Source organism: Nonomuraea sp. NPDC049625 (assembly GCF_040675285.1).
Taxonomy (GTDB): domain Bacteria; phylum Actinomycetota; class Actinomycetes; order Streptosporangiales; family Streptosporangiaceae; genus Nonomuraea; species Nonomuraea angiospora_A.
The window spans coordinates 229,658-284,249 of record NZ_JBFAOQ010000005.1; the positions used below are offsets into that span (position 1 = coordinate 229,658).

Here is a 54,592-nt window from a genome sequence, read left to right on the forward strand (position 1 = left end):
CTGCCGGGTCTCGGTGCCGGCCCGGCCGGGCTTCGAGGGCGCCATCGACCACTTCCTCACCTTCGGCGAGATCTGGAACGGCGGCCCGCTGCCGACCATCTCCAACCCCCTGTACCTGCCCATCGCCGACGAGATCGCCGAGCGTCTCGACCGGCCGGGCACCGAGGTCCCGCAGGGGGACCCGTGGCTGGTGCGGGTGCCGACCTCGCTGCTGAAGCTGCGCCAGGACGACCAGCTGCCCCGCTGGGAGCAGGACTCCGACGGGGAGTGGGTCGAGGTCTAGGACATGGCAGATCCCGTCGTGCCGGCCACCCTGGCCGGCCCCCTGCTCACCGGGTACGTCGAGCCGGGAAAGGGGCGCGGCGTCCTGACCTTCCACGCCGACATCGCCGACCCGGTCCGCGGCGCCACCTTGGAGATCACGCTCACCGCGCCGCCCTGGAACCAGACCGGCCATCAGCCCTTCACCTGGCGATACCTGCCGCCCGCCGGGGAACGGACCTTCCCCGTCATCTGGCTCGCGCTCGCCCGGCAGGTCACCGTGACCACCAGACGCATGGGCGGCACGGCCGCCGACCTCCTGGGGGTGCTCGGCCCGCGCTCTCCCCTGGTCGAGATCGTCCGCCCCCAGGACGACGACCTGATCCCCCAGCCCGACCAGTCCGTCATCGAACTGTGGCGGCTGCTCCCCCAGCCGTTCACGGTCGGCCCCTTCGCCGACGACGAGGCCGGCCGCCGGGGCGACTTCTTCGCCCAGGCGATCACGGTCAACGTGACGACGAAACCGCTCGGCGTGGTCATCAGGAACGTGCTCAACGGCTACGTGGTCACCATCGACATCGACAACCGGCAGGCCGATAGGCCGGCGGCCTTCGTCTACGACATCGTCGTCCATTCGCACGAGGACGAGGACAACCTCTTCGGCGACCGCGTCGTCGTACGCGTCGTGCACACGCACAACGTGATCGTGCACGCGGCGGCCTCGCCGGACATGGCCGGGTTCATCGATGTGCAGACCCTGCGGCTGGACGACTCGTTCATCCCGCGCTTCCCGCCGCAGGGAACCGTGCTCGACGACACCACCTTCCAGCCCAAGGAGGTCGAGGTCCACTTCGCCCCGGAACACCAGGGGCTCATCTTCCTCTTCGAGCTGGCCATCCAGTTCGTCCCGTACATCAACGTCCTGTACGACCTGTCGCAGATCGCCTTCCAGCTCGCGACCGGCAAGGACTTCTGGGGCAACGAGGTGACCGGCACGCAGATCCTCGCCTACGGCGTGCTGTCGGCGCTGCCCTTCGCCAAGGCGCTGCCCCGCGCGGTCCTGCAGTCCGTACGAACCGAGCTCAAAGCGACCAAGCTCGCCAAGGTGCTCGAAGAAGACGTGATCAGCGAAGTCGGGCGCGTCGCCGAACGCGAGTTCCTCGAGGCCGTCGGGAGCATCGACGTCAAGGGCGCGACCGACCTCGCCCGGACGCTCACCCGCTTCGCGGCGGGCAAGCTCTCGATGGACCAGGTGCTCAGGCGTTTCCACGACCTCGTCGGCAACGCCTACCTGCGAGAGCTGGACCGGCGCATCGTGGAACGGCTCCTGACCGGCAACTTCAAGACCTTCCGCAACCCCCGCCTGGCGGCCGGCTTCAACGCCTTCACCAACAGGAAACTGTCCCGGGGAATCGCGCAGAGCCTCGACCCGGTCTCGTGGGCGCTCAGCCAGCGAGGCAAGTCCCGCTTCATCAAAGAACTGGAGAGCGAACTCGGCACCGACTGGGCCGAAACACTCAAACGAGCCAAGCAGACCGACAGCCGGCTGCGCCGGCTCAGCGCCGCCGACATCGCACACTACGACCGGCTCGCCGGACGCGTCGAGGACTACCGGACCCTGGCCAAGCTCAACCGCGGCCGGGGCGACCTGTACGAGGTGGACCACATCCTCGAACAGCGCTTCTGGCGCAACGACCCGCGCGTGCAGACCGCGTTCAACGAAAAGGGCGAGGGCATGGCCATGGTCATCCCCAAGAACCCGGCGATCGCCGCCAAGATGCCCGGCAACGCCATCGCCTACGTCCACTCCCTCAAGACCCGCCTGCTCACCGAGCTGATCCCGAACGGACGGGAGGCGGAGTTCACCGTCCAGCAGATCTTCGACGCCCACATGTGGGTGCTGGAGTCGTTACGGGTCGACCGCTCCGTGACGGTGGGCGATCGCCTCCTCGGCGACTTCCGCCTCCTGGCCAGGTCCCGGGGAGAACGGCTCGAACTCCGCATGCCCACCGCCGCGACCTTCACCCGGCAGGGCGGGTGGCCGGTGCTCGTAGGCGTTCAATAAGGGGATTGTTGAACAATGCTACGATCGACTGCACCTCGCCCCCGCGCCCCACCGGCGAAAGGACGCCCTTGACCAGCTCCACCGACAACGCGGTGCGCACCTGCGCGATCCGGGCCCGACAGAGCTCCCCGGCTCTCGAACGCGCGACGGACGCCGACATCGACACCGCGCTACGCGGCATGGCCGAGCGGCTGCGCACCGCACGAGGCACCCTCGTCTCCGCCAACGAGGAGGATCTCGCCGCAGCCGTCTCCGCCGGAATGTCACCCGCCCTCCAGGACCGCCTGCGCCTCACCGGCGCACGGCTGGACGGCATGGCGGCGGAACTCCGCACCCTGGCGGACGTGCCGCACGAGCCCCGCGACAAGGTCCTCGAGGAACGCCCGGACCACCTGACCCTGCTGGAACGCCGCCGGCCCGTCGGCGTGATCGGCGCGAACTTCGAAGCGCGTCCCAACGTCACCCTCGACATCGCCTCCCAGTTCCTCAAATCACGCAACGCGGGCGTCCTGCGCACCGGCTCGGCCGCGTTGCGCTCGTCCCGGGCCATCGTGGAGCACGTGATCGCGCCGGCCCTCGCCGACGCCGGCCTCGACCCGGACGCCGTCCAGCTGGTGCCGAGCGAGGACCGCTCGGCGGCGTACGCGCTGGTGTCGCTGCCCGAGCTCATCCCGCTGGTCATCCTGCGCGGCAGCGGCGACAGCACCCGCGACCTCGGCCGCGAGGCCGCCCGGCACGGCGTGCGCACCCTCGCGCACGCCGACGGCGGCGGCGTCCTCTACATCCACTCGGCCGCCGACGACGACACCGTCCACCGGCTCATCACCGGCAGCCTCGACCGGCTGGGCGTGTGCAACCGGCTCAACCTGCTGCTCATCGACCGGTCCTGCTACGACGAGCGGCTGCCCGCCGTCCTCGAGGCCCTGGACCGCCTGGGCATCGGCGCGTCCCTGCCCCCGCACGCCCACCCGCGCGGGTACGAGTGGTCGCTCGACCCGGAGCGCGCGGCCACCGTGACCGTCGACGCCGCCGACGGCCCGCTGCACGCGGCCCGGATCGCCAACGAGGAGACCTCCGGGCTGGCGGCCGCCGTCGCGACCGAGGATCCGGCCGCCGCCGCGGAGTTCATCGACGCCTACGCCGGCTCCGGGGTGTTCTGGAACTCCACGACCCGGCTCCTCGACGGCTTCAAGCTGCTGCGGCTGCCGGAGACCGGCATCAACATCGACCGGGTGCCCGGCCCGCGCGGCCCGGTAAGCTTCCGGGACCTGTACCTGCGGCAGTACGTGGTCGTGCCGAGCGGGCGGCTCACGTCCTGACTTCGGAGGTGTGCGCGAGGATGGCGTCCGCCAGCTCCTCGTGCACCTCCGGCGGCAGCGTGTGCCCCATGCCCTCGACCATCATCAACCGCGCTCCCGGGATCCCCTCGGCGATGATCGCGCCATGGCCCGGCTTGGCCGGCTCGTGGGTGCCCTCGATCACCAGAGTGGGCACCTTCACCTGGCCCAGCACGCCCACCGGCTCGAAGTCCGGCTGAGCCATCGCGGCCAGGCGATGATTCACCACCGCGTCCAGATCCCGGGCCCGGTCAAAGATGCGCTCCTGCAGCCGGCGAGCGGCGTCCTCGTCGAACGGCAACCCCGTGCCATGCAGCACCCGCTGCTCAGCGATCATCGCCTCGATCCGCTCACGCCGGTCAGCCGGCGGCGGACTCGCCATCAGCCCTTGGTAGTGCGCCACGAACTCCGGCGCCGGCTCCGGCAGACTCCCCTCCGGCTGCGGCTGCCCCATCAACGCGCGCATGATCACCATGCCCTCACCCCCGCCGAGCGGCGAGGAACCGATGACGGTGAGCGAACGCACCCGCTCCGGCCGCTCCACCGCGATCAACTGCCCCAGCAGGCCACCCGCCGAATGACACACCAGATGCGCGCTCTCCAGACCATGCGCGTCCAACACCCGCAGCACATCGTCCCTGATGTCGCCCCAGGTATACGGCTCCTTCTCGAAGTCCACGGTCGCCGACCTGCCGGTGTCGCGGTGGTCGTACCGGATCACCCGGCGACCACCGGCGGTCAGCCGGCCAACGAACTCATCCGGCCACAGGATCCCCTGCGACATCGACCCCATCACCAGCAGAATCGGCTCGTCAGCAGCGGCGCCGAACTCTTCACTCCAGATCTCCACGTTTTGCATGACTCAGAGCATGCCGCCTCCGGCTACGGGCGCCTTCTGTAGAACTACCAGCCGCGCCAGATCCGTACGGGTACCGATGCCCAGCTTCGGATAGATCTTGTACAGGTGGTACTCGACCGTGCGCGGGCTCAGGAACAGCTGCGCGGCGATCTCCTTGCTGGACAGGCCGTCGGCGACCAGGCCCGCGATGCGCAGCTCCTGCGGGGTCAGCACGTCCAGCGCCGGGCCGCGGGCGGGCTCGGCGCTCTCGCCCGCCGCCCGCAGCTCTCCGTGCGCGCGCCGCGCCCACGGCTCCGCGCCCGCCCGCCGGAACGTCTCCAGCGCCGCCCGCAGATGCGGCCGCGCCTCGCCGGGCCGGTGCGCGCGGCGCAGCCGCTCGCCCAGCAGCAGGGCGGTCCTGGCCGCCTCGTACGGGTTCGCGTGCAGCCGCAGCGCCTCCTCCAGCTCCTTTTCCGGCAACTCCTTTTCCGGTGGCTCCTTCTCCGGGCCGGCGCCGACCAGGGCGCGGCACCGGGTCAGCAGGGCGCGCGACTCCGCGGTGGCCGCCTGTGCCGACCAGCGCTCGAACGCCTCCAGCGCCGCCCGCGCCGCCTCCAGGTCGCCCGCGCCCACGGCCGCCTCGATGCGATCCGGCGCCGAGCGCCACACCACCGTCGGATGCCCGGCCCCCGGACCCGCGGCCGTGATCGCGGTGAACCGGTCGTGCGCCGCGGCGAAACGGCCCGTCCCCAGGTCCAGCATGGCCAGCGCGTACGCGGCCACGCCCGCGCGCAGGCCCACCCGGTGCGGGATCGCGATGGCCAGCGCCTCCTGGGCGTGCCTACGGCACGTCTCCTCCTCGCCACGCAGCGCCGCCAGCACCGCGAGGTTGGCCAGGTGCGCGGCCACCGTGTTGGCGTACCCGGCCTCGCGGGCCAGCTCCAGCCCCTCCTCGGAGATGGCCTGACTCTCCGCCAGCCGCCCGGCGATCCGCTCGCCGGTGGCCACGAACTCCAGCACCACCGGCAGCTGCCCCACCATCCCCGACACCCTGGCCACCCGGCCCGCCCGGACTGCCAGGTCGGCCGCCAGATCGGCCTCGCCCAGGTAACTGGCCGCCGCCGTCGCCCACAGGAACCCGGCCGCCTCCGTCAGCTCCCCGGTCCTGCCCAGCGCCCGCCTGAGCATCCCGTGCCCGGTGCCGTCGGAGAGCATCAGGCCGATGCCGGTCAGCACGTCGCGCAGGAACCCCTCGGGGAAGGCCGCGGCCCGCCGGCCGATCTCGGCGATGGCGGCGGTGTCGCCCACGTACGAGGCCGCCTCGGCGGCGTCGGCCAGCATGTCCAGGCTGTCGCCCGTGGCCAGGATCCGCACCGCCTCGGCGGCGCTTCCGGAGTTCAGCTCGAACCTGCCCCGCAGCTGGGCGATCTCCATCTCCAGCGCGCGATCCCCGCCCGCGTGGTCGCGGGCCTCGGCCAGCAGGGACTCCGCCTGCCCCGGACGGCCACCGAGCCAGGCGGCCATGGCGGCGTCCTTGAGCCTGACCGCCCGGGTGTGCGGCGCCGGGGTCAGCTCGGCTGCCCTGGCCAGGGCGGTGGCGGCGTCGCCGTACCCGCCGCGGTCGCGGGCCCGGGCGGCGGTCTCGGTGAGCGCGGCGGCGACGCTCTCGTCCTGGCCGAGCGCGGCCGCCGCCAGGTGCCAGGCGCGGCGGTCCCCTTCGGACAGCCCGGCCAGCGCCTCGTGCGCCGCCCGGCGGGACGCCGGCGCCGCGGCCTCGTGCACGGCCGAGCGGATGAGGGGGTGACGGAATCGTACGGACGCGCCCTCGACCCGCACCAGCCCGGCGACCTCCAGCTCATGCAACGCCGCCCGCCCTGTCTCCGTCGACCCGGCCGCTTCCCGCCCATGCGGCGCCAACCTGCCCGCGCCGATCCGCGCGGCGGCGCGCAGCACCAGGTCGAGGTCGCTTTCCACGGCGGCGAGCAGGGCCACCAGCCGGGCGTCGTCCGGCAGCCCGGCCACCTGCTCACCGAACAGCTGCGTGCCACCGGGCAGCGGATCGGGCAGCGGCTCACGGCCCGCGAGCTGTCCGGGGCCCAACCGCCGTACGATCTCGCGCAGGGCCAGCGGGTTGCCGCCGGTGGCCGCCACGAGCTCCCTCTTGACGGCGGGCGGCATCGCGGCGTCGAGCAGTTCGGCCGCCGCCGGCTCCGGCAGGCCGCCGAGCCGCAGCGGCGGCACCCCCTTCACCGGCGCGTCCCCGCGCACGGCCAGCAGCATCGCGATCCGCTCCGTGCCGAGCCGTCTGGCGGCGAACAGCAGCGCGTCCGCCGAGGCCCGATCCACCCACTGGAAGTCGTCGACCACGCAGACCAGCCCGTCGGGCGCGGCGGCCTCGGCCAGCAGCGACAGAACCCCGGCCGCCAGCAGGAACCGGTCCCCCGACGCGCCCCCGCCCAGCCCGAGCGCCCCGCGCACGGCCTCGCGCTGCGGCTCCGGCAGCGTGTCCAGCAGCCCGGCGACCGGCCGCAGCAACTGGTGCAGCGCGGCGAAGGCCAGGTCGGACTCGGGCTCGACGCCCGTCGTCCTGAGCACCCGCATGGAGCCGCCCCGGGAGGCCGCCAGGTCGAGCAGGGCCGTCTTGCCCACGCCGGCCTCGCCCCGCAGCACCAAGGCATCGCCCGCGCCCTCGCGGGCCCGGGAGATCACGTCATCGATGGCGGCGATCTCCGCCGATCTGCCGAACAGCACAAGCGCCCACTGTATGCCCAAATCCGGACACCCCCGGCGGGCCGGCGTTCACTGGAGAAACACCGGAGCCGCGCCGCGACCGGGGCCGACCTCCCCTCGCTCCAGCACATCGGCCTCCAGCAGGCGCAGCCGGCCGGGCCCGAGGGGGCCGCTGGTGCCGCGTCCTCGCCGATCGACGCCGTCGACGGGTGAAGACGGTGGCCCGCTCGGATGCCTGCCGCAGGATGCGGCCGGCCGCCGTACGGGAGCGCCGCGAAGGCGTGGCCGCCGCCCGGTTTCACGGAGTGAGGGATGCGGGCGTCGGCTGGTCGGAGGGTGAGGATGCCGTGCTCTCGGCGGGTTCGTCGCGCGCGGGCTCGGGCGGGGTGTCGGAGCACTGCCCCCGGCAGTAACCGTTGGTGACGATCAGCCGCCCCCGAGCGGGCGTGTAGGCGCTGTCCTGCGCCCCGACGATCACACCCTGACACGTGGAGCAGATGAGCGGCTGGTCGGCTGTCATGAAAGCCCTTCCGAAGGTCCTCGCGTGCACGGTGCGCCCGGGAGACCGTCTCGGGCGCGGGATCTACCATGCCGGACGCCACCGACAATTCTCGCCGCCACATCCGGCCCGGAATGGGTGTGTACTTGAGACGCCCGGAAACCGACACCCCGACCGCCCTGGAGAAGTCGTCATGACCACGCCCGAGCCCATCACGACCTGGCGCGACGCTCGCTTCGACATGCCCGTCAGCCGGCAGCTGGAGCGCTACGACGCGTTGGCCGCCAAGGACGCGGCGGCTCGCGCCCGGGTCGAGCTGGTGACCCGGGGGATCTACGACCCCGACCGGCACGGCGCCGACGACCGGCCCGCGCTCACCGTGGCCGAGCACCTCGAGCTGCTGGCGCTGGCGGAGTGCATCGCGCGCACCGTACGCCATCCCGCCCACGTCCATCACGCGCTGCAGGCGGGGGCCACCTGGGCCGACATCGCGCGGATCGTCGACTCCGACGAGCCGACCGTCCGGCGGGACTACCAGCAGTGGGCCGACGACCAGCACGACCTCCACCAGAGCTACCCCCACCTCGGCATGACCGCCGACGAGTACGCCGCCGCGACCGCCAGGGCCGGCCAGGGCGCGCCGGACGCCTGAGCGGGGATCAGGCGGAGGGCACCAGGTTGCGGCGGCGCAGGAACGCCAGCCCCGCCGCGGCCAGGGCGACGGCCACCGCGGTCAGCCCCAGCAGCGGCGCCACCGCCGACGAGGAGCCGCCCAGCAGCATCGCCGGCACGTGCACGAACGGCGACAGGTTCAGGACGATCCCGGTGGCCAGCTTGAACTCCGCCAGCAGATCCACGACCAGGAAGAGGCCGAGCGCGGTCCAGCTCACGGCCACCGCCAGCCGGGGCAGCAGGCCGAACAGCAGCGTCGCGATCCCGACCACGGTCCAGACCGCGGGCAGGTACGCCAGCGTGGCCCCGGCGACGCGGGCCACGTCGCCGTCGTAGGTGAGCCCGGCCGCCGCGCCCAGCACGGCCAGCAGCAGCGCCGGGCTGACGACGGCGAACACCAGGTGGCTCAGCGCCCAGCGCAGCCGGCCGACGGGGGTGGACAGCAGGAGCTCGGCCCGGCCCGCCGCCTCCTCGCCGCGGGCGCGCAGCGCCGACACGAGCGCCGCCCCCGTGACGAGCTGGCTGAGCACGTACATCACGAAGGTGAAGAACACGTCCGAGATGCGGGCACCGGCGCCGCCGACGGTCGCGGCCAGCTGCTGGAACTGCGGCGTGTCCAGCTGGGTGTCCAGGCCTCGCGCCGACACGCCGAGCAGCGCCCCCAGCAGGCCGAACCCGATCGCGAAGCCCGCGAGCGTGCTCCGGTGCAGCCGTCCGGCCAGGCCGAACGGGCCCGGCAGCCCTCCGGTGGCGGGCCCCTGGCGGGTGGGCACCAGGCCGCCGGCCACGTCGCGCCGGGTGGACAGGACGAAGGCGGCCGTCGCCACGGCGGCGACGGCCACCGCGATCAGGCCCAGCACCCACCAGTGGTCGCCGGCGTAGGGCTTGGTCAGCCGGACCCAGCCGAACGGCGTCAGCCACGCCAGCCAGCCGATGCCGCCGGTGTCGGCCAGCGAGCGCAGCGCGAACAGCAGGCCGCCGACGGCGATCGCGATGCCGCGCGCCGTCCCGGATGACGCGGTGAGCTGCGCGGTGACCGCTGCCACGGCCGCGAACGCCCAGCCGCCCCCGGCGGTGGACAGCCCGAACAGCAGCGAGGAACCCGCGGGCAGGCCGCTCGCGATCAGCGGGACCACCGAAAGCAGGCCCAGCAGCAGGTTGGCGGCCAGCACGACCGCGAGCGCGGCGGCCAGCGGGGCGTGGCGGCCGATGACGCCCGACGACAGCAGCTCGCGCCGGCCGGTCTCCTCCTCGACCCGGGTGTGCCTGGTCACCAGCAGGATGCTGACCAGCCCGCCGATCAGCGCGAGGGACGAGCCGAGCGTCCAGGCGGTCAGGCCGCCGACGCTCGCGTCGTAGATGTGGCCGCGCATGGCCAGCTGCGCGGGGTTGCTCGCCGAGGCCGCCGCGAAGGCGTCGCGGGCGGCCTGGTCGGCGTACAGGTCGGTGGTGGCGGAGGCGATGCTCGCCGGCAGCAGCGCGCTGATCGCGATCCACACCGGCAGCAGCACGCGGTCCCTGCGCAGGATGAGCCGGATCAGGGTCAGGGTGCCGGTCATGCGGCGGCTCCCTCGTAGTGGCGCAGGAACAGCTCCTCCAGCGTCGGCGGCTGCGTGGTCAACGTCCGCACGCCCGCCCTGGCCAGCTCGGCGAGCACGGCGGTCAGCGCGTCGCCGTCCACCTGGCAGCGCAGCCGGGCGCCGTCCACGGTCAGGTCGTGCACGCCGGGCAGCGCGGCCAGCCCCGGCGCGGGCCCGATCAGCTCGGCCGTCACCGAGGTGCGGGTGAGGTGGCGCAGGTCGGCCAGGCTGCCGGACTCGACGGTACGGCCGGCGCGGATGATGCTGACGCGGTCGCACAGCGTCTCGACCTCCGACAGGATGTGGCTGGACAGCAGCACGGTGCGGCCGTCGCGCTTCTCCCGCAGGACGCAGTCGTTGAAGACCGCCTCCATCAGCGGGTCCAGGCCCGAGGTCGGCTCGTCCAGCACCAGGAGTTCCACGTCGGAGGCGAAGGCGGCCACCAGCGCCACCTTCTGCCGGTTGCCCTTGGAGTAGGTGCGGCACTTCTTGCGCGGGTCGAGCTCGAAGTGCTCGAGCAGCTCGGCGCGCCGCCGCGGGTCGAGGCCGCCGCGTACCCTGCCCAGCAGGTCGATGACCTCGCCGCCGGTCAGCGAGGGCCACAGGGTGACGTCGCCGGGCACGTAGGCGAGCCTTCGGTGCAGCTCGGTGGCGTCGTGCCACGGGTCGCCGCCGAGTAATTCGATCCGGCCGCCGTCGGCGCGCATCTGGCCCAGCAGGATGCGGATCGTGGTGGTCTTGCCGGCGCCGTTGGGGCCGAGGAAGCCGTGCACCTCCCCCGTCCTGACGGTGAGGTCGAGCCCGTCCAGGGCCCTTGCCGGGCCGAAGGTCTTGACCAGGCCGTCGGCGCGCACTGCGGCGTTCATTGTTGTCCCTCGAACTTCTCCAGCCCGGTCCGCGCCTGTTCGAACAGCTCGCGGCCGAGGAATTCGGGTCTGATCAGGTCGAGCTGGGCCTTGCCGACGCGCAGCGCGCCCTGCGGGGCGTAGAGGTCCGTGCCGAGCGCGCGGGAGACGTGCTCGTGCAGCACCGTGATGCCGAGCTTCATCGCCGTCAGCACGGTCGCGCGGGCGCGGTGGTCGGCCTCGGAGTGCTGGTCCTCGTTGGCGAGATGCTGCTCCGTCACGGTCACGAGGTCGTCGAACATGGTGGCCGCCGCCGGGGAGCCCTCCACGAGCGCGCGGCCGAGGTACTTCATCAGGGGCGGCGCGGTGCGGTGGACGTTCTCGATGAACTCGGGCTTCTCGAGGTTGCGGTCGGTGACGCCGGCGGTGACCTGCTCGCGCACGTAGCTGAGGACGTACTCGTCGCAGGCCTGCCTCAGCGCTTCCTTCGTGCCGAAGTGGTGCTGCACCAGGCCGGGCGAGACTCTGGCCGCCTCGGCGATCCCGCGGATCGTGGTGGCCTTGACCCCCTGCTCGGCGAACAACGCCATCGCGGCGTCGCGGATGCGGGCACGCGTGGTCAGGTCCTCTTCAGAAATTGGTCGCACGTCCAGCATTCTATACAGTTGTATTGGTTCCCATGCAAGCGTTCAACCAATCGGGCGTCGGAGGCCGGTGGCGGGAACGACGAAGGCGCCGCCTCTCTTCAGTGCGTGAGCAGAGGCGGCGCCTTCATGTTTCTTCCCTTGGACAACAGAGCCCACACCAGCCTCGGCAGTGCCGAGGTCAGTGCTTGTAGGCGGCGACGACCTCCACTTCGACGAGCCAGCCCGCGACCGGGAGGTTGGCGATCTCGATCGTCACGCGGGCCGGGCGGGCCGGGTTGACCTCCATGGGCGGGGCGGGCGGCGCGGTGCCGAGCGGGACGGGTACGGGCCGGCCGGAGGCCAGATCCGTGTTGGCGAAGAACTGGCGGTAGGCGCGGTTCCAGCCGGCGAAGTCCGCCGACTCGGCTCCGGGCGGCTTCTCCAGGTAGGCGCGCATCGAGATGACGTCGGCCAGGCCAAGCCCGGCCGCGGTGAGGTTGGCCTTGACGCGTTTGAGCACGTTGAGGGCCTGGGCCTCGGTGAGGGTGACGCCTGGAGGCAGGGTTCCGCCGGGGAGGTCGACGTAGCGTTCGGGAGAGTCGGCGGGGGCCGCGGGGTTGCCCGCCGCCGGTCCCAGGCCGCTGGCGGTGTACGTGGCCACCTGCTTCCCGAGTGCCACTCCGTCGGCGATCGCCGGGTTGGTGCTGCCCTCGGGGAGGAACGGCCTGACCTCCTGCGGCCGGGGCGACCAGGTGGGGGTGGCGGCAGCCGTACCCGTGCCGAGGACGAGGACGACGGCCGCGGGGAGGGCGATGGTGCGGATCTTCATGCGGAGGTGTCCTCTCAGGAGGTGCTCAGGACGCGCTGGTGCAGCTCGGTGACGACCTTGCGGGCGGACTCCAGGGCTCCCGCCTGCCAGGCGATCATGTAGCTCAGCCAGTCACCCGCGAAGTACACGTGCCCGGCGGGCTTGCCGAGCAGCTGGTACGCGCCCTGCCGGGACGGCCAGCCCACCCACGCGCCCTCGATGTGCGGCTGGAGTTTCCAGGCGATGGACACCGACGACGCCAGTTCGTCGCGATATTTCGCACCATGGATCTTCATGCCCTGCTCGATCGCGCGGCGCTCGCGCTCGGCCGGCTTCAGCGCGGCGTACGCGTCGGCCTGGGCGCCGAAGTTGTAGTAGCCGACGACCATGCCGCGCGAGCCGCCGTACCCGTAGGAGGGGTACCAGATCGTGCCCAGGTCCAGGTCGGTGGCGGTGACGCCGCCGTAGATGTCCTCGTCGACCTCCCACCAGCGGCGGCGGTACTCCAGGCCGATCTTGCCCGCGTTCGTGGGGGTCGGGGTGGCGAGGGCGGCCTGGACCTCCGGGCCGAGGTTGTGCGCGGTTCTGGCCAGGATGTGCGGGGGCATCGCCGCGACGCACAGGTCCGCCTTGATCTTCTGGGTACGGCCATGGCGGTCCTCGTACTCGACCTCCACGCCGTCCGGCAGATCGGTGATCCTGGTGACCTTGGCCCGCAGCCGGATCCGCTGCCGCCCGATCTTGCCGGCGAAGGCCCGCGGGATCGCGTCCATGCCGCCCACCGGCTGGAACATCAGCATCGCCTGGTCGTAGCCGAACTCGAACGCGAACCGCTGCCCGACGCCGCTGGCCAGCACCTCCGACAGCGACGGCACCGGCCCGAGCGCCGTGCCCGGCTGCTCGCCCGCGCCCGGGTTCACGCTGTGGCCGCGGCGGGTGCCTCCGGAGTACTTGAACCCGCTCGCCTTGTCCCCCACCGCCCCGAAGCCCGACAGGAAGGAGATCAGCCGCTCCTTGTCCTGCGCCGTGAGCGCGGTGTCGAGCGCCCCCGCGTCGGTCGCCCGCGACAGCAGCTCCGAGACGTATCCGTACACGTCGGCCTTGGCGGTGCGCCAGCGGACGGGGGCCCGCATGTTCTGGTGGTAGATGTAGGCCTGGGCGTTGGAGTTGGTGAAGACCTCCAGGTCCACGCCGAGCTCGCGGCAGTAGTCCATGGTGACCATCCACTGCGCCAGCCGGGCCGGCCCCGCGTTGAGGTAGACGCCGTCACCGAACTTCGAGACCTGCGTGGAGCCGTCCAGCTCGGTCACGCGGTCGCCGCCGCGGATGGTCCAGTTCCGGCCGCCCACCCGGTCGAGCGCCTCCAGAATCGTGCAGTCGTAGCCCGCCTTGCCCAGTTCGTACGCCGTGGCGAGGCCGGCTATCCCGGCGCCGAGGATCACGACCTTCTTCGCGGAGCGCCCGGCGAGGGAGAAGTCGGACTGCTGCGGCGGGTCGAAGGTCCCCTTCGCGGACGCCTCGGCGGTCGGCGCGAGCCCGAGCGCGCCCATGGTCGCGAAGAGCGCGCCTGCCCCACCGGAGACACCGACGGCGGACAGGAAATCGCGTCTGCTGTACCCCAACACTTACCTCCAAGATTTTGCTGGAGGTGAGTCTGGAAGCGTTTTGTTGCCGTTCATCCGTCGGTGTGTTGTTTGTGCGTTGCAAGCAGATCATCGGGTTTGTAGTGAAAAGTGAGGTTTCAGGGTCAGTCTCGGCTGGAACAGCGGGCGTAGAGGTCACGGGCGCTGGCGTGCAGGAGCTGGCCGGACTCGCGCCGCATGCCGCCGACCGGCCAGGCCGTGCCGAGCACTTCGACGGACATGAGGTCCGCGTACAGGCGTCGTCCCTGAGCCCGTACGTCCTTGGCGACGGCGGGGTCGACGAGAGCGATCATGGCGGCGGCGTACATCCATCGGGATCGCCACCGCGCCAGGGCGACGCCGCGCTCGTGCCGCGTCGTCGCGTCGCGCATGCCGGTACGGACGTCCTCGATTGCCGCGGCCAGATCCAGGGCGGCCCGGCGAGCTCGTTCCCGGCGGGCGGTGCGCCGCCGGGTCCGCCCCCGGATCAGCGCCGAGCAGGCCCCCAGCACCACGATGCCGATCAACGATATCCCCGCAGCGCCCCACGGTGCGGCCGCGTCCGCCCCGGCGGTGTCTCCAAGCATGTCCGGACCATATGGGCCGCGAGCCCAACAGCCGATCAAGCCCGGCACTTGCCGCGCCCAAGATGCTCATAGCGGCATTGACCATGAACACCATCCCCAACACTGGGGAATGCCCGGGCCGCCGCCCCGCCCGACCATGAAGGAGTTCGCACCACTAACAGGGGGAGGCAAACCCGTGACAAGCATCGCGACCCCGGCCCGCCGCCAGATCGAGCGGTTCCTGGAGTTCTCCGACCACGTCGGCGGCCTGAACGAGGCCGACGTGCTGGCGCTGCTCCGCGACCGGGGCATCACCACGCTGGAGGCGCTCGTCAGCAAGGCCGTCAACGCGCCCCGCTCCGCCCCGCCCATCCAGATGGACGCGGCCCAGGCATTGAGCAGGCCCGCGGCCGCCTCCACCCAGCCCGCCACCCACCCCGCGCCCGCCATGGCGGTGGTCGTGGACGGCGTCGAACACGACCCCCGCGACCTGTCGCGGTTCGACGGCCGTCCGCTGACCTACATCTACGGCACCGAGCGCCTGGTCGCGCTGACCGACGACAGCGCGCTCAACGGCGCGGCGTGGGCGGCCTCGCAACTGCGCGCGGCCGACCCCCGCCCTGCGACGCAGGGCCAGGTCCAGATGTTCGAGCACGTGGACTACGGCGGCGACTGGTTCTGGTGCGGCGCCCGGCAGGCGCACAACGACCTGACCAGCGTCCACCACGGCCCGCTCCACCTGCACGACTGGAACGACGTCATCAGCTCCATGGGCGGCACGAACAACTCCGTCCGCTACTACGAGCACATCAACTTCAGCGGCAGCTCCCTGTTCGTCCAGCCCTTCGCCGACATCCCGACCCTCGTCCCCAGCGGATGGAACGATCGCATCTCCTCCGTCTGGAACCTGGGCTGACCGCCCGGCCGCGGCAGCAGGACGGCACCACCACCTGCCCGCGGCCGACCGAACCCCTCCGCCCCGGCGAGCCGTAGCGAGAACGCCGCCGGGACCCGCGAGCCCGCTCTGCGCGAGCGGGCTCGCGGCTTTTCTCGGCAAGGTCCTACTGGCGCTGCTGCCCCAGCAGTTTGGCGAGGATCGCGCTCAGCTGGCTGCGCTCGTCGCCGGTGAGAGCGTGGAAGGTGTCGTCGAGGAACGCCGGGATCGAAGCCTGGGCGGCGGCCAGCCGTCGCCGCCCCGAGTCGGTGATGGTGACGGCGTAGGAACGCCGGTCACGCGGGTTGCGCTCCCTGCGGACGTGGCCCTCCCGCTCCAGGTCGTCGCAGACGCCGACCATGACGCTGCGGTCGATCCGCAGCTCCTCGCTGAGCGTCTGCTGGGAGCAGGGGCCGACGGCGTCGAGCATCTGGAGCACGAGATGCTGACCGACCCCGAGCCCTTCCTCGGCGGCGTGCGCGTCGGCGGCGCGGGCCACGGCGGACGAGGCCCGGCACAGCGCGATGTCCAGCCGCTCGGCGGCGAGTCGCGGGAAGTACGCCGCCCCACGGTCCGTCGTCCTGGTCGTCGCCGCCATCGCTCTCCTTCCGGGTGAGCCGCCAGTCTAGCGCACATCCATCTCCTCTCAGATCGTTTTACATAAGATGATTGGCTGGCAAACGGTCCGCCTGCCGCCCGCTGTCGCCGCCGATGAGCGATGATGGCGATCATGGCATTGATGACGGAGTTCACGGAGCTGTTCGGGGTTCGGCATCCGATCGCGCTGGCCCCGATGGGCGGCTCGGCCGGCGGAGCGCTGACCGCGGCCGTCTCCAACGGCGGCGGGCTGGGGCTGCTGGGCTCCGGAAACGGAGACCCGGACTGGCTGGCCCGTGAGCTCCCGATCGTCACGCGGAGCACCGACCAGCCGTGGGGTGTCGGCTTCCAGGTCTGGGCGACCGGCGTCGGCGCGGTCGAGCGGGTGCTGGAGCACGGCCCCAGGGCGGTGATGCTGTCCTTCGGCGATCCGCGTCCGTTCGCCGAGCGCGTCCGGGCCTCCGGCACGGCACTGATCATTCAGGTCACCGACCTGGAGGAGGCGCGGCAGGCGATGGACGCGGGCGCCGATGTCATCGTGGCGCAGGGCACCGAGAGCGGCGGGCACGGGGCCCGGCATGGACGGTCGACGCTGCCGTTCGTACCGGTCGTGGTGGACCTGGTGGCTCCGGTGCCCGTGCTGGCCGCGGGCGGGATCGCCGACGGTCGCGGCGTGGCCGCGGCGCTGGCTCTGGGCGCCGCCGGGGCGCTCATCGGCACCCGATTCCAGGCCACCGCCGAGGCCCTGGTCGACCCTTCGGCCGCCAGGTCGATCGTCGAAGGCCGCGGGCAGGACACCAGCCGCAGCCGGGTGCTGGACATCGCCCGCGGCTCCAAGTGGCCCTCGAAGTACACCGCCCGTACTCTCGGCCACCCGTTCATCGATCGATGGCTGGGCCGGGAAGCGGACCTGGCCGGGGATCCCCAGGCCAGGCAGGACTACCAGGACGCCGTGGCACGCGGGGATGTGCCCGCGTTGCCGGTGTGGGCCGGCGAGGCCGTCGATCTCATCACGGACCTGCCGCCCGCGGCCGACCTCGTCGCCCGCCTGGCCGCGCAGGCCGAGAACGCGCTGGCCCGCGCGGGCAGAAAGCGGCCGGAAGACCGACCGGACCGGTCTGACTGAGCGGCTTCCGACGTCAGGCGGCGGCGGTCGGTACGAGGCGGCGGTTGCGTACGAGCCAGATGGCGCGCTCCAGGTCGGGAGTCATGTAGCGGTCGTCGCCCAGAGGGGTGATGTGCTGCCGGATCTCCGCGTGCAGGGACCGCGTGACGGCGCCGAGCGGCAGGCCCTCCATCTTCTGCGCGATGAGGTCGATGCCCTGGGCCGCCATCATGTACTGGACGGCCAGGACGACCCCGAGCCGGTCCAGGTTCTGCTGCAGGTTCCTGACCGAGGCCATCGCCATCGTGTTGTGGTCCTCCTGCCCGTCCTTGACCGGCCGGGACAGCGTTCCCGCCGGCGTGGCCCTCACCTGCATCTCCGGGACCAGCGCGGCGGCCACCGTCTGCACCTGCACCATGCCGGAGTTGAGGCCGACGGTCCCGCCGGCGAGGTTGGCGGGCAGGCCGTAGCTCCACTTGGGCGACAGCAGCCGCCCCGACAGCTCCTGCGACAGCACCCCGACGTCGGTGATCTCCGCGTTCAGGGTGTCGGCCAGGTGCCCCATGATGGAGGCGTCCCAGTTGCCGCCCATCACGAACTCGTACCCCTGACCGTCCCCGCGCAGGAAGACCAGCGGGTTGGAGGTCGAGGAGTTGGCCTCCCGCACGAGTGCGCGGCGCGTCTCGGCCAGCGCGTGCCGCAGGCCGGCCAGGATGTGCGGCGCGGCCCGCACCGACACCGCGTCCTGGATGCGCGGCTCGTAGTTCGCCGGGTCGAGGCGTTTGCGGCCCTCCTCCGTCATCCAGCCCGAGCCCGCGACCATCGCGCGCAGCCGCGTGGCCACCGCGTCCTGCTCGGGGATGTGGCGTTCCTTGTGGGTACGCGCGTCGAGCGAGCCCTGCTCGGCCCTGGTCGCCTCCATGAACAGGGCGAAGGCTCCCTCCGCCTGGTCGGCGAGCGTGGTGGCCCGGTAGACGGCGTTCATCAGCACGGCGGCCACGACGGTGCTACCGCTGATGATGGGCAGCGCCTCCCCCGCCTGGAAGACGAAGTCCCTGGGCAGCCCGGCCTGCGGCAGGATCTCGGAGGCGGGCCCCTCCCTGCCCAGGTAGCGTACGGGCGCGTTCTCGCCGGCCGCCGCGAGTCCCGCGGCGGCCTGCGGCTGGAGGTCCCCGGTGCCCAGCGACCCGATCTGCGGCATCCGCGGGATGACTCCGGCGTTGACCATGGACAGCAGGCGCTGCGGCACCTCGGGCCGCACCCCGTACGTTCCCCTGGCCATCTGGTTCGCCTTGAGGATCAGGGCCAGCTTGGCCACGTTGTCGGGCAGCGGCTCGCCGACGCCCGCGGCGTGGGAGCGCAGGACGTTGTGCTGGAACTGCTCGGCCTGTTCCGGCGTGAGGGGGCGGTCCTTCAGCGGCCCGAGCGCCTGGTTCCAGCCGTACACGCGCTGGTTGGCCAGGGCGGCCAGCGCCCCCTGCCGCGTCTGGTTCATGGTCGCCGGCACGGTCGCCGCGAGCTGTGCGGTGACGGGGCGGCCCGAGAGGACCGCGAAGGCATCCCGCAGCGAGAAGGAGCTTCCGTCCAGGACCAGGCTCAGCGGCCGCGGCGGCGCCGCCGCGGGCGGGCGTTCGGGGGTGGCGACGGCCTGGCCCGGTACGAACATGGCGACGAGCAGGGCCGCACCCGCGGCTGCTCGTCCGACTCTGGTGGTCAACGTGTCCCCCGGCCTTTGCGACGCGGATCAGCAACGCTCCCTTTTAGACACGGGACGGGACGGCGTAGAAGACGGCTCGGCAATGGCGGGACAAATGCTGACTCACCCTCGACCGGTCCGTGACAGGCCGTGTTCGAGGTGACCCGATACCTTGCCACACAAGGTATCGGGTCGTACTTTGGTCATATGCCTGAGGACACCGAGGCGACGCCGGGCTCGGCCACCGTCGCCCGCCTCCGCCGCGAGCTCGCGCGGGGCACGACCGAGCTGGCCGTGCTGTCCGTCCTCGACGTCCGCCGCCGGTACGGCTACGAGCTGCTGAAACTGCTGCGGCAGGCGGGTGAAGGGGTCCTTGAGGTCAAGGAGGGCACGCTCTACCCGCTGCTGCACCGGCTCGAGGACGCCGGCCACATCCTCGCGACCTGGGAGGCGGAAGGGCGGGCCAGGCCGCGCAAGTACTACGTCATCACCCCGGACGGTCGCACTTACCTCGCCATGCTGCGGGCCGAGTGGACCGGCCTGGTGGACGCCATGCGACAGCTACTCGACACCCTTGGCGAGGTGCAGGAATGAGCGACGAACAGCAGATCATCGACGACTACGCGGAAAGGGCCGGACGGCACCTGACCGGCCCGGCCCGGGAGAGGGTGAAGGCGGAGCTCGTCGATCACCTGTCCGACGCGGCGGAGGCGGGCGAGCTGGCCGAGGCCCTGAGCCGGCTCGGCACCCCGGAAGAGGCGGCGGCAGCCTTCGCCGAGATCGACTCAACGCCGCCCGCCCGCGTGGACGTGCGGTTCGTCGCCGTGCTGATCGACAACCTGCCGCTCGTCGGCGTCACGATCGCGCTGCTCGTCCAAGGGCTCGGCCGGATGGCCGAGCAGGGAAGCGCGTTCAGCCTGGCGTTCCCGCCCTTCGTGTACGTCAAGGTCGGCGGCGTCTGCGTGTCCACGGCACCCCAGGGGTGCGGAATCGCCGCCTACGACTCCGCCGGGCTGCTCTACGCCCTGGGCGTCCCGCTCGCCATGGCCTGGTCGATCGTCGGGCTGGGGCTGCTGGAGGCGTGGACCGGCACGACGCCGGGCAAGCGCGCCATGAAATTACGGGTGGTGACCGAGGCCGGGCTGCGCATCCGTCCGGTCGCCGGCATCGTGCGCAGGCTCAGCCTGCTGCTGGGGCCGTTCGCCTGGCTGGACTGGGCTCCCGTCGTGTGGGGCGACCGGCGGCGGGTGCTCGATCACCTGGTCGCGACCAAGGTCGTCAACGCCCAGGTCAACGACGTTTCCGCGGGGTAAGCGGGGGGATGATTCCGAACCGTCTGAGATCGCGGCAACCGGGGGTAAGCGTGCCAGTTACTGGACAACAAGGGAGCTGGCTGTGGGCTCGGGACTTTGACGGGATATTCACCCATACGGTCACTGTTCAGGTCGCCAACCGCGACACTTTCGCGGAAATCGCGTTGTTCGACGACCGGGCGATGGACAAGGAACTCCATGTGGCGAAGTGCGCGATCACTCAGATCGTCAGTGCCGGCGGCGTCGAAAACTGGGACATCGGGCTGACCGGCGTCTTCAATCCAAACGCGTTCCGGAGGAATGTCACGAGCATCACGTTCGGGGCGCTGGCCACCAACTCGCGGGCCGCCGCGCGGTGGATGCTGACCTTCTGGTCTTAGGGGGAGTGATGGAGTTCCATGTCGATGCGCGGGAGGGCGAGGAGCCGCACCACCAGTGGTGTCTGGTGTACGAGGTCGGGTCGTCCCGGGTCGTCCACCTGCACCAGCACATCGCCATCAGCCCGGACGCGGCCCTGGCGAAGGAGCAGTTGGCCGAGGCGGCCCTGGCGCAGGTGCCGTCCGGTGTCCCCCGGGAGCGCCTTGCCGTCGCGCACCCGGATCCCGGCGTGGAACTGGGCCCGGACATGACCTACGTGATCGATCCGGAATCGGGCCGGGTGACCGCCAGGCCGGACGCGAAGACGTTCTACGAGACGCGCTGAGCCGGGTCCCGCGTGCTCATGCCGGTGCCGCGGCCGTGGCGGCGCGGAGCTTGCGCGGGTGCAGCAGCTTGGCCCGCGACACCAGGATGCCGCCGGCGGACCCGGCGTCCTGGAGGGCGGCCGTGAGCCAGTCGACGCTCACCGGCTGGCCGTCGCCCTGCTTGATCAGCAGATCGCCGGCGGCCCGGGTGGAGCTCAACGCCCTCAGCCAGGGATGGACCCACGTGGGGACCGGGAAGGTGACGACATCGCCTCGATCGTCGCGCATGGTGACGAGCACCAGCGGGCAGTCCGAGCCGTGACCCACGGCGTGCAGGTCCTCGCTGGTCAGGCTGGCCAGCGTGGTCACGCTGGCGCCGGTGGCCTCGATCAGGGCGACGGCCACCGCCTCCGCCACGCGGCCGTCCGCGGCCAGCCGGGAGGCGCCGTGGCGCAGCAGCCGCCGCTCCTCTCGTGTGATCGTGGGCGACCGGAGCTCGTCGGCAGGCATGGAACCGCCGTCGCCCTGCCGGATCGCGCCGATCGACCAGGCGAACCAGTAGAACGAGGACAGGGCGCGGTGCTTCCTGGCCACGGTCGCGCCGGAGAGGGCCCGGCCGGGGTTGCGTACACCGACGGTGAGTGCGCCGATCCGGGCCTGCTCGCAGTAGGCGTCCAGGTGATCACCGGTGGCGGCGAGCAGCCCCAGGCCCGGCTCCACGGCCTGCAGCCAGCGCAGGAACCCGGCCAGGGTCTGCAGGCACGCCTGCCGCGTAGCCGTGCTCGGCCGATCCAGCAGCCAGGCGGCCACCGTCCGCCGGGTGTGACAGTCCAAGGCGTCGAGGAGCTCGACGTCGGCGCGGGGCCGCAGTCCGGCGATCTGCCCGACGCCGGGCACGGCCTCCGCGCGCGGAGGCGGTGTCCCGGGCCCGCGACGGCGCGCGGCTCGGGCCGCGGCCGGGTCCGCGTCGGCCGGCGCGTCTGCTCCTCCGGCGGGTGCGTACGACATGCTCACCACGCGCGCGCCGGTGAGGCTTCGGCGCGGCGGGGTCGTCCCGCGCCGGTGGCGCACGGCAGAGCCGCATGGCCGCGCGTCGGCGACGCGGCCGTCGCGATCGCTGCCGCGGCCGTCGCGCAGACATGACCGCCGCAGCCGGCACTCAGACCAATCATCATCGTGTTGATCTTCTCATGGATGGAGACGCGCTGTCGCATGCGATCGATCCCACGGGCCGCCCTTCCTGAAGGCATCTAAAGCGGTCTGCATGCGGACGTCAGGGTGCTGAAAGAGCGTTGCAGGCGCTCTGCCCATCAATGGTGACGCAAGCCTTCGTCAGCCTTCGTCACCCAGGAGAACCCGATGAAGCGCACCATCGGAACGCTGCTCGCCGCCACCGCCACCGCCGGGGCCCTCGCCGTCGGCGTCCCCGCCCTCAGCGCCGCCGCGGACGCCTCGACCGCGTCCTCCGCCGGCGCGCTCGACGGCCTCAGGCAGGCCCGGCCCTTCCTGTTCACCTACACCTTCAACGGTCACCTCAAGGTCGCCGGCGGCAATTTCACCGTCGACCGCCGCGTCTACCTGGCCGTCAAGTACAACACCGGCCGGGTGGCGTTCTCCAGGTGGGAGATCGCCCGGCCGCATGCCGTCACTCCCGGCGGGGCCGTCTACGTGGAGACGACGATCGCCGCTCCCTGCGCCGGGAGCAAGAACGGGTACGCGCAGGCGTACGACGAGGCCACCCGGACCTGGTCCCCTCGCCTGCAGGTGACGATCTGCCAGCGGATCGACTGACACTTGTCGCTCTTTTCCGTGACATATCCATCACAATGGGTAACAACATTGCGGGGATGCCACACGGGGAGAGCCGATGAAGGGATACGACGTCGAGGGACCGGCGCTGGAACTCGGGGCCCTGGTGCGCGAGGACGGCACCGCCGACCCCTCGGAACAGATCCGCATCTCTCTCGGCATGCTGAACCGGCACGGACTGGTCGCCGGCGCCACCGGAACGGGGAAGACCAAGACCCTCCAGCTCATGGCGGAGCAGCTCGCGGCCCAGGGAGTCCCGGTCTTCCTGGCCGACATCAAGGGGGACCTGTCGGGGCTCGCCTCGCCGGGCACGACATCCGAGCGCGTCACCCGGCGGGCCGCCGAGGTGGGGCAGACGTGGCAGCCCATGGCCTGTCCGGCGGAGTTCTTCTCCCTGGGCGGCCTGGGGACCGGAATCCCGATCCGCGCCACCATGACCGCGTTCGGGCCGACCCTGCTCGCCAAGGTCCTCGGGCTCAACGAGACGCAGGAGTCGTCGCTCGGCCTGATCTTCTATTTCGCCGACAAGCACGGGCTGCCCCTGCTCGACCTCAAGGACCTGATCGCGGTCATCCGGTATCTGACCGGCACCCCGGAGGCGCTGAGCGGGATCGGCGGGCTGTCGGCGGCCACCGCGGGCGTCATCCTCCGGTCGTTGACCAACTTCGAGGCGCAGGGGGCGGAGGCGTTCTTCGGCGAGCCGGAGTTCGACGTGCGCGACCTGCTCCGGGTGACCGGCGACGGCAAAGGGATGGTCTCCGTTCTCGAGCTGCCCGCCGTGCAGGACCGGCCGCAGCTGTTCTCCACCTTCCTGATGTGGCTGCTCGCCGACCTCTTCCACGTGCTCCCCGAGGTGGGCGACGTCGACAAGCCGAAGCTCGTGTTCTTCTTCGACGAGGCGCACCTGCTGTTCGACGACGCGTCCAAGGCGTTCCTGCAGTCGATCACCCAGACCGTGCGGCTGATCCGGTCGAAGGGCGTCGGCGTCTTCTTCGTCACCCAGACGCCGAACGACGTGCCGTCCGACGTGCTCGCGCAGCTCGGCGCGCGCGTGCAGCACGCCCTGCGCGCCTTCACCCCCCAGGACGCCAAGGGGCTCAAGGCCACCGTCTCGACCTTCCCCGCGTCCTCCTACGACCTGGAGCGGCTGCTCACCGAGCTCGGCATCGGCGAGGCCGTGGTCACGGTCCTGTCGGAGACGGGCGCGCCGACCCCCGTGGCCTGGACGCGCCTGCGCGCGCCGCAGACGCTCATGGCCCCGTCGAGCCCGGACGTGGTCCAGGGCATCATCGCCGCCTCGCCGCTGCAGCAGAAGTACGGTACGGCGGTCGACCGCCAGTCCGCCTACGAGATCCTGTCCGCGAAGCTGGCCGAACAGCAGCAAGCCGGGGAACCCGCCGCCGAGGCCCCACGCGAGCCGGCGCGGCCCAGGGAGCCGGCGCCGAAGCGGTCCACGCTGGAGAGCGTGCTGGAGTCGAAGGAGTTCCGCTCCATGGCGCGGTCGGCGGCCTCCGCCCTCGGCCGGGAGATCACCAGATCCATCTTCGGCACCGCCCGCCGCGGACGGCGCTGACCTGGAGCACATCCGGCGAGGCCGGCGGCGAATAGGGCCCGGGGGTGACTCACAGTGATCGGCTTGGAGCGGAAAGCGGCTTTGCCCTCTTGACGGCGCGTGTAAGGTGCTCGAAGTCCCTGATCAGCATCCGCGACAAGGGTGATTCGCATGTCATACCCCTCCCACGATGGCTACGATCGCCGCCCGGCTCCGGCCCGGCCGAGGGTGAATCCCGCGCGAGTGTGGGGAGGCGGCGTGGCGGCCGCCGTGGTGGCCGCACTGATCGTGGTGGTCGGAGTCATGATCAGCAAGAGGCTGCTCGGCATCCGCGTCCTCACCCCCGACGGGGCGCCCGTCTACGGCAGCTCGGCGACCACGGGATACGCGATCTCGGCCGCCGCCCTGGCGCTCATCGCCACGCTGCTGCTCTACATCCTCATGCTGTCGACCCCGGAGCCGAACAGGTTCTTCGGCTGGATCGCCGGGCTCGGCACCGTCATCATCACGCTCCTTCCGTTCATGAGCTCCGCGGATCTCATCCCGCAGATCGCCACGGCCGTCATCAACCTGATCATCGGCGTCGCGATCGTCTCGCTGCTGGCGTCGATCGGGCGTACGGCCATCGAGGAGGTGCCGGATCAGGGCTCGTACCCGTACGAGCAGCCCCGCGGATACGACCAGCCCCGGGGGTACGAGCAGCAGCGCGGATACGAGCAGCCCCGGCACGAGCGGTCGCGCGAGTACGAGCAGCGCGGATACGAGCGCCGGGACCACAACCCGTACGACTGACCGCCCGGTCCGACCACCGGTTTCGGTTGCCGCAGAAGGCCTCGACCCGCGGGCGGGTCAGGTGAGGGCCGGGTAGTCGGTGTAGCCGCGGTGGTCGCCGCCGAAGAAGGCGGCCGGGTCGGGGGTGTTGTACGGACCGCCGACCGCGAGGCGGGCGGGCAGGTCGGGGTTGGCCAGGAACATCGAGCCGAAGGCGATCATGTCGGCGGTGCCGTCCTCCACCAGGTCCAGCGCGTCGGGTCCGGTGGGGGCCGGATGCGTGAACGGGTTGAGGATGAGCGCGCCGGGCCAGTCCTTGCGCAGGCGGCGGGTCAGGTCGCGGTCCGCGCCTTCCACCAGGTGCAGGTAGGCCAGGTCGAGCGGGACCAGCCGGGCCATGAGAGCGCCGTACGTCTCCTCCACATCGTCCTCGGCGATGTCGTTGTACGGGTTGCCGGGCGAGAGGCGAAGACCGACCCGCTGCCCGCCGATCGCCCCGGCCACGGCGGTGGCCACCTCGGCGGCGAAGCGGATGCGGCCCTCGGCCGAGCCGCCCCAGGCGTCGGTGCGGCGGTTGCTGTTGGGGGCGAGGAACTGCTGGATCAGGTAGCCGTTGGCGCCGTGGAGCTCCACCCCGTCGAACCCGGCGGCGATCGCGTTGCGGGCCGCGGCGGCGAAGTCGTCGACGGTCCTGCCGATCTCGGCCTCGGTCAGCTCCCTGGGAGTGACGAAGTCCTTGGGGCCCTCGTGGGTGTAGATCTGCCCCTTGGCCGGCACGGCGGAGGGGGCGACCGGGTGCAGGCCGTCGGGCAGGAGGCTGGGGTGGCCGATCCGGCCGGTGTGCATGATCTGCGCGAAGATCACACCGCCCGCGCCGTGGACGGCGTCGGTGACCTTCCGCCAGGCCGCGACCTGTTCGGCGGAGTGCAGTCCGGGGGTGTCGGGGTAGCCCTGGCCGACCACCGACGGCTGGGTGCCCTCGGTGACGATCAGGCCGGCGCCGGCCCGCTGCGCGTAGTAGGTGGCCATCAGCTCGGTCGCGCCGGCGCCGGGGCCGTAGGCGCGGCTGCGGGTCATGGGGGCCATGACGATGCGGTTGGCCAGGCGCTTGCCGCCCAGTTCGTAAGAGTCGAATGCCGTTGGCATGATCACATTCCTTGTTGAGAGGTACTACATAGCGTTACCTGTTCGAGCAAGTAAGTTCGCGGATCCATTCCGGATGGCCGCGTGATCCATGTCACGCATGGCGAGAAGCCGTTCCGATAGGATGAATGCTTGTTCGAGCAGCCACATTCACGGGAGAGGCCGATGGGCTCAGCGAAGAAAGGCGCCGAGATCGCGGCGACGGCCGGCACCCCGCTGCCGCCCTCCGTCCAGGCGGGCCCGCTCAACCACGCGATCATCCGCGTCGCGCGCCTGCACCGCATGCTCGCCGCCCAGCTCCTGCGCCGCGTCGGCCTCCACCCCAGCCAGGAGCTGGTCATGATGCAGCTGTGGGACCGCGGCCCCCAGCGTCAGACCGACCTGGTGCGCATGCTCGGCTCCGACGCCGCCACCATGACCCGCACCATCCAGCGCCTCGAGCACGCCGGCTTCGTCCGCCGCCGCCCCTGCGCCACCGACAGACGCGCCACCATCATCGAGCCCACCCCCGCCAGCCAGGCCCTGCGCCGCGAGGTCGAGAACATCTGGGCCGAGCTCGAAAGCAGCGTCGCCGGCGGCCTGACCCCCGATCAGCAGGCCGACGCGCTCGACGTGCTCGAACAGATCGAGGCCGGCCTCGCCCGCGCCACCACGCAGAGCACCCTCACTCCTGGCCGGATCGGGGTACCAGGCGAATGATCGGCAGTTCCCGGTCGGTCTTCACCTGATACTGGGCGAAACGGGGCGCGGCGGCGACGATCTGCTGCCAGGCCCGTTCGCGTTCCGCGCCGTGGAGCTGCTCGGCGACCACCGGCACCGTGCGGCCGTCGACCTCGATCCGCACCTGGTCGGGGTGGGCGGCGAGGTTGTAGTACCACGCCGGGTTCCCCACCGCCCCGGCCGCCGAGGCCACGATCAGCCGGCTGCCGTCCTTCCAGGGGAACCAGCCGACCGGTGTCGTACGCTCCAGCCCGCTCTTGCGGCCGACGGTCGTCAGGATCAGGGCGTTGAAGCCCATGAACGTCCCGCCGCCCTTGCGCCGGAGCCGTCTGGCCATCAGCGCGTTCAGCCATCGGAACGCCCGGCCGGCCGGCCGGCGGGCGCCCCGGGTCCCCGCGGGGGTGTCGAAGCTCATGCGATCTCTCCATCATCGGTCGGGTGGACGGTGCGGCGGACCTCGACCTCGCGGTCGTGGCCGAACGGCAGCCCCTCCAGGTTGAAGCTCCACGACACCGCGGGGGTGATCCGCATGTAGGACGCGAGCCCGAACTGGCCCTGGCGTTCGACGAGTTCGGCGTCGCCGTAGATGCGCAGGTAGCGCGGCGTCCACGGATCGGTCGAGGGCAGGTCGTCGATGACGAGGGCGACCTTGGTGTTCCCGTCCCGCACGTTGCGGAACTTCCTGGTCCTGTCCGGATCGATGCCGCCGACGTACACGTGCGTCCCGTCGAAGTCGAACCCCACCGGCACCACGTCCGGGTGGCCGTCGTCCGAGACGGTGGCGATGCGGGCCAGTCGCTGGGACCGCAGGTAGCCGATCTCTTCTTCGCTGAAAGACATGCTGAACCCGTTCGTTAACGGAGCGTACTGTATGCGGCATTAACTATATGCCCCATGTACCGTAGTGCCGTGAACAAGACGGCGCAAGCAGGGCAGGAAGACGCGACGGAGGCCCGCCATATCGGCGACCCGCGGACGGACGTCGCCACCGCGCTGCACCAGCTCTCCACCCTGGTGCAGGGCATCTACCTCCGCGTCTCCGAACGCCACGACCTGACCCCGGTCCAGGCCAGGCTCCTGTGCGTCCTGCTCGACGGTCCCCGGGGCATGGCCGAGCTCGCGCAGGTCTTCGGCGTGGAGAAGGCCGCGCTCACCGGCCTCATGAACCGGGCCGAGCGGCGTGGTCTCGCCCAGCGATCAGCCGTGCCGGGCGACCGGCGCGCGCTGCAGGTGACGCTGACCGACGCCGGTCATGATGCGGCGATGGCGTTCCATGCCGAGGTCAGCGTGGAGCTCGACCGTCTCGTCTCACCGCTCGCGCCCGACGTCCGCGAGCGCTTCGGCGACACGATGGCCGAGATCATCGAGAAGTGCCGGGGGTCGGGCGGCTGCGCCGGACACCGCTGACCTCCGCGGGCCCCCGAAGGCTCAGAAGGCGTTCGTCCGGAAGGAGGAGCGGTAGGACTGCGGCGTGACGCCGACGACGCGCTTGAACCGCTCCCGGAACGCGGTGGCCGACCCGAACCCGGCCTGCGCGGCGATGCGTTCCACGCCGTGGTCGGTGTTCTCCAGCAGGAACTGCGCCCGTCGTACGCGTGCGCGCAGCAGCCACTGCAGCGGCGTGGTGCCGGTCTGCTCGCGGAAGCGGCGGCTGAAGGTCCGCTCGCTCATCCCGCCGCGCAGGGCCATCTCCGCCAAGGTCACCTCCTGGGCGAGGTTGTCCTCGATCCACGACAGCACCGGCTCCAGCAGTGACCCCTGGGGCACCGGCGGCTGGGCGTGGACGATGAACTGCGCCTGCCCGCCCTCCCGTTCCAGGGGCATCACCGACAGCCGGGCCGAGTCCGCGGCGACCGCCGAGCCGAAGTCGCGCCGGACGATGTGCAGGCACAGGTCCAGGCCGGCGGCGGCCCCGGCCGAGGTGAGGATCTGGCCGTTGTCGACGTACAGGACGTCCGGCCGCACGTCCACCCGCGGGAACTGGTGGGCCAGCCGGTGCGCCGCCGCCCAGTGCGTGGTCGCGCTCAGCCCGTCCAGCAGCCCGGCCGCGGCAAGGGTGAACGCCCCCGCGCAGATGGAGGCGATCCGGGTGCCGGCGGCGGCCGCCGCGCGCAGGGCGTCGAGCACCTCCGGCGCGGGCGGCGCGGCCCGCTCGGAGCAGCCCGGCACGACGATCGTGTCCGCCTCCCGCAGCGCCCGCAGGCCGTGCGGGGCGATGAGCGTGAAGGCGCCGCTGGCCACCTGCGGCGTCGCGGCGCAGACCAGGATCCGGTACGGGCTGCGCCCGTCCGCCAGCCGGGCCCGCCCGAACACCTCGATGGGCGTCGCCAGGTCGGCCGCCACCACATGGTCCAGAGCCAGGACCGCCACCGTGTGCATGAGGACACGGTAGGCGCTCACGGGTTCGGGCCGGATGGCGGGAACCCGTGGGAAATTGTCGATCCAGCCCATGGGGAGCCGTGGCCGCGCGCACTAGCGTTGCGCTGCGAGAACCGGAGAGCCCCAACCACAGAACGGATTGCCACACCCCATGTCCGTCATCATGCCGATCGTCATCGGGCTGATCTGCGTTTCCCTCCTGTCCCTGATCCCCGAGCCGCATCGGCGCCAGGTCAACGCCGTGCTGGTCGGCGGGGCCGGCGCCGCCTACCTCAGCGGGGGCGGACTCGGGTACTGGGAGTTCGTCCTGCCGGTCGTCATGACCTACGTCGCCTACCGAGGGCTCGACAGCTGGACCTGGATCGGCATCGGCTGGCTGCTCCACACCGCCTGGGACGTCCTGCACCACCTCCAGGGGAACCCCCTCCTGCCCTTCGCCGCCCTTTCCTCCTTCGGCTGCGCCATCTGCGACCCGGTCGTGGCGCTGTGGTGCTTCGCGGGCGGGCCGTCGATCGTCACGTGGGTCCGCGCCCGCAAGGCCGCGACGCCGCAGGCATAGGGCCCCGGTCAGTCCAGCCCGCCGCGTTTGACCAGCTGGGCGGCGATGACGTTGCGCTGGATCTCGTTGGTGCCCTCGCCGACGATCATCAGCGGCGCGTCGCGGAAGTAGCGTTCCACGTCGAACTCGGTGGAGTAGCCGTAGCCGCCGTGGACGCGTACGGCATTGAGCGCGGCTCTCATGGCGGCCTCGGAGGCGAACAGCTTCGCCATGCCGGCCTCCATGTCGCAGCGCGCGCCGCTCTCGTAGCGCTCGGCGGCGTGCAGGATGAGCTGGCGGGCGGCGGTGAGGTCGGTGGCCATGTCGGCGAGGTGGTTGCCGACGGCCTGGTGCTTCCAGATGGGCTTGCCGAAGCTCTCCCGCTCCTGCGCGTAGCGCAGGGCGTCGTCGAACGCCGCCCGGCCCACCCCCAGGGCCCGGGCGGCGACCTGGATGCGGCCGACCTCCAGACCCTTCATCATCTGCGCGAAGCCCCGGCCTTCCTCGGCGCCGAGCAGGGCGGTGAGCGGTGCCCGGTGGTCCTCGAAGACCAGCTCGCAGCTCTCGACGCCCTTGTAGCCGAGCTTGGGCAGGTCGCGCGAGACCGTCAGGCCCGGCCCGTGTTCGATGAGCAGGATGGAGATGCCCTTGTGGCGCGGCCGCGCGGAGGGGTCGGTCTTGCACATGAGGGCGATCAGCTGGGAGCGGCGGGCGTTGGTGATCCACGTCTTGGCGCCGTTGACCGCGTAGTCGTCGCCGTCCCGGCGGGCGGTGGTGGTCATGGCCTGCAGGTCCGAGCCGCCGCCGGGTTCGGTCAGCGCCATGGTCGCGCGGATCTCGCCGGTCGCCATCCTGGGCAGGTAGTGGTCCTTCTGCTCCTGCGTGCCGAAGGCGAGGATGAGCTTGGACACGACGGTGTGCCCGCCCATGGCGCCGGCCAGGCTCATCCAGCCGCGGGCGAGCTCGGCGGTGACCAGGGCGTAGCACGGCATGGACACCGGAGCCTCGCCCCAGGGTTCGGGGATGGCCAGGCCGAAGATGCCCAGCCGCTTCATCTGCTCGATGAGCTTGTCCGGGTATGCGTTGGCGTGTTCCAGGTCGCGGGCGACGGGCCGGACCTCCCGCTCGACGAAGTCGCGGACCGTGTCGACGACGGCTTGTTCCTCGGTGGTGAGCATGAGTCCTGCGTCCTCTGCTGATCTTGTGGCCGGCGCCGAGCACCCCGCCCGAACCGGCGGCGGTGATCGGCCATCTAACGAACCATGACAGCAGACCCGCTGCGTCCGGGGGATCCGTCGAGGCTGGGCCGCTACCGGCTGGCGAGCAGGCTCGGCTCGGGCGGCCAGGGCGTCGTCTACGAGGGCTACGACGAGGCGGCCAACCGCGTGGCGGTCAAGGTCCTGCACGCGTACCTGTCCGGCGACTCTCCCCTGCGCCGCCGCTTCACCCGGGAGGTGACCGCCGCGGGGCAGGTGGCCTCGTTCTGCACCGCCCGCATCCTGGATCACGACCTCGGAGGCGAGCGCCCCCACATCGTCAGCGAGTTCGTGCCCGGCCCGAGCCTGCGCGCGGCGGTGACGGAGGGGGCGCCGTTCTCGGGTGACCCGCTGCACCGGCTGGCCGTGGGCGTGGCCACCGCGCTGGCCGCCATCCACCAGGCGGGCGTGGTGCACCGCGACCTGAAGCCGGAGAACGTCCTGATGGGGCCCGACGGCCCACGAGTGATCGACTTCGGCATCGCCAGGGCGGCGGGCCTGTCGATGACCTCGACGGGCGAGCTGGCCGGGACCCCGATGTACATGGCGCCGGAATTGTTCTCCGGGGGCCGGGCCGAGCCGGCGGCCGACGTGTTCGCCTGGGGTTCGGTGGTGCTGTTCGCCGCGACGGGGCGCGACGCGTTCACTGCCCCGACGACGATCGCGGTCATCAACCGGCTGCTCAACCACGATCCTGACGTCGATGTCCTGCCCGAGGGGCTGCGCGAGCTGGTTCGCGCCGCGCTGTCCAAGGACCCGGCCGCGCGTCCTTCCGCGCAGCGCCTGCTGCTGACGCTGCTCGGCGGCGAGCGCGCGACGCTGGCCGAAGGCGCCGAGGCCGCCGCGGGGGTGCGCCCTTCCGGCGGGCGGGCCGCCGACCCGGCGCTCGGCGCGGTGGCCGAGCGGTTCTACGCCGGGCTGCCGGCGTCCGAGCGCGAGGTCGCGCGCGATCTGCTGCTGCGGCTGGTGGACGTTCGCGACGGCGACGAGGCGCCACGTACCGCCACTCTGGACGAGCTGATCGAGGTACGGCAGGAGGCCGCCGAACGGGTGCTCGCCGCGCTCGAGGAGGCCACGCTGGTCCGCCGCCAGGGAGACGGGGTCGTGATCGGCAGCGCCGCCCTGCTGTACGCCTGGCCCCGGCTGCACGAGTGGGTGACCGGCGACCGCGACGCGCTAGGACGCCACCGCGAGCTGGGCGAGGCCGCCCGCCGCTGGGCCCGTGGCGGCCGCCGCCCTGAGGACCTCCTCCGCGGCACCGCCCTGCGCCACGCGCTGGACTGGACCGGCGCCACGCATCTGACCCTGAACACCACGGAGCGCGAGTTCGTCGAGGCGAGCAGGGCCGGGTCGGCGCGGCAGAGCAGGCTGCGGCGCCTGGTCACCACCGGCGTGGCGGTCCTGCTCGTCGCCTCGCTCACCGCCGGCACCCTCGCCTGGCAGCAGTCGCTCAGGAGCGACGAGGCCGGCAAGCGCCTGGCCGAGGAGAGGTCGCAGGCCGCGGCGCGGCGGGTGGCGCTGCAGGCGGACGCGCTGCGCGGGACCGACCCGGTGAAGGCGATGCTGCTCAGCGTGGCGGCCTACCGCATCGCGCGGGTTCCCGAGGCACGTTCGGCGGTGCTGAGCTCGCTCGTCCAGCAGGAGCAGTCGGTCTTCACGGATCCCGCCCCGGCCAACGAAGGGCGGGCGCTGAGCCCCGACGGGCGGACGCTGGTCAGCGCGGGCGCCGGCCGGGTGACCGTCTACGACGTGGCGACGGGGCGGCCGGTCAGGACCTTCGGCGGCATCGGCGAGGCGCCCGTCACCGCCGCGGTGGGTCCGGACGGTGACACGCTGGCGCTCGCGGGGGGCGGCAGGCTGGAGCTGTGGAGCCTGCGGACCGGGCGGCGGCTGGGCGAAGGCGGCTGGATGCCCGCAGGCTCGACGAGCTACGACGGACGCCCGGCGAGCCTGGAGTTCAGCCCCGGAGGGGGCTACATCGTCGTGCGCGCCAACCTGGGCGGGCCGTACGTCGCGCTGTGGAACGTGGCGCGGCGGGCGCTGGAGAAGCAGGACGGCTACGTGAGCCACGCAAGTGTCGGCCCCGGCGACCGCTTCGCCGCTCTCGAGATCACCGAGCACGACACCGTGACGACGCTGCGGGCGTTGCCGGGAGGGGGAACGCCGGCGGGCAAGCGGCTCCCCGGCCGTGGCCTGCCGGGGCAGGTCACGGCCATCAGCCCCGACGGCGCGCTGGCCGCTGTGGGCGGGCGGAAGGGCACGACGCTGTGGAGCCTGTCCACCGGCACGCGGGAGCGGCGCAGCTTCCCCGGCCCGGGCACCGAGGCCGTCTTCAGCGACGACGGCCGCTTCCTGATCGCCTTCGACAACTGGGCGGGCGGCCGCATCACCCTGTGGCGGCTGAGCGACGCGGCCCCGCTCCTGCGGCTCACCGTCGCGTCCGAGATCGTCGGGGCCCCGCGGTTCGGCCCGGGGAACCGTACGCTGAGCATCCTGGACGACGCCGGGCAGGTGACCACCTACGACATCAGCCGGCAGACCGGCCCCCGGCGCGTCGTGCCCGCCGGCGCTCTGCAGCCGCGGTTCACCGCCTCGGGGAGCCTGCTGCTCGCCCGGACGGGCGACGCCGTGCGCGGCTGGTCGGTGCCCGGGTTCGCCGAGACCCGGCGGCTCGGCGTCGCCAGGAAGGGCGAGCCGATCATGCGGGTCAGCCCCGACGGTCGCACGGTCGTCACGATCTCCTCGGAGGATCTCACCACGGGACCCACGTTCTGGGACGCGGCATCCGGGCGAAAGCTGGGTTACCTGGCTCTGCAGTCGGCGGACGTCAGGGCGGACATGCAGATCAGCCCCGACGGCCGGCTGCTCGCCCTCAGCTCGGCCATGGCCAACGACTACACCGGCGCGGGCGAGGTCGTGGTCGTCGACATCGCGCGGCGCGAGCGGGTCATGCGGTTCGGCCCGGTCGCGGGCGGCCCGCTGTCCTTCAGCTCCGACGGCCGGTTCCTGGTCACCGCCGACGCCGCGGGTGCCGACGTCATCGATCTGGTCTCCCGCAAGGTGCTCCCCCGCGGTCAAGGCCCCGGGACGCTGGCCGTGGGGTGGATGGTCCTCGCGCCGAAGGGCCCGCTCGGCGTCTCGCCGTACGGGAGCAGAGCGGTGGTCCTGTGGGACACCCGCACCTGGCATACGACGGGTCAGGTGTTCAGGGTGCCGGGAGACGTCGTGGGGGCCAGATTCTCCCCCGACGGGCGGATCCTGGCGGTCGCCCACGACACCAGGGTGACGCTGTTCGACACGGTCGCGGGCCGGCAGCTCGGCGCCGCCTGGACCGTGACCACCGGGGCGTTCGATCCGTACGAGCTGGATGACCTCATGCCGGCGCTCGCCTTCACGGCCGACGGCTCGGCCCTGCGCGTGGTGGGGCTCGACGGCGCGTTCCAGGAGCTTCCGGTCGACCCCGCGCCGGCCGTCCGGATCGTGTGCGAGCGGGCGGGCCGCCGGCTCACGCAGGCGGAGTGGCGCGAGCATGTGGGAGCCGACGTGGGTTATCAGGAGGTCTGTCCCGCTTAGGTGAGGGTTATCCCATGGCGGACTGGAGTGCCGGCTTCAATGCTTCCAGCGGCCGGGTGCGACATGTTCGTTGTTGGAGGGACCATGTCGAACTCAGACGATCACCTCGTCAGCCGCTTTCTCGGCGTCCGGGCTCCCGGCGCCGCCATCGAGACCAGTTACCCGCACTTCGGCGCCTTCACCCCGGACGAGCGTGCCATCGGCCACGGGGTCCGCGCGATTGCCGGCCGGCCACGCGGACCCGCACGGCCGGCGGGGGCAGTCCAGACCACCAGCACTGATATCGAATTGGTTATCCCCCTGGACACATATCGATATTGGACATGACCCGGCGGCTTCTGCTCTCCTCTTGCAGTGCAGATCGAGAATGAGGGGCCGACCGAGCCGCAGTGCCCCGACGTCCTCCGGCAGGCATCGGGATCGTGAGAACGACCCGGCCCATGGCGCCGAGTACGTCCGCCCCGCATCCGAGCCGACCGCTCGCCGGGGACCCCGCGCCTCCGGTGCGCCCGCCGGGCAACGGCCGCCACGTGCTCGCCGTCGTCGTCGGAGTGCAGCTGGCCATCTCGATCGGATTCTTCGCGGTGATGGCGCACCTGGTCACGTACCTGCGCCACGACCTCGGCCTGCTCGCCGGCACCATCGCCGTGGTGCTCGGGGTGCGCGTGGCGCTGCAGAACATGCTGTTCCTGCCGGCCGGCGCGATCACCGACGCGGTGGGACCGGCCCGCGCGGGAGCGCTGGCCTGCGCCCTGCGGGCGGCCGGTTTCGGCCTGCTCGGAGTCATCGACGGGCCGGCCGGGTTGCTCTGCGCGGCGGCGGTGCTGGCGGTGGGCGGGGCCCTGTTCCACCCGGCCGCCCAGTCCCTGCTTGCCGGGGTGCGGCCCGAACGGCGTGCGAAGGGCTTCGCGGCCTACGTCGTCGCCGGCCAGTTAGGGGCGGTGGCCGGCCCACCCGTCGGGCTGGCCCTGCTGGCCGGCGGATTCGGGCTGCTGTCCGCGGCGGCGGCGGGCGCCTGGGCGGTCGGCGCCGTACTGTTCCTGCTGCTGCCGGCCGAACGCGGCGCCGGCCGTCTCCACGTACGCAGGCTCACCGGTGGCGTGTCGGCGGTGCTCCGAGACCGAGACTTCCGGCGCTTCGCCATGACCGCCGCGCCGACGACGCTGCTCGCCGACCAGATCGTCACCGTGGTCCCGCTCAAGGAGGTCGGGGCAGGCTCGACGACCCTGTTCTTCTGCGTGGTGGCGGTCGCCATGGCCGCGGTCCAGCCCTGGTGCGCGGCCGGCGGGCGAGGCGAACGTCCCTGGGTGCTCAGAAGCGGCCTGGTCTGTGCCGGCCTCGGCTACCTGGCACTGCTCGCGATGCCCTCCGGCGAGGGCGGTCACCTCGTCATCCTCCTGGTGGCCGCGGTGCTGCACGGGCTGGCCCAGGGGCTGATGCAGTCGGCGCTGTTCCAGACCGTCACGCGATGTGCGCCGTCCGGACGGTTCGGGGTCTATTTCGGCCTGCTCAGCTTCGTCGCCGGGGTGGTCACGTTGGCCGGCGGGTTCGTGGTCGGCCGGCTGTTCGACGCCGGGGGCGGCGCGGCGGCCATGGCGCCGGCGGGGCTCGCGCTGATCGCGGTGCTCTCCGCCACCGTCCTGCGGCTTCCCGCGAGCACGACGGGTCGTGATCTTCGCTGACGACACCCGCACCCATTCGAGGCTGCGCGAGCTGATCCCCGACTGATAGCGTGGGGATCGCGAGGCCATGGGAGGGCTTCCTTCTCACTTTTGGAAAAAGTCATCTAGCCTTCCCGCTTTCCTCGCGTTCAGCCGTGAGACATTCTGCGGGCTCCCTGCGAGCCAGGGGCCCGCAAGGGTCTATGGCCGATCAGGCGCTTCCTCCACACTTCGCCGATGCCATTCCGCCAGCTCCACCAGCAACCCATCGGCGGCCCCACCGAACATCGCCGCGAGCGCTTGTTCGCTGTCCACCACCACGACGGTGTCGAGCAGGTCCGCCCGCAGCCTCGCCGCTCTCGGATCCCCGGCGCCGTCAGGGTCGAAAGCGGTGGCGGCCAAGAACAAACCGCCGACGCCTGCCAAGGTGCCGGCCTGGTGGGCCTGGGTGCCGAGCACCGCGGAAGCGTTCGCCGGCGCGGCAGGCAGTGCCGGCTGACCGTCGCGGAGCAGAAGCGCGAGCGGTCGGACGGGGACCGTTTCCCCTACCTCGCCGTCCGGCACATGAGCGCCGCCGTCGCGGCCGCGTGTCACACCGGACGGATATCCCCATGGCCGACCGCTGTCCTGGTCCTGCACACTCGCGCGTGTGAACAAACCTCCCTCGGCATCGACGACAAGGTCTCCAGGCTGCCATCGCTCGCCATCGAGCGGTGCGTGCGTGTCCTTCATGGTGGGCAGGGTACGCCCCGACTACGACAAATGACCCGACAAGACGTACGCATCTTGATCGGCATCCCGCTCATATCGGAGGTCAGCCGTCGACGAGGATCGGGTGGCGGGGCGGGCCTTCGGCAAGGAGGGCGGCCAACAGGTGCGGCAGCCCGGCCGGGCGCAGAAGATCGGCGGTCTCAGCCAGTTCTTGTGCTGTCCACCAGCGGTGGCCGGTGATGCTCGCCCTCTCGAAGTCCTCCATGCGGGTGGTATCGATCTCCGAGATGGGAATGCGGGCCAGGTAGTAGCGCTGCCGGACCTCATAGGTGACGCCGCCCCTCTCCGTGGTCCAGGGGCGTCCTCTCCACACCTCCGGCCCCAGCGCCACATTCGCCAACCCGGTCTCCTCGCGCAGCTCACGCAGTGCCGCAGCTTGATGGTTCTCCCCGGGCTGGAGACCGCCGCCGGGGGTGTACCAGCGAAGCGTGCCATCGCGTTGGTCACGGCTGGAGAACAGCAGGAGCCGATCGGCGTCGTCGATGAGAACGACACGTGCACTGGGACGCGAGACCAAGCCATCCGCCGTTTCCACCACGATCATTGTCTCCCCTGAAAGCAATCCTCTCCAGCCCTTCGGTGCCCCCGCTCGTCGGATGTTCAAAGGCCTGAGGTCAAGAGCTCCGGCCCCCTCGGTCAGACGGCCGCTCCTGGGCCTGGCAGCAGGTCGACGTCGCCGGCGTGCATCGGCTCGCCGCAGTGGGCGCAGCGCAGGTCGGTACGGCTGATCTCGCCGCATGCGTGGTGGCGGTAGAGCACCGGCGGTCCGGCCTCGCCCGCGAGCCATTTGTCGCCCCAGCCGGCCATGACCATGAGCAGGTCGACCAGTTCGGTGCCTTTGACGGTCAGGTGGTACTCGTGGCGTGGCCGGTTGTCGTAGGGGCGGCGTTCGAGGACGCCTTGATCGACGAGGTGGTTGAGGCGTTCGGTCAGCACTTTGCGGGAGATCCCGAGGTCGGCCTGGAGGTGGTCGAACCGGTTCAGGCCGGCCCATATGTCACGCAGGATCAGGGGTGACCAGGGCTCTCCGATGACGTCGAGGGTGCGGGCGATGGAGCAGGCCATGTCGCCGAAGTTGGTGCGTTGCATGGGATCAGTCTATCCATTGGAGTTCCCTTAAGGAACTTGTCGTGTTACGGTCATGGAGTCTCTTCAAGGAACCCAAGAAAGGAATCGCCACCATGAGCGCGCCCGAGATGACCGAGCGGCAGACCCTCATCACCACCGGGGACTCGTCGACGAGGTGATCCTCCACCAGGTGCACATCCTGCTCGGCGGCGGCCGCCCCTTCTTCCAGGCGCTGCCCGAGCACGTACACCTCCGCCTGGTCGAAGCCGTACCGGCACCGGGCGTCACCCACCTCCACCACGAGGTCGAGCGCTGATCAGCGCTCGCACCCCCTTACAACGTCACCACCGCAACCCCTGCAAGGAGAAGAAGATGCTCAACCCCGACGTACGCCGCGTCCTCGACGGCACTTCGCTGGCCCACCTCGCCACCGTCCTGCCGGACGGCTCGCCCCACACCGTCCCGCTCTGGGTCGGCACCCACGGAGACCACATCGTCTTCCTCACCGGTCCGCAGTCGCGCAAGGCCCGCAACCTGCGCCGCGACCCGCGGGTGGCGCTCTCCATAACGCCCGCCGACAACCCGTTCCAGCCCGTCATCGTCCGCGGCCGAGTCATCGAATGGCTCGACAGCGACGCGGCCTGGAAGATCATCGACCAGATCTCGATGAAGTACATCGGCAGGCCCTACAACCGAGACGAGGAGCGCATCGTCGCCGTCATCGAGCCCGAGCGGCAGACCGTCGGCATGAGCTGAGCCATCCTCTTGCCGCTCATCCAGCACTCCCCCTGCACCGAGCAACCACCCACGACGCTGTGCCGCATTCCGGCCGCGCCCGCATGATCGGCCCAGTTCAACTCCTTCGGTGCTGCCCCGGCGGCAGCGTGTGCCCCATACCCTCGACCATCATCAACCGCGCTCCCGGGAGCCGCGCCAGATCCGTACGGCGAGTCGGCGGTCAGCCGTGGGCCTCCACGCGCGATCGCGGCGTTCCTCAGGTACGAGGGCCGGTGTGCAAGACCACGAACAGCCCCCGCGCGCGGGTGCCGTCCGGCAGCTGCCAGGACCCGGCGACGTGGCCAGTCGCTTCCGGCGGAAGGAGAGACGCGTCGTCCGGGGCGGAACGCAGGACCCGGTGCAAACGCAAGGTCGTGCCGTCCGGTGCGGGCAGCTCAGTGCCCTCGTGGTCGTCGACGGCAGTGACGGAGAAGTCCGTGCGGGCGGGGCTGCCACCGAGGTAGGAGCGGGTGACCTCCCGGTCGGGAGTGTCGCTGGTGTTCTGGTCCTGGGCCTGGACCCGGCCCTCGACCAGAGCCTGCAACTGGGCGACCAGCACCGGGTCGTGGCAGCCGTCGTAGGCCCAGCGCCGCCCCAGCACCCCGTGCTCCATGGTGCCGACGAGGGCGTGCTCCGCCCCATCGAGCGGGGCACCGCGATAGGTGAGCGGTACCAGGTAGCTGATCGGCTGAGTGCCCGAGGTGTCCGTGACCACCATGAACTCGATCCCGACCTCACCCTGGGGGTCGTCCAGCCGGAAGCCGCCGGCCTTGGCCAATTCCGGTTCGCCCGCTCCGCCCAGGTACCACGGCCGGGTGGGTAGCCAGGAGGTGAGCAGTTCCAGCTTGGTCGGCTTGAGGTCGGTGCGGTGGATGACGGCCATGCTGAGGATTCTCTTTCGTTGAGGGGAACGACCTCCACATCTTCCCAGTGAGCCTCGGAGAGCATGAGGGCGTACCCCCTCACCGTGTTGTTCAATGGTGATCACTCTACGAACGCGCTGGAGGATGGCATGGTGCTGACCGAGGCGGCCCCGGAGGGGTTACCGAAGCAGCGGAGCAGGTGGCCGTTCTACGTGTGCCTGGGGCTCCTTGCCTGCGTCGTCGCCTACGTCCTGCTGTTCAAGGTCCCCGAGTGGCGGAACGACGAGAAGCTGGCCCGGCTGGAGGAGCGGGTGAGCATGTTCCCGCTCCCGCCCGACACGGAGCCAGGTGATCGCGGCGTTGAGGGCACGGTGGGTATTCAGTCGGACAACAGCAATCATTGCGACTATCTGGTCCGAATCTCCCTGCTCACCAAGTTGCCGGACGCCGAGATCGCTCGCTACTACGAGTTCGCCGCGATCGAGGGGGTCGAAGGCCGCGCGCTCTCCGGCACCGTATACGTCAACCCGAGCGGATCATGGCGAGGCGGGTTCAAGGGCGTCATCGTGGAGTTCTTCGACGGATATCACGAACCCGGGTTCGACATGCGCTGCCACTGACCAGCGACGACCATGTGCCGGTACCGACCGATGGCAGCCGCCGCAGGACCTTCGCCCCGGTGCTGCGCGTCAGCGACCGGCGGGCGGCTTATCCGGCTTCTTCGGCACCATCGCCGCCCGCGACCAGGCAGGCGCGCAGGAGGCAGTGCCCTCGGCCATCGAGGAGTTGGCCGACCGCGCGGGGACCGGCTGGGGCAGTGGCTGTTCGCGGAGTTGGCCGGCCGCGCGGTGAGCGCCGTGACGCCTGGAGTTGCTGCGTCTACGTACCTTCCTCCTGCCTCCGCCCGCCTCCATGTGAGCGGTGGTTCGGGCGCGGTGGTCAGAAGTCGGGGGTGGAGGGGCGGACGAGGCCGGTTTCGTAGGCGAAGACCACCACCTGGGCGCGGTCGCGCAGCCCGAGCTTGACCAGTACGCGGCTCAGATGCGTCTTGACCGTCGCCTCCGCCAGGTGCAACGCCGCGGCGACCTCGGCATTGGACAGCCCGCGCGCCACCTTCACCAGCACCTCGTGCTCGCGCGCGGTCAGCTGCGCCAGCCGTTCGTCCCGCTCGGCGGGCCCCGGCGTCATCTGCGGCGCGAACCTCTCCAGCACGCGTCGGGTGACGCGCGGCGACAGCGCCGCCTCTCCGGCCGCGACATTGCGGATCGCGCTCAGCAGTTCCGGTGGCCGCGTGTTCTTCGGCAGGAACCCGGCCGCTCCGGCCTTCAGCCCGGCGAAGGCGTACTCGTCCAGGTCGAAGGTGGTCAGGATGAGCACGCGCGAGCGCGGGCTGTCGCGCACGATCCTGCGGGTGGCCTCGATGCCGTCCAGGCCGGGCATGCGCACGTCCATCAGCACCACGTCCGGACGCAGGTGCCGCGCCAGCCGGGCCGCCTGCTCGCCGTCGTCCGCTTCCCCGGCCACCTCCATGTCCGGCTCGGCCTCGAAAACCATGCGGAAGGCCATCCGCAGCAGCGACTCGTCGTCGGCGATCAGCAGCCGGATCATCGTGGCGCTCCCAGGTCCAGCACGGCCAGCACCCGCCATCCGCCGCCCGCCACCGGCCCGGCGTCCAGGGTCCCGCCGTAGGCGGCCACCCGTTCCCGCATGCCCGCGATCCCGCGCCCATCGCCCCGGAGCCCGGAACGGGGCCCCGACACCCAGGTCCCGGAGTCGAGAGTCCCGGGGGCGAGAGTCCCGGGAGCGAGGGGCCCGGGGTCGAGGGGCGCAGAGTCGAAGGGCCCGGCGTCGAAGGACCCGGCGTCGCCAGGCACGACCGGCTCGCGAACGTCGATGACCTCCACCTCGGCACGGCGCGACGATACGTCGACCCGTACCTCGGCGCGAGCCCCGGACGCGTGCCGCAGCGTGTTCGTCAGCGCCTCCTGAACCAGCCGGTAGATCGTCAGCTGAGCGGCGGCGGGCACCGCCCCGGCGTCACCGGCCACCCGGACACCCGTCGCCAGCCCGGCCGCGCGCATCCGTTCGGCCAGCGGAGCGAGCTCGGCGATCCCGGGCGCGGGCTGGAGCATCTCGTCGCGCCAGTCCTCGTCCGACGTGGCGTGGCCGGTGCTCAGGGAGCGGCGCATGTCCTGCAGGGCTTGGCGTCCCGTCGCGGCGATGTGCTCCATCGCCGCCGCGGCCCGGTCCGGCGCGCTGTGGCGGACGTAGGCGGCGCTGTCGGCCAGCGCCACCATGACCGAGAGGTTGTGGGTGACGATGTCGTGCATGTCGCGGGTCATCCGTGCGCGTTCCCCGGCGACGGCCAGCCGGGCCCGCTGCTCGCGGTCACGTTCCAGGGAGGTCACGTACGCCCTCCGTGCCCGCATCCACAGGCCGGCCATGAGAGCGGCGGCCGCCATCGCGCTCAGCGCGGCCACCGTGAAGGGGAACTGGCCGGGCGGCGCCCAGCGGGCGGCGGCCAGCAGCACCCCTGCCTGCAACGCGAGCGCCGCCGGCAGGGTGTGACGCCACGGGCGGTGCGCGGCGACCGTGTACAGGGCGACCAGGAGGGCGGCGTCGGCGGGAAGCTGCACGTCCAGCGCCCACTGGACGGCGGCGGCGAGGCCGATCGCGCCCAGGACCGTCATCGGAGCGCGCCGTCTCCAGGCCAGCGGCGCGACCAGCGCCGTCTGCAGCGCGAGCAGCCATGGGGGACCTGCCAGCACCTGGCCGGGTCCGAGCGTGGCCAGGAACAGCGCGGCGGCCAGCAGCGCGTCGGCGGGCAAGGTCGACCATCGGCTCAGCGCGGTGAGGCGGGCCGCCGGACGGTCGGCTGGGTTCATGCGCTACACCCTAGTTGTCCTGCGGGTTCGCTCCCGCTCGTCCTCGGGGATGACGGTCATCCGAAAGTCGCAGGCGCGCGTGCTACCTCCGCCGCTGTCCCGCGGGCGTGCCGGCTTGTCAGCCTGTCGGACATCCCTTTCCGATGAAGGAGCTTTCGCATGTCCGTTGTCACGAAAAATCCCGATCTGGCCATGGGCGCCCAAGCCACTGGTTTGTCCTCTGTCTCCAAGAGCCCAACGTCCGCCGTCACGAAAGCCGCGGGCACCGTCGCGCGCACGGTCGGAGGCACGGTGGCGGGCAAGGTGGCGGGCAGGGTCGCTGGGCTGGCCGTGCTGGTGCTCGCGGTCTCCATGCCCGCGTCCAGCGCCGGTGCCGAGGCCGACGCCGCGAGTCCGATTGGGGTGAGCCTGCCCGCGCCCGGCGGCCCGTATCCGGTCGGGACCGTGGCCATGCGGCTGGTGGACCGCTCGCGGCCCGATCCGCTGATGGCGGCCAAGCCGTACCGAGAACTGATGATCAGCCTGTGGTATCCGGCGGCGGGCGGCGGGCCGCTCGCGCCGCACATGGCGCCGCTGGCCGCCGCCGACTGGGATCGGCGCTCGGCTCCGCCCCTGGGCATCGCGAAGGGCGCCGTCGCCTGGGCCGCCACGCGCACCCACGCCCGCGTGGGCGCGCCGGTCGACCCGCGTGCGGGCAGGCTGCCGGTGGTGCTGTTCAGTTCGGGGGACGGCGGGCCGCGTACGCTGGGCACCACCCTGGTCGAGGACCTGGCCTCGCGCGGCTACCTGGTCGTCACCGTCGACCACACCTACGAGGCCGACCAGGTGGAGTTTCCCGGCCGACGCCTGGTACGCGCCCTGCCGCTGCCCGCGAAGCTGACGCCGAAGGTCATCGCCAAGCTGCTGGCCGACCACGCGCGGGCGCGCCTGGCGGACATGCGGTACGTCCTGGACCAGGTCACCGCCCTGGCCCACGGCCGCCCGATCGGCGGCGAGCTGCCCAAGGGGATGCTCGGCGCGCCCGACGCCTCACGGGTGGGGGCGCTGGGACAGTCGCTGGGCGGGTCGGTCGCCGCGCAGCTGACCCGCGACGACACCCGTGTGGACGCGGCCGTCAACCTCGACGGCTCCTATGTCGGCCCGGTGGCCACGCGCGGTGTGGCCAGGCCGTTCCTGCAACTGGCGGCCGAGACCCACACGCGTGCCGGCGAGCCGAGCTGGAAGTCGTTCTGGCGGGCCTCGACCGGGTGGAAGCGGGAGCTGCGCTTCAAGGGTGCGGCCCACGGCTCGTTCACCGACCTGCAGCCGTTGCTGCCGCAGATCGCGGCCAAGCTCCCCGAGGTGCCGCTCGCGGACTACGTGGGTACGATCGATCCCAGCCGTTCGGTGGCGGCCCAGCGCGCCTACGTCGGGGCCTTCTTCGACCTGCACCTGCGGGGCAAGCCGACCCGCCTGTTCGAGGGCTCCGACACCCGCTTCCCTGAAGTCTCCCTCATCCCCTGACCTCGTGAGTCCCCGTGGCTCCCGGGTCAGGCGACTCGCAGCCGGCACCGGGGTGCTCGCGTTGACGCGAAATGGCCGGTAGATGCCCTCCTGATGCCCTGTCCTCGGATCATGCGCAGGCGGAAGCATGAAGCGCGTAAGCCAAGCTGAAGGCGCAAAGGAGACGCCATGGGTAACGTCCTCCGGGCCCTGGCTGCCGCGGCAGCCGGCGCGATAGTCCTCGCCGGTACCGCCACCCCGGCGCATGCCGAAGTATGGAATTGCTTCACTTCCGTTAACACGACGACGAACGTGGCGGGCGCACTGTGCGCGTCCGGCTTCGGCAGCTACCGGGTTGCCGCGAAGTGCAACTCGGCTCACTACCCGTACACGAGAACGATCGTCGGCCCGTGGGTGACCAAGGTCTCCGGCCAGCAAGGGCCGTGGTCCACCGCTTCCGGCGACGCCCAAGGCTGCCACGTCGTCGAGGCCTCGACGCAGGTCCGCTGACAGCCGATGCGGCGCGACCGCCGTACGGACGGTTCGAGCTGGACATGGGCACCCTCGGGCCGGAAGCAGGGTTGCGCCGACGGGGGTTGACGCCGCTGATGAGGTGGGGTCGCCGCGTACCGCGCGGCTACGGAACCGCCGCGTTACAGGCGGGTACGGAAACGCCTCGTGACGAGGAGGTATGGGAGCGGCTGGCCGGGGCCGGCGTCGAGCCGTGGCCGGCCGAGCAGCTGCTGACCTTCCTGCCGATGGCGTACACGCGGCGGTTGCTGGCGGACGCCTCGTACCCGGACGGGCTGGTGACGCCCAGCGGGCGGGCGAGCCTCTTGGCCGGGCCGGTGTTCGTGGCGGCTTTGGGCAGGGCAGCGGGCGGGCGAGCCTCTTGGCCGAGCCGCTGTCCGCAGCGGCGTCGGGCCGCGCGCAGCGGGCGGGCGAGCCTCTCGGCCGGGCCGAGCGTCCGTGGCGGCGTCGGGCCGCGTGCAGTGGGCCAGCCGTGACGGAGTTGGGCGGATCGCGGTGCGCAGCAGCGAGTTCAACGCGATCAACAACGCGCTGCACGCCGGGTCGCAGCCGTCGGACGCCACAGCGGGCAAGTGGTAACTGCACCGCCGCCGCGCCTCGCACGCGGCCAGCCTTCTCTGCGGCAATCGGCAGGATGTCGCGCGCCGACAGCTCTCACCCGCGTCCTCGGCACGGCCCTGGGAGTGACGGTGACCGGACGGCCGCCGTCGGGCCCGGTGGCGTCGGCACCGTGCCGTTCCTCGCCATGGCCGCGGTCACCGTGGTCGGCACAATCGGCGCAATCGGCACGGTCACCGCAGTCGGCGCGGCCACTGCCGTGGGTGCCCCGGCTAGGCCGAGGACTCATCCGGGCTTGACCGCCCTGCGCCGGCGCCCCACCGGCGGCGGCCTCGATGTAGCGCGGGACAGCTCGGTGGCCCCCCATACGCGGGGCCATCGGCCGATCGCCGAGATGCGCAGGCCGCGCGGCCGAGAGCTCATCCGTGAGATTCATGACCGCTCCTCGCTGGAGTTCCGCACGTGGGGCAGGGACGGCTGGGCGGGCTCACCGCGGCGCGAGCCCCTGACCAGTTCGCCGGCCCTGGCCTGCTTGAGCCGCTTACAGGCCCGATGCGGCCGCACGCGGTACGCCGCCGGCGAGCAGCCGATGATGCGGGCGGCTTCCCTGGCGGACAGCATGCCAGGTGCCCCGCACGAGGACCCCCGGTCGTCCTCCGGCAGCGCGGCCGGCGCCCGCAGGACGCCCATCGGGCTCGGTCGCCTCGTCCGTCACCTGCCGTCCCGCGCGACTGACCACGTAGGCCCAGACGCGTTGTCGGCATTCGTCGCACATACCGGTGAACCGGTGCGCATCGCCCGCCACTTCGGGTGCGTTCTCTGACATCAAGAAATGGTGCGAAAACATTCCGCTCGTTTCGCCTCGACTCACACCTTTTCCCCCAGCAAGAGCGCGGGTGATCACGGGGAGACAGTTTTCGGCTGCGCCATGTGGTCATAAGAAATCGCCCGAAATACCGGAGCTCCCCGGCACACTACGTGGTGCCGAAAGATCGCCTCTGCCGCTGGACGGCACGGGGCGGAACACGTAGTCGACCCGATCGGAGCACGAAATCAAGACATCACATCGCCAGGACGTCGAGAATCGCCGGCGCTTACCCCTCGTCCGCGCGTTCGCCCGGAGTTCCTTCTCCGCCGCCGTCGCCCTCGTCTGCCTCGCCGCCGCCCTCTCCACGAGCGTCGTCACCGGCGGCGAATTCCGTGCGCGCGGTGCGGAGGAGGTCGTGAACCCCATCGACGCCCGGCCCAACGACGGCTCAGGCTACTGGCCGGACTTCTCGAACACCGGCTACGCCAACACGCCGGCCAACGCCGGAGGCCTGGGGCTGGGCGCGTACCCGGGCAAGCTCACCGACTACGCGGCGGGCATGAGCGCCGACAAACCGCTGAGGCTCGAGTTCCCGGACAACAGCGTCATCTCCTACAAGCGCTTCCTCGGCCTGAAGGTGCTGATCTACGGCGACAACCTCACGTTCGTCGGCTGCCTTTTCGAGGGCACCAACCCCAACGACAACCTCGTCCAGATCTACTCGGACAACAACATCAAGTTCCTCTACTCGACGTTCAAGCCGAGCTCCTACGCGATGCCGCCCGGCAACGACGGCACCGTCTCGTCGTCCCACACCAAGCCCGGCACGCCCTTCGAGGATTCCTGGCAGCTCGCCACGACGATGAAGGAAGCCGTGGCCGTCATGGACCACAACGACATCTGGGGCAACGCCGGCATGATCATGGTGACGGGTTTCCCGGACCGCCCGTCGACGTGGACGAACAACTACATCCACGACATGGCGGATACGTCGCATGACGAATACCACCACGACGGCATAGGCCCGCAGAGCGAAGGCAACGGCGGCCCCATGATCGTCCACCACAACACCCTGGCCTCCCTGGGCAACACCAACGGCCTGGCCCTGCAGGGCAACGGCGTGTACGACCACATCTCGGTCACGAACAACTACGTCTCCGGCTGGGGATACGCGCTCAGCATCGGTGTCGCGAACAACGCCACGAACATCACCGTCACCGACAACGTCTTCTCGGCCGAACTCGAGCAGCTGTACGGCTTCCTGTACGGCAACATCTGGGGCGGGTCGGCGCGCGGCTCCACCTGGCGCCGCAACCTCATCCAGGCCCGTACGGGAGACGACAACAAGAACTTCACGACGGCCGACCACGGCAGATACCTGTGGCCGTCCGGCGAGACCCACGCCAGCGACTACACGGGCTGAGCCCCTTCCCGCGTGACGGGCGCCTCGCTGCTCTCCAAGAGCCACTCCGGGCTGGAGAGCCGCGAGGCCGCCCAAGATTTTCCGGTTCCGGGCGAAATGATCGGGGCGCCTCCACCCATGAAGAGGGCGTTCATACCCGTACCGGAAGTGGAGGACGTCACGATGGGAACCGCCTGTGTCAGCTGACACGCACAGGTTCGAAGCGGTCTACCGGGCGACCTACGACCAGATCACCGCCTACGCCGGACGCCGCTGCGACTCACCGCAGGACGCGGCCGACGTCGTCGCCGAGACCTTCGTCATCGTCTGGCGCAAGATCGACGAACTGCCCCCGGGCGCGGAGGCGAGGCTCTGGGTCTACGGAGTGGCCCGCAACGTGCTGGCCCGAACGCCGTCCGTATCTGGCTCCACCGCGCGCAGACGCCTCTCCCGGGCGCTGGAAGGAGCCGACGTCCGATTCACGCTGACCGACGCCGTCCTTCCCACGGGGACATCGCTATGAGGGACCTCGATGAGATCGACGAGCTGCTGAGGCCCCTGGCCCGGATCAGTCCGGACGAACCGGGCGGACGTGCCGGCGGCGCCCGCGCGCGGGCGCTGTTCGCCGACATCATCGCCCAGGGGCGGGACGTGACGACGACAGCGGACCTGCGACGTCGGCGCGGGCGTCGCCTCGGGCATCGCGCGCTGCTCGGGCTCGCCGCCTCCGCCGTCCTCGTCCTCGGCGTCGTCCTCAGCGTCGTCCTCGGCGTCGTCCTCGGGCCGAGCCTGCTCGGCGGCGTCGCGACCTCCTACGCCAACTCCGCGGTGGAGATCCACGAGGAGGCCGACACCTACGTCGCCCGGATCAAGGACCCCTACGCGGACCAGCGGAAGTTCTCCGAGGCGTTCCGTTCCCTCGGCCTCAACGTCGAGCTCAGGGTGATCCCCGTCTCGCCCAGCGCGGTCGGCGAGATCGTGAGCCTGGGCGGCGGCCGCACCCCGGTGAACGTGCCCATCGGGGCCCGCAAGGAGCCGGCGGACTGCGATCCGGCCGATAGCGGCTGCTTCATGGTGGTGACCGTCCCGGCGGCGATCAAGGGCACGCCCGACATGGTGTACTTCGAGCTGGGCAGGCCGGCCAAGCCGGGAGAGTCCTACGAGAACGACCGGATGTCGGCCACCCGTCCCGGAGAGCCGCTGGCCGGCGTCGAGGTGAGCGGCCGGACCGTCGACGACGTGCTGGCCGAGGTCGGGAAACGCGGCCTGACCGCGGAGTTCCGCCGCGTCGTGGTCCATGAGGGCGGGTACACGGTCGAACCGCTGGCGGCGGATCAGGTGGGCGGCGACTGGATCGTCTTCAGAGTCACACCGGCGCGCGAGGGCGTGGTCCGCCTGGAGGTCACCGCCGAGCGCCAGACGGGCCTCGAGTACGCGGGCTGAGCGCCGGAGCCCCGCCGGCCTCAAGGAGGCGCATCAGACGGCGTGCTCCTGGGCGGGCGGTGGTGGCCGGCCAGCCTCCGCGGGGGTGCCGGGCGTCGTGGGTGAGCGATCGCCGGCGGTGCCGGGCGTCGTGGGTGAGCGGTCGCCGGTGCTGTTCTGGTGCCGTGCTCGCCGGGGGTCTGGCATTCCTCGCCTTCCCCGTCGGCGCACGGCATCCACGGACGCGGTGAGGCGGCCGGACACTGGGGTCTAAGTCCGACAAATCAGCCTTGACATCTCCCCGCCACACCCTCACTCTGTTGCGTATAGCGCTAGACGTTTCTCTTTACGAAACCGGGGTGACAGGATGATCCCAGCGTGCCCACTGGCGTCACTCCCTCGAGGCGAGGCCCTTCGCGTCGAGGCCGACCCGCCGATCGCGGTTTTCCACACCGAGGACGGCGAGATCTTCGCCATCGATGACACCTGTACCCACCAGGACGCCTCGCTCGCCGACGGCTGGCTGGAGGGGTGTGAGATCGAGTGCCCGCTGCACGCCTCGCGTTTCGACCTGCGCACCGGCCAGGTGGACGCGCCGCCGGCCAAGCGCCCCGTGCGCACGCACGAGGTGGTGGTCGACGACGGCGTCATCTACGTCAAGCAGTCCGAGGCGCCACCCAACCTGCCGCCGGGCGTCACCGTCAAGGGGCAGGTGTGAACACGATCTGCGTCGTCGGCGCCTCCCTCGCCGGGCTGCTGACCGCCAGGGCGCTGCGCGCCCAGGGCTACCGAGGCAGGTTGGTGCTGGTCGGGGACGAGCGCCACCGACCCTATGACCGCCCGCCGCTGTCGAAGGACTTCCTGCGCGGCGACCTGGCCGAGGCCGACCTGGCTCTGGAGAGCGAGGGCGAGGGCGAGGAGCTGGACGCGGAGTGGCGGCTCGGCGTGGCCGCCGTGGCCCTGGACCCCGGGGAGCGCCGCGTCGAGCTGAGCGACGGCACCTCGGTGCGGGCCGACGGCATCGTCATCGCCACCGGCGCCACCGCCCGCCGGCTTCCCGCCGCCGGCCACCTGGCCGGCGTGCACACGCTGCGCACCCTGGACGACGCCCGCTCCCTGCGCGCCGACCTGGAGGCGGGCCGGCGGCTGGTGGTGATCGGCGGCGGCTTCGTCGGCGCGGAGGTCGCCGCCACCGCCCGCGACCTCGGCCTGGACGTGACGCTGGTCGAGTCCGGCCCGGCGCCGCTGGCCCGCGTCGTCGGCGTGCCGATGGCCGAGGCGCTGGCCGCGCTGCACGAGCGGCGCGGGGTGCGGCTGCTGTCCGGCACGGTCGTGTCCGGCCTCACCGGCGAGGACCGGGTGGACGGGGTACGGCTGGCGGACGGCACCCACCTGCCCGCGGACGTCGTGGTCGTCGGGATCGGCGCCGTGCCCGCCATCGGCTGGCTCCGGGGCAGCGGCCTCGACCTGGGCGACGGCGTACTGTGTGACGAGGCGGGCGGCACCTCCGCCCCCGGCATCGTGGCCGTGGGCGACTGCGCCGCCTGGTTCGACCCCGTCCAGGGCAGGCACCACAGGATCGAGCACTGGACGGGAGCCCGGCAGCGGGCCTCGGTCGCGGCGGCCACGCTGCTGTCCGGCGGCACCGCCCGCGCCGAGGCGCGGCGGCCCACCTACATCTGGTCCGACCAGTTCGATGTGAAGATCCAGTTCATCGGGCACGCCGCGGACGCGGATACGGTCAGCGTGGAGGAGGGCGACCCGGCCGAGCACAGCTTCCTCGCGGTCTACCGGCAGGGCGACCGCCCGGTCGCGGTCCTCGGGGTCAACCAGGTACGGCTGTTCACCCGGTGGCGGCGGCAGCTCGAAACGGCGCCGGTTCAGGTCGGCTGAGACAGGAGTGAATCATGGCTCATGAAGTACGCGGGGTCGTCGCGACCGGCAAGGGCAAGCCGGTCAGCCTGGAGACCATCCTGGTGCCGGACCCGGGACCCGGCGAGGCGCTGGTCCAGGTCCAGGCCTGCGGGGTCTGCCACACGGACCTGCACTATCGCGAGGGCGGCATCAGCGACGACTTCCCGTTCCTGCTCGGCCACGAGGCGGCCGGCGTGGTGGAATCGGTCGGCGACGGTGTCACCGACGTCGCGCCCGGCGACTTCGTGATCCTGAACTGGCGGGCCGTGTGCGGCTCGTGCCGGGCGTGCCTGCGCGGCCGCCCGCAGTACTGCTTCGCCACCCACAACGCCACCCAGAAGATGACCCTGGCCGACGGCACCCCGCTCAGCCCGGCGCTGGGCATCGGCGCGTTCGCCGACAAGACGCTCGTGGCCGCGGGCCAGTGCACCAAGGTCGACCCGGCCGCCTCCCCCGCCGCGGCGGGGCTGCTCGGCTGCGGCGTGATGGCCGGTCTCGGCGCCGCGGTGAACACCGGCGGGGTCAGCAGGGGCGACTCGGTGGCGGTGATCGGCTGCGGCGGCGTCGGCAACGCGGCCATCGCGGGCGCGCGGCTGGTCGGCGCGACCACGATCATCGCGGTCGACGTGGACGGCCGGAAGCTGGAGTGGGCCCGCGGCCTCGGCGCGACGCACACGGTCGACGCCAAGCACGGCGACCCGGTCGAGGCGATCAGGGAGCTGACCGGCGGGTTCGGCGCGGACGTCGTGATCGACGCGGTCGGCCGGCCGGAGACGTACAAGCAGGCCTTCTACGCCCGCGACCTGGCGGGGACCGTGGTCCTGGTCGGGGTGCCCACGCCGGAGATGACGCTGGAGCTGCCGCTGCTCGACGTGTTCGGCCGCGGCGGCGCGCTGAAGTCCAGCTGGTACGGCGACTGCCTGCCCAGCCGCGACTTCCCCATGCTGATCTCCCTCTACCTGCAGGGACGTCTCGACCTCGACGCATTCGTCAGCGAGACCATCGGCCTGGACGACGTCGAGGACGCCTTCGCCAAGATGCACCGCGGCGAGGTGCTGCGCTCGGTGGTGGCGCTGTGATGGATCCGCAGCGGAGCGAGGACATCCATCACAGCACCGCCGGGCGGAGCCCGGCCAAGGAGGCACAGTAATGCGGGTCGAGCGTGTGGTCACCTCGGGCACGTTCAGCCTGGACGGCGGGACGTGGGAGGTCGACAACAACGTGTGGCTGGTGGGCGACGACCGGGAGGTCCTGGTCATCGACGCCGCCCACGACGCCTCCGCCATCGCCGAGGCCGTGGGTGACCGCCGGGTGAGCGCGATCGTGTGCACGCACGCGCACGACGACCACGTCAACGCCGCCCCCGAGCTGGCCGAGCTCACCGGCGCACCCGTGCTGCTGCATCCCGACGACGAGGTGCTGTGGAAGCTGACCCACCGGACGGCCATGCCCGGCGGGCGGCTGGCCAACGGCCGGCTTCTGAAGGTGGGCGGCTCCGCCGTGCACGTGCTGCACACGCCGGGACACGCGCCGGGCGCGGTGTGCCTGTACGTGCCGGAACTCGGCGTGCTGTTCTCCGGGGACACCCTGTTCAAGGGCGGCCCCGGCGCGACGGGCAGGTCGTACAGCGACTTCCCGACGATCATCTCGTCGATCAGCCGGACGCTGCTGACGCTGCCCGGCGAGACCGTGGTGCACACCGGACACGGTGAGGACACCAGCATCGGAGCCGAGGCTCCACAGCTCGAGGACTGGATCCGCCGAGGGCACTGACCCGGCCTGTCTCAGAGGAGTACTGCCCGTGACCACCACCACGTCAAGCGTGATCCCCACCCTCCCCGGTCGCTACTACGTGGACCCCGAGATCTTCGCCGCGGAGCAGCGGAACATCTTCGAGGCGATGTGGTTCTGCGTGGTGCGCTCGGCCGACCTGCCCAAGCCGGGCTCGTTCAAGACCGTTCAGGTCGGCTCCGAGAGCATCCTCGTCACCAGGGCGCGCGACAGATCGGTGCGCGCGTTCTTCAACGTCTGCCGCCACCGCGGCGCGACGCTGCGCACGGAGGAGTCGGGCGAGGTGAAGCGGGCCTTCCAGTGCCCGTATCACGCCTGGACCTACGACCTGGACGGCAAGCTGATCGCCGCGCCCAACCTGACCAAGATGGCCGACCTGGACCGGGTGGAGTACGGCCTGGTGAAGGTGCACGTGCGCGAGTGGCTCGGCTACGTGTGGGTGTGCCTGGCCGACGAGCCGCCCTCCTTCGAGGAGGACGTGCTGGGCGCGGTGACCGAGCGGCTCGGCTCGCTGGAGCTGCTCGAGAACTACGACGTGACCGGTCTGGAGGTGGGCCGCAGGATCGTCTACGACGTGAAGGCGAACTGGAAGCTCATCATCGAGAACTTCATGGAGTGCTACCACTGCGCCACGATCCATCCCGAGCTGACCGAGGTGCTGCCGGAGTTCGCCGACGGCTACGCGGCTCAGTACTTCGTGGGCCACGGCGCCGAGTTCGGCGAGGAGATCCAGGGCTTCACCGTCGACGGGTCCGAGGGGCTCGACCGCATCCCGGGCGTCAGCGAGGAGCAGGACCGCCGCTACTACGCGATCACGATCAAGCCGCAGGTGTTCATCAACCTGGTGCCCGACCACGTGATCGTGCACCGCATGTTCCCGCTGGCGGTGGACCGCACGGTGGTCGAGTGCGACTGGCTCTACCTGCCCGGCGTCGTGGCGAGCGGCAAGGACCTGGACAAGTCGGTGGAGCTGTTCCACCGGGTCAACGAGCAGGACTTCGAGGCGTGCGAGCGGTGCCAGCCGCAGATGGGCTCGCGTACGTACGCCAAGGGCGGCGTGCTGGTGCCCAGCGAGCACCACATCGGCGCCTTCCACGACTGGGTCCAGGACCGCGTCGGGTGAACGAGCACGACGACGAACGCCTGACGGCCGGCCCGCCCAAGGACTGGGCGGGCGGCCTGCCCGCGGTGGGCCACGCTCTGCGCATCGCCCACCGGCAGATGGGCGTCGGCCGCACCGCGCTGACGCTGTTGCGGGTCAACCAGAAGAGCGGCTTCGACTGCCCCGGCTGCGCCTGGCCGGAGGGCGAGCACCGCAGCCCGGCCGAGTTCTGCGAGAACGGCGCCAAGGCGGTGGCCGAGGAGGCCACGACCCGGCGCGTCACCCGCGAGTTCTTCGCCGCCCACCCGGTGAGCGAGCTGGCCGGGATGAGCGACTACTGGCTGGGGCAGCAGGGCAGGCTGACCGAGCCGATGTACAAGCCCGCGGGCGCCGAGCACTACGAGCCCGTCGGCTGGGCGGAGGCGTTCGGCATGATCGCGGCCGAGCTGCGCGCGCTGGGCAGCCCCGACCAGGCGGTCTTCTACACCTCGGGCCGCACCTCCAACGAGGCGGCCTTCGCCTACCAGTTGCTGGTGCGCCGGTTCGGCACCAACAACCTGCCCGACTGCTCCAACATGTGCCACGAGTCCAGCGGCGCCGCGCTCACCGAGACGATCGGGATCGGCAAGGGCACCGTGTCGCTCGACGACCTGCACCGGGCCGACCTGATCTTCGTGGTCGGCCAGAACCCGGGCACCAACCACCCCCGCATGCTCACCGCCCTGGAGAAGGCCAAGCGCGGCGGCGCGCGGATCGTCGCGGTCAATCCGCTGCCCGAGGCCGGGCTGCTGCGCTTCAAGAACCCGCAGCGGCCGTCCGGGCTGGCCGCGGGCACCGCGCTGGCCGACCGGTTCCTGCAGATCCGGCTCAACGGCGACATGGCGCTGTTCCAGGCGCTGTCGCTGCTGCTGCTCGACACCGCCGACGAGGCGTTCATCGCCGAGCACACCAGCGGCTTCGAGGAGTGGAAGGCGCACCTGACCGGCCTGGACTGGGCGGAGGTGCTGGAGGCGACCGGCCTGACCCGGCAGGAGCTGGA

59 protein-coding genes (2 of these 59 cut by a window edge) are annotated in these 54,592 nt (G+C 71.6%); 34 read left to right on the top strand and 25 right to left on the bottom strand.

Translation table 11 applies throughout. From position 1 onward, the window contains the following. The 3 genes from AB0J87_RS23595 to AB0J87_RS23605 all read left to right on the top strand — a co-directional run. A protein-coding gene (locus AB0J87_RS23595; RefSeq protein WP_363968285.1) for a hypothetical protein crosses the window boundary here: on the top strand, positions 1–283 show its final stretch. Its footprint begins 2,816 nt before the window's first position; 283 of the gene's 3,099 nt are visible here — the last part of the coding sequence; the start codon falls outside the window, past its left edge; it ends in the stop codon at positions 281–283. A gap of 3 nt (positions 284–286) precedes the next feature. Further along, entirely contained in the window at positions 287–2,326 is a 2,040-nt protein-coding gene (locus AB0J87_RS23600) for a hypothetical protein (protein WP_363968287.1), read from the top strand. Positions 2,327–2,394: 68 nt separating this feature from the next. Then, positions 2,395–3,645: an aldehyde dehydrogenase family protein gene (locus AB0J87_RS23605; protein ID WP_363968289.1), complete on the top strand. Its 1,251-nt coding sequence runs from the start codon at positions 2,395–2,397 to the stop codon at positions 3,643–3,645. On the opposite strand, the gene AB0J87_RS23610 is transcribed toward AB0J87_RS23605, so the two are convergent. The 3 genes from AB0J87_RS23610 to AB0J87_RS23620 all read right to left on the bottom strand — a co-directional run bounded on the left by AB0J87_RS23610 (position 3,635) and on the right by AB0J87_RS23620 (position 7,751). Further along, positions 3,635–4,522: an alpha/beta fold hydrolase gene (locus tag AB0J87_RS23610; RefSeq protein WP_363968291.1), complete on the bottom strand. Its 888-nt coding sequence runs from the start codon at positions 4,520–4,522 to the stop codon at positions 3,635–3,637. The two genes, AB0J87_RS23605 and AB0J87_RS23610, sit on opposite strands and share 11 nt — an antisense overlap. Positions 4,523–4,525: 3 nt before the next feature. Beyond that, positions 4,526–7,252: an AAA family ATPase gene (locus tag AB0J87_RS23615; protein ID WP_363968293.1), complete on the bottom strand. Its 2,727-nt coding sequence runs from the start codon at positions 7,250–7,252 to the stop codon at positions 4,526–4,528. 277 nt (positions 7,253–7,529) lie between these two features. Beyond that, entirely contained in the window at positions 7,530–7,751 is a 222-nt protein-coding gene (locus AB0J87_RS23620) for a hypothetical protein (RefSeq protein WP_363968294.1), read from the bottom strand. 172 nt (positions 7,752–7,923) lie between these two features. Between AB0J87_RS23620 and AB0J87_RS23625 the strand changes: the two genes are divergently transcribed. Next, positions 7,924–8,382 (top strand): hypothetical protein, encoded by a 459-nt coding sequence (locus tag AB0J87_RS23625; protein ID WP_363968296.1) that lies wholly within the window; start codon positions 7,924–7,926, stop codon positions 8,380–8,382. Positions 8,383–8,389: 7 nt separating this feature from the next. Here AB0J87_RS23625 and AB0J87_RS23630 read toward each other — a convergent pair whose 3' ends face one another. The 6 genes from AB0J87_RS23630 to AB0J87_RS23655 form a co-directional block, all read right to left on the bottom strand. Continuing rightward, entirely contained in the window at positions 8,390–9,961 is a 1,572-nt protein-coding gene (locus AB0J87_RS23630) for an ABC transporter permease (RefSeq protein WP_363968298.1), read from the bottom strand. Continuing rightward, a complete protein-coding gene (locus AB0J87_RS23635) occupies positions 9,958–10,848 on the bottom strand; it encodes an ABC transporter ATP-binding protein (protein ID WP_363968300.1) in 891 nt (296 codons plus the stop codon). Before AB0J87_RS23635 ends, AB0J87_RS23630 begins: the two co-directional genes overlap by 4 nt. Then, positions 10,845–11,474, bottom strand: coding sequence for a TetR/AcrR family transcriptional regulator (locus AB0J87_RS23640; protein ID WP_192783476.1), 630 nt, complete (start codon positions 11,472–11,474; stop codon positions 10,845–10,847). The genes AB0J87_RS23635 and AB0J87_RS23640 overlap by 4 nt, the downstream gene beginning before the upstream one ends. A 178-nt stretch (positions 11,475–11,652) precedes the next feature. Continuing rightward, positions 11,653–12,282 carry a Rid family hydrolase gene (locus AB0J87_RS23645; protein WP_363968302.1) on the bottom strand — a complete coding sequence of 210 codons (630 nt, stop codon included), beginning with the start codon at positions 12,280–12,282 and terminating at the stop codon, positions 11,653–11,655. A 14-nt stretch (positions 12,283–12,296) separates the two neighbouring features. Next, complete coding sequence (locus tag AB0J87_RS23650; RefSeq protein ID WP_363968304.1) at positions 12,297–13,883, bottom strand: flavin monoamine oxidase family protein; 1,587 nt, start codon at positions 13,881–13,883, stop codon at positions 12,297–12,299. Between the two features lie 125 nt (positions 13,884–14,008). Beyond that, a complete protein-coding gene (locus tag AB0J87_RS23655; RefSeq protein ID WP_363968306.1) occupies positions 14,009–14,470 on the bottom strand; it encodes a hypothetical protein in 462 nt (153 codons plus the stop codon). 175 nt (positions 14,471–14,645) lie between these two features. Here AB0J87_RS23655 and AB0J87_RS23660 point away from each other — a divergent pair, with 175 nt between their 5' ends. After that, positions 14,646–15,365, top strand: a complete 720-nt coding sequence (locus AB0J87_RS23660) for a hypothetical protein (RefSeq protein WP_363968308.1) — start codon at positions 14,646–14,648, stop codon at positions 15,363–15,365. A 145-nt stretch (positions 15,366–15,510) separates the two neighbouring features. Here the strand turns inward: AB0J87_RS23660 and AB0J87_RS23665 are convergent, their stop codons facing one another. Continuing rightward, entirely contained in the window at positions 15,511–15,981 is a 471-nt protein-coding gene (locus AB0J87_RS23665) for a MarR family winged helix-turn-helix transcriptional regulator (RefSeq protein WP_363968310.1), read from the bottom strand. 132 nt (positions 15,982–16,113) lie between these two features. Here AB0J87_RS23665 and AB0J87_RS23670 point away from each other — a divergent pair, with 132 nt between their 5' ends. Next, on the top strand, positions 16,114–17,106 hold the full coding sequence (locus AB0J87_RS23670; protein ID WP_363968312.1) for a nitronate monooxygenase: 993 nt from the start codon (positions 16,114–16,116) through the stop codon (positions 17,104–17,106). A 13-nt stretch (positions 17,107–17,119) separates the two neighbouring features. On the opposite strand, the gene AB0J87_RS23675 is transcribed toward AB0J87_RS23670, so the two are convergent. Further along, a complete protein-coding gene (locus AB0J87_RS23675; RefSeq protein ID WP_363968314.1) occupies positions 17,120–18,802 on the bottom strand; it encodes an aromatic amino acid ammonia-lyase in 1,683 nt (560 codons plus the stop codon). A gap of 186 nt (positions 18,803–18,988) precedes the next feature. Here AB0J87_RS23675 and AB0J87_RS23680 point away from each other — a divergent pair, with 186 nt between their 5' ends. The 4 genes from AB0J87_RS23680 to AB0J87_RS23695 are packed head-to-tail and all read left to right on the top strand — an operon-like array spanning position 18,989 to position 20,797. Beyond that, a complete protein-coding gene (locus AB0J87_RS23680; RefSeq protein WP_363968316.1) occupies positions 18,989–19,375 on the top strand; it encodes a PadR family transcriptional regulator in 387 nt (128 codons plus the stop codon). After that, positions 19,372–20,094 carry an RDD family protein gene (locus tag AB0J87_RS23685; RefSeq protein ID WP_363968318.1) on the top strand — a complete coding sequence of 241 codons (723 nt, stop codon included), beginning with the start codon at positions 19,372–19,374 and terminating at the stop codon, positions 20,092–20,094. The genes AB0J87_RS23680 and AB0J87_RS23685 overlap by 4 nt, the downstream gene beginning before the upstream one ends. 50 nt (positions 20,095–20,144) lie before the next feature. Continuing rightward, positions 20,145–20,474 (top strand): hypothetical protein, encoded by a 330-nt coding sequence (locus AB0J87_RS23690; protein ID WP_363968320.1) that lies wholly within the window; start codon positions 20,145–20,147, stop codon positions 20,472–20,474. 8 nt (positions 20,475–20,482) lie between these two features. Continuing rightward, entirely contained in the window at positions 20,483–20,797 is a 315-nt protein-coding gene (locus tag AB0J87_RS23695) for a hypothetical protein (RefSeq protein ID WP_363968322.1), read from the top strand. A 16-nt stretch (positions 20,798–20,813) separates the two neighbouring features. Here the strand turns inward: AB0J87_RS23695 and AB0J87_RS23700 are convergent, their stop codons facing one another. Continuing rightward, complete coding sequence (locus AB0J87_RS23700; protein WP_363968324.1) at positions 20,814–21,785, bottom strand: hypothetical protein; 972 nt, start codon at positions 21,783–21,785, stop codon at positions 20,814–20,816. Positions 21,786–21,787: 2 nt separating this feature from the next. Beyond that, positions 21,788–21,991 carry a hypothetical protein gene (locus AB0J87_RS23705; RefSeq protein WP_363968326.1) on the bottom strand — a complete coding sequence of 68 codons (204 nt, stop codon included), beginning with the start codon at positions 21,989–21,991 and terminating at the stop codon, positions 21,788–21,790. A gap of 145 nt (positions 21,992–22,136) precedes the next feature. Here AB0J87_RS23705 and AB0J87_RS23710 point away from each other — a divergent pair, with 145 nt between their 5' ends. From AB0J87_RS23710 to AB0J87_RS23720, 3 genes are all read left to right on the top strand, one after another. After that, positions 22,137–22,568: a hypothetical protein gene (locus AB0J87_RS23710; protein ID WP_350741438.1), complete on the top strand. Its 432-nt coding sequence runs from the start codon at positions 22,137–22,139 to the stop codon at positions 22,566–22,568. A gap of 76 nt (positions 22,569–22,644) precedes the next feature. Next, positions 22,645–24,159, top strand: coding sequence for a helicase HerA-like domain-containing protein (locus tag AB0J87_RS23715; protein ID WP_363968328.1), 1,515 nt, complete (start codon positions 22,645–22,647; stop codon positions 24,157–24,159). Between the two features lie 150 nt (positions 24,160–24,309). Next, entirely contained in the window at positions 24,310–24,930 is a 621-nt protein-coding gene (locus AB0J87_RS23720) for a DUF6069 family protein (RefSeq protein WP_363968330.1), read from the top strand. A gap of 57 nt (positions 24,931–24,987) precedes the next feature. Here the strand turns inward: AB0J87_RS23720 and AB0J87_RS23725 are convergent, their stop codons facing one another. Then, complete coding sequence (locus AB0J87_RS23725) at positions 24,988–26,055, bottom strand: alkene reductase (protein WP_363968331.1); 1,068 nt, start codon at positions 26,053–26,055, stop codon at positions 24,988–24,990. Positions 26,056–26,217: 162 nt separating this feature from the next. Here AB0J87_RS23725 and AB0J87_RS23730 point away from each other — a divergent pair, with 162 nt between their 5' ends. Beyond that, positions 26,218–26,751 (top strand): MarR family winged helix-turn-helix transcriptional regulator, encoded by a 534-nt coding sequence (locus AB0J87_RS23730; protein ID WP_350741446.1) that lies wholly within the window; start codon positions 26,218–26,220, stop codon positions 26,749–26,751. Here AB0J87_RS23730 and AB0J87_RS23735 read toward each other — a convergent pair. Further along, complete coding sequence (locus AB0J87_RS23735) at positions 26,717–27,187, bottom strand: nitroreductase/quinone reductase family protein (RefSeq protein WP_363968333.1); 471 nt, start codon at positions 27,185–27,187, stop codon at positions 26,717–26,719. The genes AB0J87_RS23730 and AB0J87_RS23735 overlap by 35 nt on opposite strands. Beyond that, the gene (locus AB0J87_RS23740; protein ID WP_363968335.1) at positions 27,184–27,612 is read right to left on the bottom strand and encodes a PPOX class F420-dependent oxidoreductase; all 429 of its coding nucleotides are present in this window, start codon (positions 27,610–27,612) and stop codon (positions 27,184–27,186) included. The genes AB0J87_RS23735 and AB0J87_RS23740 overlap by 4 nt, the downstream gene beginning before the upstream one ends. Before the next feature lie 69 nt (positions 27,613–27,681). Here AB0J87_RS23740 and AB0J87_RS23745 point away from each other — a divergent pair, with 69 nt between their 5' ends. Continuing rightward, positions 27,682–28,179: a MarR family transcriptional regulator gene (locus AB0J87_RS23745; protein ID WP_363968337.1), complete on the top strand. Its 498-nt coding sequence runs from the start codon at positions 27,682–27,684 to the stop codon at positions 28,177–28,179. Between the two features lie 21 nt (positions 28,180–28,200). Here AB0J87_RS23745 and AB0J87_RS23750 read toward each other — a convergent pair whose 3' ends face one another. Then, positions 28,201–29,151, bottom strand: a complete 951-nt coding sequence (locus tag AB0J87_RS23750; RefSeq protein WP_363968339.1) for a helix-turn-helix domain-containing protein — start codon at positions 29,149–29,151, stop codon at positions 28,201–28,203. Between the two features lie 151 nt (positions 29,152–29,302). Between AB0J87_RS23750 and AB0J87_RS23755 the strand changes: the two genes are divergently transcribed. After that, positions 29,303–29,710, top strand: a complete 408-nt coding sequence (locus tag AB0J87_RS23755; RefSeq protein WP_363968341.1) for a DUF6010 family protein — start codon at positions 29,303–29,305, stop codon at positions 29,708–29,710. A gap of 8 nt (positions 29,711–29,718) precedes the next feature. On the opposite strand, the gene AB0J87_RS23760 is transcribed toward AB0J87_RS23755, so the two are convergent. Further along, on the bottom strand, positions 29,719–30,867 hold the full coding sequence (locus AB0J87_RS23760; RefSeq protein ID WP_363968343.1) for an acyl-CoA dehydrogenase family protein: 1,149 nt from the start codon (positions 30,865–30,867) through the stop codon (positions 29,719–29,721). 84 nt (positions 30,868–30,951) lie between these two features. On the opposite strand from AB0J87_RS23760, the gene AB0J87_RS23765 reads away from it, so the two are divergent. From AB0J87_RS23765 to AB0J87_RS23775, 3 genes are all read left to right on the top strand, one after another. Next, positions 30,952–34,518: a serine/threonine-protein kinase gene (locus AB0J87_RS23765; protein ID WP_363968345.1), complete on the top strand. Its 3,567-nt coding sequence runs from the start codon at positions 30,952–30,954 to the stop codon at positions 34,516–34,518. Positions 34,519–34,602: 84 nt separating this feature from the next. After that, the gene (locus AB0J87_RS23770) at positions 34,603–34,845 is read left to right on the top strand and encodes a hypothetical protein (protein ID WP_363968347.1); all 243 of its coding nucleotides are present in this window, start codon (positions 34,603–34,605) and stop codon (positions 34,843–34,845) included. A gap of 113 nt (positions 34,846–34,958) precedes the next feature. Further along, on the top strand, positions 34,959–36,200 hold the full coding sequence (locus tag AB0J87_RS23775; protein WP_363968348.1) for an MFS transporter: 1,242 nt from the start codon (positions 34,959–34,961) through the stop codon (positions 36,198–36,200). Between the two features lie 180 nt (positions 36,201–36,380). Here AB0J87_RS23775 and AB0J87_RS23780 read toward each other — a convergent pair whose 3' ends face one another. From AB0J87_RS23780 to AB0J87_RS23790, 3 genes are all read right to left on the bottom strand, one after another. Next, entirely contained in the window at positions 36,381–36,911 is a 531-nt protein-coding gene (locus AB0J87_RS23780) for a hypothetical protein (protein ID WP_363968350.1), read from the bottom strand. Positions 36,912–36,993: 82 nt separating this feature from the next. Next, positions 36,994–37,494 (bottom strand): NUDIX domain-containing protein, encoded by a 501-nt coding sequence (locus AB0J87_RS23785; protein WP_363968352.1) that lies wholly within the window; start codon positions 37,492–37,494, stop codon positions 36,994–36,996. Between the two features lie 92 nt (positions 37,495–37,586). Beyond that, positions 37,587–38,039 (bottom strand): helix-turn-helix domain-containing protein, encoded by a 453-nt coding sequence (locus AB0J87_RS23790; RefSeq protein ID WP_363968354.1) that lies wholly within the window; start codon positions 38,037–38,039, stop codon positions 37,587–37,589. A gap of 169 nt (positions 38,040–38,208) precedes the next feature. Between AB0J87_RS23790 and AB0J87_RS23795 the strand changes: the two genes are divergently transcribed. Together AB0J87_RS23795 and AB0J87_RS23800 are read left to right on the top strand one after the other, a co-directional pair. Then, positions 38,209–38,334, top strand: coding sequence for a hypothetical protein (locus tag AB0J87_RS23795; protein ID WP_363968356.1), 126 nt, complete (start codon positions 38,209–38,211; stop codon positions 38,332–38,334). Positions 38,335–38,390: 56 nt separating this feature from the next. Further along, a complete protein-coding gene (locus AB0J87_RS23800) occupies positions 38,391–38,774 on the top strand; it encodes a PPOX class F420-dependent oxidoreductase (RefSeq protein ID WP_363968358.1) in 384 nt (127 codons plus the stop codon). A 238-nt stretch (positions 38,775–39,012) separates the two neighbouring features. Here the strand turns inward: AB0J87_RS23800 and AB0J87_RS23805 are convergent, their stop codons facing one another. Beyond that, positions 39,013–39,678, bottom strand: a complete 666-nt coding sequence (locus tag AB0J87_RS23805) for a 1,4-alpha-glucan branching protein (RefSeq protein WP_363968360.1) — start codon at positions 39,676–39,678, stop codon at positions 39,013–39,015. A gap of 129 nt (positions 39,679–39,807) precedes the next feature. Between AB0J87_RS23805 and AB0J87_RS23810 the strand changes: the two genes are divergently transcribed. Continuing rightward, positions 39,808–40,278: a hypothetical protein gene (locus AB0J87_RS23810; protein WP_363968362.1), complete on the top strand. Its 471-nt coding sequence runs from the start codon at positions 39,808–39,810 to the stop codon at positions 40,276–40,278. Between the two features lie 319 nt (positions 40,279–40,597). Here AB0J87_RS23810 and AB0J87_RS23815 read toward each other — a convergent pair whose 3' ends face one another. Together AB0J87_RS23815 and AB0J87_RS23820 are read right to left on the bottom strand one after the other, a co-directional pair. After that, positions 40,598–41,266: a response regulator transcription factor gene (locus AB0J87_RS23815; RefSeq protein ID WP_363968364.1), complete on the bottom strand. Its 669-nt coding sequence runs from the start codon at positions 41,264–41,266 to the stop codon at positions 40,598–40,600. Continuing rightward, complete coding sequence (locus AB0J87_RS23820; protein WP_363968366.1) at positions 41,263–42,543, bottom strand: histidine kinase; 1,281 nt, start codon at positions 42,541–42,543, stop codon at positions 41,263–41,265. The genes AB0J87_RS23815 and AB0J87_RS23820 overlap by 4 nt, the downstream gene beginning before the upstream one ends. A 159-nt stretch (positions 42,544–42,702) precedes the next feature. On the opposite strand from AB0J87_RS23820, the gene AB0J87_RS23825 reads away from it, so the two are divergent. The 3 genes from AB0J87_RS23825 to AB0J87_RS23835 all read left to right on the top strand — a co-directional run bounded on the left by AB0J87_RS23825 (position 42,703) and on the right by AB0J87_RS23835 (position 45,032). Beyond that, entirely contained in the window at positions 42,703–44,046 is a 1,344-nt protein-coding gene (locus tag AB0J87_RS23825; RefSeq protein ID WP_363968367.1) for a lipase, read from the top strand. Positions 44,047–44,214: 168 nt separating this feature from the next. Beyond that, a complete protein-coding gene (locus AB0J87_RS23830) occupies positions 44,215–44,535 on the top strand; it encodes a hypothetical protein (RefSeq protein ID WP_363968369.1) in 321 nt (106 codons plus the stop codon). A 98-nt stretch (positions 44,536–44,633) separates the two neighbouring features. Beyond that, positions 44,634–45,032: a hypothetical protein gene (locus AB0J87_RS23835; RefSeq protein ID WP_363968371.1), complete on the top strand. Its 399-nt coding sequence runs from the start codon at positions 44,634–44,636 to the stop codon at positions 45,030–45,032. A 514-nt stretch (positions 45,033–45,546) separates the two neighbouring features. Here the strand turns inward: AB0J87_RS23835 and AB0J87_RS23840 are convergent. Then, positions 45,547–45,804, bottom strand: coding sequence for a hypothetical protein (locus AB0J87_RS23840; protein ID WP_363968373.1), 258 nt, complete (start codon positions 45,802–45,804; stop codon positions 45,547–45,549). A 533-nt stretch (positions 45,805–46,337) separates the two neighbouring features. Here AB0J87_RS23840 and AB0J87_RS23845 point away from each other — a divergent pair. From AB0J87_RS23845 to AB0J87_RS23885, 9 genes are all read left to right on the top strand, one after another. Further along, on the top strand, positions 46,338–47,345 hold the full coding sequence (locus AB0J87_RS23845) for a hypothetical protein (RefSeq protein WP_363968375.1): 1,008 nt from the start codon (positions 46,338–46,340) through the stop codon (positions 47,343–47,345). A 175-nt stretch (positions 47,346–47,520) separates the two neighbouring features. Continuing rightward, positions 47,521–47,847, top strand: coding sequence for a sigma factor (locus AB0J87_RS23850; protein WP_363968377.1), 327 nt, complete (start codon positions 47,521–47,523; stop codon positions 47,845–47,847). Next, complete coding sequence (locus AB0J87_RS23855; RefSeq protein WP_363968379.1) at positions 47,844–48,767, top strand: hypothetical protein; 924 nt, start codon at positions 47,844–47,846, stop codon at positions 48,765–48,767. The genes AB0J87_RS23850 and AB0J87_RS23855 overlap by 4 nt, the downstream gene beginning before the upstream one ends. A 346-nt stretch (positions 48,768–49,113) precedes the next feature. Next, positions 49,114–49,464, top strand: coding sequence for a bifunctional 3-phenylpropionate/cinnamic acid dioxygenase ferredoxin subunit (locus tag AB0J87_RS23860; RefSeq protein ID WP_185074514.1), 351 nt, complete (start codon positions 49,114–49,116; stop codon positions 49,462–49,464). Beyond that, entirely contained in the window at positions 49,461–50,639 is a 1,179-nt protein-coding gene (locus AB0J87_RS23865; RefSeq protein ID WP_363968381.1) for an FAD-dependent oxidoreductase, read from the top strand. Before AB0J87_RS23860 ends, AB0J87_RS23865 begins: the two co-directional genes overlap by 4 nt. A gap of 14 nt (positions 50,640–50,653) precedes the next feature. After that, positions 50,654–51,739 carry an S-(hydroxymethyl)mycothiol dehydrogenase gene (locus AB0J87_RS23870; RefSeq protein WP_363968383.1) on the top strand — a complete coding sequence of 362 codons (1,086 nt, stop codon included), beginning with the start codon at positions 50,654–50,656 and terminating at the stop codon, positions 51,737–51,739. A 70-nt stretch (positions 51,740–51,809) separates the two neighbouring features. Then, complete coding sequence (locus tag AB0J87_RS23875) at positions 51,810–52,433, top strand: MBL fold metallo-hydrolase (protein WP_363968385.1); 624 nt, start codon at positions 51,810–51,812, stop codon at positions 52,431–52,433. A gap of 28 nt (positions 52,434–52,461) precedes the next feature. After that, positions 52,462–53,574, top strand: a complete 1,113-nt coding sequence (locus AB0J87_RS23880) for an aromatic ring-hydroxylating dioxygenase subunit alpha (RefSeq protein WP_363968387.1) — start codon at positions 52,462–52,464, stop codon at positions 53,572–53,574. Beyond that, positions 53,571–54,592: the 5' portion of an FdhF/YdeP family oxidoreductase gene (locus AB0J87_RS23885; protein WP_363968389.1), read on the top strand. 1,192 nt of this gene lie beyond the right edge of the window; the window shows 1,022 of its 2,214 coding nt (coding positions 1–1,022); the start codon lies at positions 53,571–53,573; its stop codon lies off the right edge, out of view. Before AB0J87_RS23880 ends, AB0J87_RS23885 begins: the two co-directional genes overlap by 4 nt.

Coding starts and splice junctions, on each gene's coding strand:
- AB0J87_RS23600 (WP_363968287.1), top strand. CDS start 287: ATGGCAGATCCCGTCGTGCCGGCCACCCTGGCCGGCCCCCTGCTCACC.
- AB0J87_RS23610 (WP_363968291.1), bottom strand. CDS start 4,522: ATGCAAAACGTGGAGATCTGGAGTGAAGAGTTCGGCGCCGCTGCTGAC.
- AB0J87_RS23620 (WP_363968294.1), bottom strand. CDS start 7,751: ATGACAGCCGACCAGCCGCTCATCTGCTCCACGTGTCAGGGTGTGATC.
- AB0J87_RS23625 (WP_363968296.1), top strand. CDS start 7,924: ATGACCACGCCCGAGCCCATCACGACCTGGCGCGACGCTCGCTTCGAC.
- AB0J87_RS23630 (WP_363968298.1), bottom strand. CDS start 9,961: ATGACCGGCACCCTGACCCTGATCCGGCTCATCCTGCGCAGGGACCGC.
- AB0J87_RS23635 (WP_363968300.1), bottom strand. CDS start 10,848: ATGAACGCCGCAGTGCGCGCCGACGGCCTGGTCAAGACCTTCGGCCCG.
- AB0J87_RS23645 (WP_363968302.1), bottom strand. CDS start 12,282: ATGAAGATCCGCACCATCGCCCTCCCCGCGGCCGTCGTCCTCGTCCTC.
- AB0J87_RS23655 (WP_363968306.1), bottom strand. CDS start 14,470: ATGCTTGGAGACACCGCCGGGGCGGACGCGGCCGCACCGTGGGGCGCT.
- AB0J87_RS23665 (WP_363968310.1), bottom strand. CDS start 15,981: ATGGCGGCGACGACCAGGACGACGGACCGTGGGGCGGCGTACTTCCCG.
- AB0J87_RS23670 (WP_363968312.1), top strand. CDS start 16,114: ATGGCATTGATGACGGAGTTCACGGAGCTGTTCGGGGTTCGGCATCCG.
- AB0J87_RS23680 (WP_363968316.1), top strand. CDS start 18,989: ATGCCTGAGGACACCGAGGCGACGCCGGGCTCGGCCACCGTCGCCCGC.
- AB0J87_RS23685 (WP_363968318.1), top strand. CDS start 19,372: ATGAGCGACGAACAGCAGATCATCGACGACTACGCGGAAAGGGCCGGA.
- AB0J87_RS23695 (WP_363968322.1), top strand. CDS start 20,483: ATGGAGTTCCATGTCGATGCGCGGGAGGGCGAGGAGCCGCACCACCAG.
- AB0J87_RS23700 (WP_363968324.1), bottom strand. CDS start 21,785: ATGTCGTACGCACCCGCCGGAGGAGCAGACGCGCCGGCCGACGCGGAC.
- AB0J87_RS23705 (WP_363968326.1), bottom strand. CDS start 21,991: ATGCGACAGCGCGTCTCCATCCATGAGAAGATCAACACGATGATGATT.
- AB0J87_RS23710 (WP_350741438.1), top strand. CDS start 22,137: ATGAAGCGCACCATCGGAACGCTGCTCGCCGCCACCGCCACCGCCGGG.
- AB0J87_RS23715 (WP_363968328.1), top strand. CDS start 22,645: ATGAAGGGATACGACGTCGAGGGACCGGCGCTGGAACTCGGGGCCCTG.
- AB0J87_RS23720 (WP_363968330.1), top strand. CDS start 24,310: ATGTCATACCCCTCCCACGATGGCTACGATCGCCGCCCGGCTCCGGCC.
- AB0J87_RS23725 (WP_363968331.1), bottom strand. CDS start 26,055: ATGCCAACGGCATTCGACTCTTACGAACTGGGCGGCAAGCGCCTGGCC.
- AB0J87_RS23730 (WP_350741446.1), top strand. CDS start 26,218: ATGGGCTCAGCGAAGAAAGGCGCCGAGATCGCGGCGACGGCCGGCACC.
- AB0J87_RS23735 (WP_363968333.1), bottom strand. CDS start 27,187: ATGAGCTTCGACACCCCCGCGGGGACCCGGGGCGCCCGCCGGCCGGCC.
- AB0J87_RS23740 (WP_363968335.1), bottom strand. CDS start 27,612: ATGTCTTTCAGCGAAGAAGAGATCGGCTACCTGCGGTCCCAGCGACTG.
- AB0J87_RS23750 (WP_363968339.1), bottom strand. CDS start 29,151: ATGCACACGGTGGCGGTCCTGGCTCTGGACCATGTGGTGGCGGCCGAC.
- AB0J87_RS23755 (WP_363968341.1), top strand. CDS start 29,303: ATGTCCGTCATCATGCCGATCGTCATCGGGCTGATCTGCGTTTCCCTC.
- AB0J87_RS23760 (WP_363968343.1), bottom strand. CDS start 30,867: ATGCTCACCACCGAGGAACAAGCCGTCGTCGACACGGTCCGCGACTTC.
- AB0J87_RS23765 (WP_363968345.1), top strand. CDS start 30,952: ATGACAGCAGACCCGCTGCGTCCGGGGGATCCGTCGAGGCTGGGCCGC.
- AB0J87_RS23770 (WP_363968347.1), top strand. CDS start 34,603: ATGTCGAACTCAGACGATCACCTCGTCAGCCGCTTTCTCGGCGTCCGG.
- AB0J87_RS23775 (WP_363968348.1), top strand. CDS start 34,959: ATGGCGCCGAGTACGTCCGCCCCGCATCCGAGCCGACCGCTCGCCGGG.
- AB0J87_RS23780 (WP_363968350.1), bottom strand. CDS start 36,911: ATGAAGGACACGCACGCACCGCTCGATGGCGAGCGATGGCAGCCTGGA.
- AB0J87_RS23785 (WP_363968352.1), bottom strand. CDS start 37,494: ATGATCGTGGTGGAAACGGCGGATGGCTTGGTCTCGCGTCCCAGTGCA.
- AB0J87_RS23790 (WP_363968354.1), bottom strand. CDS start 38,039: ATGCAACGCACCAACTTCGGCGACATGGCCTGCTCCATCGCCCGCACC.
- AB0J87_RS23800 (WP_363968358.1), top strand. CDS start 38,391: ATGCTCAACCCCGACGTACGCCGCGTCCTCGACGGCACTTCGCTGGCC.
- AB0J87_RS23805 (WP_363968360.1), bottom strand. CDS start 39,678: ATGGCCGTCATCCACCGCACCGACCTCAAGCCGACCAAGCTGGAACTG.
- AB0J87_RS23810 (WP_363968362.1), top strand. CDS start 39,808: ATGGTGCTGACCGAGGCGGCCCCGGAGGGGTTACCGAAGCAGCGGAGC.
- AB0J87_RS23815 (WP_363968364.1), bottom strand. CDS start 41,266: ATGATCCGGCTGCTGATCGCCGACGACGAGTCGCTGCTGCGGATGGCC.
- AB0J87_RS23820 (WP_363968366.1), bottom strand. CDS start 42,543: ATGAACCCAGCCGACCGTCCGGCGGCCCGCCTCACCGCGCTGAGCCGA.
- AB0J87_RS23825 (WP_363968367.1), top strand. CDS start 42,703: ATGTCCGTTGTCACGAAAAATCCCGATCTGGCCATGGGCGCCCAAGCC.
- AB0J87_RS23830 (WP_363968369.1), top strand. CDS start 44,215: ATGGGTAACGTCCTCCGGGCCCTGGCTGCCGCGGCAGCCGGCGCGATA.
- AB0J87_RS23835 (WP_363968371.1), top strand. CDS start 44,634: ATGAGGTGGGGTCGCCGCGTACCGCGCGGCTACGGAACCGCCGCGTTA.
- AB0J87_RS23840 (WP_363968373.1), bottom strand. CDS start 45,804: ATGGGCGTCCTGCGGGCGCCGGCCGCGCTGCCGGAGGACGACCGGGGG.
- AB0J87_RS23855 (WP_363968379.1), top strand. CDS start 47,844: ATGAGGGACCTCGATGAGATCGACGAGCTGCTGAGGCCCCTGGCCCGG.
- AB0J87_RS23860 (WP_185074514.1), top strand. CDS start 49,114: ATGATCCCAGCGTGCCCACTGGCGTCACTCCCTCGAGGCGAGGCCCTT.
- AB0J87_RS23870 (WP_363968383.1), top strand. CDS start 50,654: ATGGCTCATGAAGTACGCGGGGTCGTCGCGACCGGCAAGGGCAAGCCG.
- AB0J87_RS23875 (WP_363968385.1), top strand. CDS start 51,810: ATGCGGGTCGAGCGTGTGGTCACCTCGGGCACGTTCAGCCTGGACGGC.